The sequence below is a fragment of the Massilimicrobiota sp. An134 genome (assembly GCF_002160815.1).
Lineage (GTDB): Bacteria > Bacillota_I > Bacilli_A > Erysipelotrichales > Coprobacillaceae > Allocoprobacillus > Allocoprobacillus merdigallinarum.
Genome location: NZ_NFLH01000001.1, coordinates 1 through 54975, shown reverse-complemented (window position 1 = coordinate 54975; position 54975 = coordinate 1). Strand labels below are relative to the sequence as shown.

General features: G+C 32.8%; 81 protein-coding genes and 1 tRNA gene (1 of these 82 only partly in view). 5 read left to right on the top strand and 77 right to left on the bottom strand.

Annotation, left to right across the window (positions count from 1 at the left end; translation table 11 throughout):
* The 72 genes from B5E79_RS00380 to B5E79_RS13400 form a co-directional block, all read right to left on the bottom strand.
* Positions 1 to 3594: the 5' portion of a tape measure protein gene (locus B5E79_RS00380; protein ID WP_241147425.1), read on the bottom strand. 2823 nt of this gene lie to the left of the window's left edge; only the first 3594 of its 6417 coding nucleotides appear in the window; the start codon lies at positions 3592 to 3594; its stop codon lies off the left edge, out of view.
* A gap of 314 nt (positions 3595 to 3908) precedes the next feature.
* A complete protein-coding gene (locus tag B5E79_RS00375) occupies positions 3909 to 4286 on the bottom strand; it encodes an HK97 gp10 family phage protein (protein WP_087296565.1) in 378 nt (125 codons plus the stop codon).
* A 20-nt stretch (positions 4287 to 4306) separates the two neighbouring features.
* Positions 4307 to 5341, bottom strand: a complete 1035-nt coding sequence (locus B5E79_RS13755) for an N-acetylmuramoyl-L-alanine amidase (RefSeq protein WP_241147419.1) — start codon at positions 5339 to 5341, stop codon at positions 4307 to 4309.
* Between the two features lie 13 nt (positions 5342 to 5354).
* Positions 5355 to 5897 (bottom strand): hypothetical protein, encoded by a 543-nt coding sequence (locus B5E79_RS00360; protein ID WP_087296564.1) that lies wholly within the window; start codon positions 5895 to 5897, stop codon positions 5355 to 5357.
* 13 nt (positions 5898 to 5910) lie between these two features.
* Positions 5911 to 6354, bottom strand: coding sequence for a hypothetical protein (locus B5E79_RS00355; protein ID WP_206393065.1), 444 nt, complete (start codon positions 6352 to 6354; stop codon positions 5911 to 5913).
* Positions 6355 to 6452: 98 nt separating this feature from the next.
* Positions 6453 to 7247: a hypothetical protein gene (locus B5E79_RS00350; protein WP_206393062.1), complete on the bottom strand. Its 795-nt coding sequence runs from the start codon at positions 7245 to 7247 to the stop codon at positions 6453 to 6455.
* A 15-nt stretch (positions 7248 to 7262) separates the two neighbouring features.
* On the bottom strand, positions 7263 to 7574 hold the full coding sequence (locus B5E79_RS00345; protein WP_087296563.1) for a hypothetical protein: 312 nt from the start codon (positions 7572 to 7574) through the stop codon (positions 7263 to 7265).
* Positions 7561 to 7884, bottom strand: a complete 324-nt coding sequence (locus B5E79_RS00340; protein WP_087296562.1) for a DUF7253 family protein — start codon at positions 7882 to 7884, stop codon at positions 7561 to 7563. Before B5E79_RS00340 ends, B5E79_RS00345 begins: the two co-directional genes overlap by 14 nt.
* A gap of 14 nt (positions 7885 to 7898) precedes the next feature.
* The gene (locus B5E79_RS00335; protein ID WP_087296561.1) at positions 7899 to 8216 is read right to left on the bottom strand and encodes a hypothetical protein; all 318 of its coding nucleotides are present in this window, start codon (positions 8214 to 8216) and stop codon (positions 7899 to 7901) included.
* Between the two features lie 80 nt (positions 8217 to 8296).
* A complete protein-coding gene (locus tag B5E79_RS00330) occupies positions 8297 to 9988 on the bottom strand; it encodes a hypothetical protein (RefSeq protein WP_206393060.1) in 1692 nt (563 codons plus the stop codon).
* A gap of 160 nt (positions 9989 to 10148) precedes the next feature.
* Entirely contained in the window at positions 10149 to 11417 is a 1269-nt protein-coding gene (locus B5E79_RS00325; protein WP_087296559.1) for a phage portal family protein, read from the bottom strand.
* Between the two features lie 15 nt (positions 11418 to 11432).
* Positions 11433 to 11831 carry a DUF7211 domain-containing protein gene (locus B5E79_RS00320; protein ID WP_087296558.1) on the bottom strand — a complete coding sequence of 133 codons (399 nt, stop codon included), beginning with the start codon at positions 11829 to 11831 and terminating at the stop codon, positions 11433 to 11435.
* 11 nt (positions 11832 to 11842) lie between these two features.
* Entirely contained in the window at positions 11843 to 13591 is a 1749-nt protein-coding gene (locus B5E79_RS00315) for a terminase TerL endonuclease subunit (protein WP_087296557.1), read from the bottom strand.
* 14 nt (positions 13592 to 13605) lie between these two features.
* The gene (locus B5E79_RS00310; RefSeq protein ID WP_087296556.1) at positions 13606 to 14055 is read right to left on the bottom strand and encodes a DUF7211 domain-containing protein; all 450 of its coding nucleotides are present in this window, start codon (positions 14053 to 14055) and stop codon (positions 13606 to 13608) included.
* 14 nt (positions 14056 to 14069) lie between these two features.
* Complete coding sequence (locus tag B5E79_RS00305) at positions 14070 to 14459, bottom strand: phage head-tail connector protein (RefSeq protein ID WP_087296555.1); 390 nt, start codon at positions 14457 to 14459, stop codon at positions 14070 to 14072.
* A 19-nt stretch (positions 14460 to 14478) separates the two neighbouring features.
* Entirely contained in the window at positions 14479 to 14895 is a 417-nt protein-coding gene (locus B5E79_RS00300; protein ID WP_087296554.1) for an HNH endonuclease signature motif containing protein, read from the bottom strand.
* Complete coding sequence (locus B5E79_RS00295) at positions 14888 to 15244, bottom strand: hypothetical protein (protein WP_206393057.1); 357 nt, start codon at positions 15242 to 15244, stop codon at positions 14888 to 14890. The genes B5E79_RS00300 and B5E79_RS00295 overlap by 8 nt, the downstream gene beginning before the upstream one ends.
* Before the next feature lie 785 nt (positions 15245 to 16029).
* Positions 16030 to 16269, bottom strand: a complete 240-nt coding sequence (locus B5E79_RS00290) for a hypothetical protein (protein ID WP_087296552.1) — start codon at positions 16267 to 16269, stop codon at positions 16030 to 16032.
* A gap of 16 nt (positions 16270 to 16285) precedes the next feature.
* A complete protein-coding gene (locus tag B5E79_RS00285) occupies positions 16286 to 19051 on the bottom strand; it encodes a helix-turn-helix domain-containing protein (protein WP_087296551.1) in 2766 nt (921 codons plus the stop codon).
* Positions 19052 to 19054: 3 nt separating this feature from the next.
* A complete protein-coding gene (locus B5E79_RS00280) occupies positions 19055 to 19618 on the bottom strand; it encodes a PD-(D/E)XK nuclease family protein (protein WP_206393055.1) in 564 nt (187 codons plus the stop codon).
* Between the two features lie 20 nt (positions 19619 to 19638).
* Entirely contained in the window at positions 19639 to 19935 is a 297-nt protein-coding gene (locus B5E79_RS00275; RefSeq protein ID WP_087296550.1) for a hypothetical protein, read from the bottom strand.
* Between the two features lie 637 nt (positions 19936 to 20572).
* Positions 20573 to 20839, bottom strand: a complete 267-nt coding sequence (locus tag B5E79_RS00265) for a hypothetical protein (protein WP_087296548.1) — start codon at positions 20837 to 20839, stop codon at positions 20573 to 20575.
* A 114-nt stretch (positions 20840 to 20953) separates the two neighbouring features.
* Positions 20954 to 21607, bottom strand: a complete 654-nt coding sequence (locus B5E79_RS00260; RefSeq protein ID WP_087296547.1) for a glucosaminidase domain-containing protein — start codon at positions 21605 to 21607, stop codon at positions 20954 to 20956.
* A 117-nt stretch (positions 21608 to 21724) separates the two neighbouring features.
* A complete protein-coding gene (locus B5E79_RS00255; protein ID WP_087296546.1) occupies positions 21725 to 21910 on the bottom strand; it encodes a hypothetical protein in 186 nt (61 codons plus the stop codon).
* A gap of 7 nt (positions 21911 to 21917) precedes the next feature.
* Positions 21918 to 22208: a hypothetical protein gene (locus tag B5E79_RS00250; RefSeq protein WP_087296545.1), complete on the bottom strand. Its 291-nt coding sequence runs from the start codon at positions 22206 to 22208 to the stop codon at positions 21918 to 21920.
* A complete protein-coding gene (locus B5E79_RS00245; RefSeq protein ID WP_087296544.1) occupies positions 22192 to 23151 on the bottom strand; it encodes a hypothetical protein in 960 nt (319 codons plus the stop codon). Before B5E79_RS00245 ends, B5E79_RS00250 begins: the two co-directional genes overlap by 17 nt.
* Positions 23152 to 23168: 17 nt before the next feature.
* Complete coding sequence (locus B5E79_RS00240; protein WP_087296543.1) at positions 23169 to 23375, bottom strand: hypothetical protein; 207 nt, start codon at positions 23373 to 23375, stop codon at positions 23169 to 23171.
* Between the two features lie 54 nt (positions 23376 to 23429).
* Complete coding sequence (locus B5E79_RS00235; RefSeq protein ID WP_087296542.1) at positions 23430 to 23735, bottom strand: hypothetical protein; 306 nt, start codon at positions 23733 to 23735, stop codon at positions 23430 to 23432.
* Positions 23728 to 24030: a nucleoside triphosphate pyrophosphohydrolase family protein gene (locus tag B5E79_RS00230; protein WP_158095446.1), complete on the bottom strand. Its 303-nt coding sequence runs from the start codon at positions 24028 to 24030 to the stop codon at positions 23728 to 23730. Before B5E79_RS00230 ends, B5E79_RS00235 begins: the two co-directional genes overlap by 8 nt.
* A 17-nt stretch (positions 24031 to 24047) precedes the next feature.
* Positions 24048 to 24266, bottom strand: a complete 219-nt coding sequence (locus tag B5E79_RS00225) for a hypothetical protein (RefSeq protein ID WP_087296540.1) — start codon at positions 24264 to 24266, stop codon at positions 24048 to 24050.
* A 1-nt stretch (position 24267) separates the two neighbouring features.
* A complete protein-coding gene (locus B5E79_RS00220; protein ID WP_087296539.1) occupies positions 24268 to 24531 on the bottom strand; it encodes a hypothetical protein in 264 nt (87 codons plus the stop codon).
* Between the two features lie 180 nt (positions 24532 to 24711).
* Positions 24712 to 24879, bottom strand: coding sequence for a hypothetical protein (locus tag B5E79_RS13430; RefSeq protein ID WP_158095445.1), 168 nt, complete (start codon positions 24877 to 24879; stop codon positions 24712 to 24714).
* Positions 24879 to 25184, bottom strand: coding sequence for a hypothetical protein (locus B5E79_RS00215; protein ID WP_087296538.1), 306 nt, complete (start codon positions 25182 to 25184; stop codon positions 24879 to 24881). The genes B5E79_RS13430 and B5E79_RS00215 overlap by 1 nt, the downstream gene beginning before the upstream one ends.
* Positions 25181 to 25525, bottom strand: a complete 345-nt coding sequence (locus B5E79_RS00210; protein ID WP_087296537.1) for a hypothetical protein — start codon at positions 25523 to 25525, stop codon at positions 25181 to 25183. The genes B5E79_RS00215 and B5E79_RS00210 overlap by 4 nt, the downstream gene beginning before the upstream one ends.
* Positions 25525 to 25929 carry a hypothetical protein gene (locus tag B5E79_RS00205; protein WP_087296536.1) on the bottom strand — a complete coding sequence of 135 codons (405 nt, stop codon included), beginning with the start codon at positions 25927 to 25929 and terminating at the stop codon, positions 25525 to 25527. Before B5E79_RS00205 ends, B5E79_RS00210 begins: the two co-directional genes overlap by 1 nt.
* Before the next feature lie 3 nt (positions 25930 to 25932).
* Positions 25933 to 26259: a hypothetical protein gene (locus B5E79_RS00200; RefSeq protein WP_087296535.1), complete on the bottom strand. Its 327-nt coding sequence runs from the start codon at positions 26257 to 26259 to the stop codon at positions 25933 to 25935.
* 161 nt (positions 26260 to 26420) lie between these two features.
* Positions 26421 to 26807, bottom strand: coding sequence for a hypothetical protein (locus B5E79_RS00195; protein WP_087296534.1), 387 nt, complete (start codon positions 26805 to 26807; stop codon positions 26421 to 26423).
* A 2-nt stretch (positions 26808 to 26809) separates the two neighbouring features.
* Positions 26810 to 27616 (bottom strand): hypothetical protein, encoded by an 807-nt coding sequence (locus B5E79_RS00190; protein ID WP_087296533.1) that lies wholly within the window; start codon positions 27614 to 27616, stop codon positions 26810 to 26812.
* Between the two features lie 2 nt (positions 27617 to 27618).
* Entirely contained in the window at positions 27619 to 27981 is a 363-nt protein-coding gene (locus B5E79_RS00185) for a hypothetical protein (RefSeq protein ID WP_087296532.1), read from the bottom strand.
* Positions 27978 to 28268 (bottom strand): hypothetical protein, encoded by a 291-nt coding sequence (locus tag B5E79_RS00180; protein WP_087296531.1) that lies wholly within the window; start codon positions 28266 to 28268, stop codon positions 27978 to 27980. Before B5E79_RS00180 ends, B5E79_RS00185 begins: the two co-directional genes overlap by 4 nt.
* Positions 28268 to 28681, bottom strand: a complete 414-nt coding sequence (locus tag B5E79_RS00175; RefSeq protein ID WP_087296530.1) for a hypothetical protein — start codon at positions 28679 to 28681, stop codon at positions 28268 to 28270. The genes B5E79_RS00180 and B5E79_RS00175 overlap by 1 nt, the downstream gene beginning before the upstream one ends.
* A gap of 25 nt (positions 28682 to 28706) precedes the next feature.
* Positions 28707 to 29225: a hypothetical protein gene (locus tag B5E79_RS00170; protein WP_087296529.1), complete on the bottom strand. Its 519-nt coding sequence runs from the start codon at positions 29223 to 29225 to the stop codon at positions 28707 to 28709.
* Entirely contained in the window at positions 29222 to 29491 is a 270-nt protein-coding gene (locus B5E79_RS00165) for a hypothetical protein (protein WP_087296528.1), read from the bottom strand. Before B5E79_RS00165 ends, B5E79_RS00170 begins: the two co-directional genes overlap by 4 nt.
* Complete coding sequence (locus tag B5E79_RS13425; RefSeq protein ID WP_158095444.1) at positions 29491 to 29640, bottom strand: hypothetical protein; 150 nt, start codon at positions 29638 to 29640, stop codon at positions 29491 to 29493. Before B5E79_RS13425 ends, B5E79_RS00165 begins: the two co-directional genes overlap by 1 nt.
* Positions 29641 to 29747: 107 nt before the next feature.
* Positions 29748 to 29918: a hypothetical protein gene (locus tag B5E79_RS13420; RefSeq protein WP_158095443.1), complete on the bottom strand. Its 171-nt coding sequence runs from the start codon at positions 29916 to 29918 to the stop codon at positions 29748 to 29750.
* A gap of 76 nt (positions 29919 to 29994) precedes the next feature.
* Positions 29995 to 30068, bottom strand: a tRNA-Asn gene (locus B5E79_RS13415).
* A 43-nt stretch (positions 30069 to 30111) separates the two neighbouring features.
* On the bottom strand, positions 30112 to 30300 hold the full coding sequence (locus B5E79_RS00160) for a hypothetical protein (RefSeq protein WP_087296527.1): 189 nt from the start codon (positions 30298 to 30300) through the stop codon (positions 30112 to 30114).
* A gap of 74 nt (positions 30301 to 30374) precedes the next feature.
* Positions 30375 to 30815 (bottom strand): hypothetical protein, encoded by a 441-nt coding sequence (locus tag B5E79_RS00155; protein WP_087296526.1) that lies wholly within the window; start codon positions 30813 to 30815, stop codon positions 30375 to 30377.
* A 71-nt stretch (positions 30816 to 30886) separates the two neighbouring features.
* A complete protein-coding gene (locus B5E79_RS00150; protein ID WP_087296525.1) occupies positions 30887 to 32125 on the bottom strand; it encodes a DEAD/DEAH box helicase family protein in 1239 nt (412 codons plus the stop codon).
* On the bottom strand, positions 32115 to 32636 hold the full coding sequence (locus tag B5E79_RS00145; RefSeq protein WP_087296524.1) for a DUF5662 family protein: 522 nt from the start codon (positions 32634 to 32636) through the stop codon (positions 32115 to 32117). Before B5E79_RS00145 ends, B5E79_RS00150 begins: the two co-directional genes overlap by 11 nt.
* The gene (locus B5E79_RS00140) at positions 32633 to 32908 is read right to left on the bottom strand and encodes a hypothetical protein (RefSeq protein WP_087296523.1); all 276 of its coding nucleotides are present in this window, start codon (positions 32906 to 32908) and stop codon (positions 32633 to 32635) included. Before B5E79_RS00140 ends, B5E79_RS00145 begins: the two co-directional genes overlap by 4 nt.
* Positions 32905 to 33219: a hypothetical protein gene (locus B5E79_RS00135; protein WP_087296522.1), complete on the bottom strand. Its 315-nt coding sequence runs from the start codon at positions 33217 to 33219 to the stop codon at positions 32905 to 32907. Before B5E79_RS00135 ends, B5E79_RS00140 begins: the two co-directional genes overlap by 4 nt.
* A 67-nt stretch (positions 33220 to 33286) precedes the next feature.
* A complete protein-coding gene (locus B5E79_RS00130; RefSeq protein ID WP_087296521.1) occupies positions 33287 to 34069 on the bottom strand; it encodes a DUF6353 family protein in 783 nt (260 codons plus the stop codon).
* Positions 34070 to 34092: 23 nt separating this feature from the next.
* A complete protein-coding gene (locus tag B5E79_RS00125) occupies positions 34093 to 34545 on the bottom strand; it encodes a hypothetical protein (protein WP_087296520.1) in 453 nt (150 codons plus the stop codon).
* Between the two features lies 1 nt (position 34546).
* Positions 34547 to 34744 (bottom strand): hypothetical protein, encoded by a 198-nt coding sequence (locus tag B5E79_RS00120; protein ID WP_087296519.1) that lies wholly within the window; start codon positions 34742 to 34744, stop codon positions 34547 to 34549.
* Positions 34741 to 38856, bottom strand: a complete 4116-nt coding sequence (locus tag B5E79_RS00115; RefSeq protein WP_087296518.1) for a DUF5906 domain-containing protein — start codon at positions 38854 to 38856, stop codon at positions 34741 to 34743. The genes B5E79_RS00120 and B5E79_RS00115 overlap by 4 nt, the downstream gene beginning before the upstream one ends.
* Before the next feature lie 14 nt (positions 38857 to 38870).
* Complete coding sequence (locus B5E79_RS00110; RefSeq protein WP_206393052.1) at positions 38871 to 39410, bottom strand: hypothetical protein; 540 nt, start codon at positions 39408 to 39410, stop codon at positions 38871 to 38873.
* Between the two features lie 2 nt (positions 39411 to 39412).
* Positions 39413 to 40018, bottom strand: a complete 606-nt coding sequence (locus tag B5E79_RS00105) for a hypothetical protein (RefSeq protein ID WP_087296517.1) — start codon at positions 40016 to 40018, stop codon at positions 39413 to 39415.
* A 115-nt stretch (positions 40019 to 40133) separates the two neighbouring features.
* Positions 40134 to 41060 (bottom strand): DUF6353 family protein, encoded by a 927-nt coding sequence (locus B5E79_RS00100; RefSeq protein ID WP_087296516.1) that lies wholly within the window; start codon positions 41058 to 41060, stop codon positions 40134 to 40136.
* Complete coding sequence (locus B5E79_RS00095; RefSeq protein WP_206393049.1) at positions 41060 to 41374, bottom strand: DUF6378 domain-containing protein; 315 nt, start codon at positions 41372 to 41374, stop codon at positions 41060 to 41062. Before B5E79_RS00095 ends, B5E79_RS00100 begins: the two co-directional genes overlap by 1 nt.
* 3 nt (positions 41375 to 41377) lie before the next feature.
* The gene (locus B5E79_RS00090; RefSeq protein ID WP_087296515.1) at positions 41378 to 42010 is read right to left on the bottom strand and encodes a hypothetical protein; all 633 of its coding nucleotides are present in this window, start codon (positions 42008 to 42010) and stop codon (positions 41378 to 41380) included.
* A 53-nt stretch (positions 42011 to 42063) separates the two neighbouring features.
* Positions 42064 to 42345, bottom strand: a complete 282-nt coding sequence (locus B5E79_RS00085; protein ID WP_087296514.1) for a hypothetical protein — start codon at positions 42343 to 42345, stop codon at positions 42064 to 42066.
* A gap of 66 nt (positions 42346 to 42411) precedes the next feature.
* Complete coding sequence (locus tag B5E79_RS00080; protein ID WP_087296513.1) at positions 42412 to 43248, bottom strand: DUF6353 family protein; 837 nt, start codon at positions 43246 to 43248, stop codon at positions 42412 to 42414.
* Between the two features lie 52 nt (positions 43249 to 43300).
* Positions 43301 to 43456 carry a hypothetical protein gene (locus tag B5E79_RS13410; protein WP_158095442.1) on the bottom strand — a complete coding sequence of 52 codons (156 nt, stop codon included), beginning with the start codon at positions 43454 to 43456 and terminating at the stop codon, positions 43301 to 43303.
* Between the two features lie 77 nt (positions 43457 to 43533).
* Positions 43534 to 43701, bottom strand: a complete 168-nt coding sequence (locus B5E79_RS13405) for a hypothetical protein (RefSeq protein WP_158095441.1) — start codon at positions 43699 to 43701, stop codon at positions 43534 to 43536.
* 196 nt (positions 43702 to 43897) lie between these two features.
* Positions 43898 to 44257, bottom strand: a complete 360-nt coding sequence (locus tag B5E79_RS00075) for a hypothetical protein (RefSeq protein ID WP_087296512.1) — start codon at positions 44255 to 44257, stop codon at positions 43898 to 43900.
* Complete coding sequence (locus B5E79_RS00070; protein WP_087296511.1) at positions 44257 to 44442, bottom strand: hypothetical protein; 186 nt, start codon at positions 44440 to 44442, stop codon at positions 44257 to 44259. Before B5E79_RS00070 ends, B5E79_RS00075 begins: the two co-directional genes overlap by 1 nt.
* Positions 44443 to 44501: 59 nt before the next feature.
* Positions 44502 to 44807: a hypothetical protein gene (locus B5E79_RS00065; protein WP_087296510.1), complete on the bottom strand. Its 306-nt coding sequence runs from the start codon at positions 44805 to 44807 to the stop codon at positions 44502 to 44504.
* 42 nt (positions 44808 to 44849) lie between these two features.
* Positions 44850 to 45077 (bottom strand): hypothetical protein, encoded by a 228-nt coding sequence (locus B5E79_RS00060; RefSeq protein WP_087296509.1) that lies wholly within the window; start codon positions 45075 to 45077, stop codon positions 44850 to 44852.
* An 85-nt stretch (positions 45078 to 45162) separates the two neighbouring features.
* Complete coding sequence (locus tag B5E79_RS00055; RefSeq protein WP_087296508.1) at positions 45163 to 45363, bottom strand: hypothetical protein; 201 nt, start codon at positions 45361 to 45363, stop codon at positions 45163 to 45165.
* A gap of 63 nt (positions 45364 to 45426) precedes the next feature.
* A complete protein-coding gene (locus B5E79_RS00050) occupies positions 45427 to 45690 on the bottom strand; it encodes a hypothetical protein (protein ID WP_087296507.1) in 264 nt (87 codons plus the stop codon).
* 69 nt (positions 45691 to 45759) lie between these two features.
* The gene (locus tag B5E79_RS13400; RefSeq protein WP_158095440.1) at positions 45760 to 45921 is read right to left on the bottom strand and encodes a hypothetical protein; all 162 of its coding nucleotides are present in this window, start codon (positions 45919 to 45921) and stop codon (positions 45760 to 45762) included.
* Between the two features lie 121 nt (positions 45922 to 46042).
* On the opposite strand from B5E79_RS13400, the gene B5E79_RS13395 reads away from it, so the two are divergent.
* A complete protein-coding gene (locus B5E79_RS13395; protein ID WP_158095439.1) occupies positions 46043 to 46219 on the top strand; it encodes a hypothetical protein in 177 nt (58 codons plus the stop codon).
* Positions 46220 to 46244: 25 nt separating this feature from the next.
* Here B5E79_RS13395 and B5E79_RS00045 read toward each other — a convergent pair whose 3' ends face one another.
* Both B5E79_RS00045 and B5E79_RS00040 read right to left on the bottom strand, forming a co-directional pair.
* A complete protein-coding gene (locus tag B5E79_RS00045) occupies positions 46245 to 46472 on the bottom strand; it encodes a hypothetical protein (protein WP_087296506.1) in 228 nt (75 codons plus the stop codon).
* A 111-nt stretch (positions 46473 to 46583) separates the two neighbouring features.
* A complete protein-coding gene (locus tag B5E79_RS00040; RefSeq protein ID WP_087296505.1) occupies positions 46584 to 47021 on the bottom strand; it encodes a hypothetical protein in 438 nt (145 codons plus the stop codon).
* 318 nt (positions 47022 to 47339) lie between these two features.
* Between B5E79_RS00040 and B5E79_RS00030 the strand changes: the two genes are divergently transcribed.
* Positions 47340 to 48356 (top strand): tyrosine-type recombinase/integrase, encoded by a 1017-nt coding sequence (locus tag B5E79_RS00030; protein ID WP_087296503.1) that lies wholly within the window; start codon positions 47340 to 47342, stop codon positions 48354 to 48356.
* 186 nt (positions 48357 to 48542) lie between these two features.
* Positions 48543 to 49082, top strand: coding sequence for a metallophosphoesterase family protein (locus B5E79_RS00025; protein WP_087296502.1), 540 nt, complete (start codon positions 48543 to 48545; stop codon positions 49080 to 49082).
* A gap of 34 nt (positions 49083 to 49116) precedes the next feature.
* Here B5E79_RS00025 and B5E79_RS00020 read toward each other — a convergent pair whose 3' ends face one another.
* The 3 genes from B5E79_RS00020 to B5E79_RS00010 all read right to left on the bottom strand — a co-directional run bounded on the left by B5E79_RS00020 (position 49117) and on the right by B5E79_RS00010 (position 52628).
* Positions 49117 to 49458 carry a helix-turn-helix transcriptional regulator gene (locus B5E79_RS00020; protein ID WP_087245222.1) on the bottom strand — a complete coding sequence of 114 codons (342 nt, stop codon included), beginning with the start codon at positions 49456 to 49458 and terminating at the stop codon, positions 49117 to 49119.
* A gap of 104 nt (positions 49459 to 49562) precedes the next feature.
* A complete protein-coding gene (locus B5E79_RS00015) occupies positions 49563 to 51896 on the bottom strand; it encodes a peptidase U32 family protein (protein ID WP_087296501.1) in 2334 nt (777 codons plus the stop codon).
* Positions 51897 to 51932: 36 nt separating this feature from the next.
* Positions 51933 to 52628: a 5'-methylthioadenosine/adenosylhomocysteine nucleosidase gene (locus tag B5E79_RS00010; RefSeq protein ID WP_087296500.1), complete on the bottom strand. Its 696-nt coding sequence runs from the start codon at positions 52626 to 52628 to the stop codon at positions 51933 to 51935.
* Between the two features lie 527 nt (positions 52629 to 53155).
* Between B5E79_RS00010 and B5E79_RS13610 the strand changes: the two genes are divergently transcribed.
* A complete protein-coding gene (locus B5E79_RS13610; RefSeq protein WP_206393048.1) occupies positions 53156 to 54241 on the top strand; it encodes a reverse transcriptase/maturase family protein in 1086 nt (361 codons plus the stop codon).
* A complete protein-coding gene (locus B5E79_RS13605) occupies positions 54138 to 54896 on the top strand; it encodes a group II intron reverse transcriptase/maturase (RefSeq protein WP_087305043.1) in 759 nt (252 codons plus the stop codon). The genes B5E79_RS13610 and B5E79_RS13605 overlap by 104 nt, the downstream gene beginning before the upstream one ends.
* The last annotated feature ends 79 nt before the right edge of the window (positions 54897 to 54975 follow it).

Sequence of the window (54975 nt, the reverse complement as noted above, 5' to 3'; positions counted from 1 at the left end):
CTTACCAGCATATTGCGATACTTTAACGATAGCAGCAAATAACAATTCACAAGAAGCAATAACAGCAATACCTTTAACAATATCCCCACCTGATAGTCCCGCAATAAGTCTAATAGTTAAAGCGAGGATGCCGATAGCAGCAGACATTTTAAGAATCATTGATCCGGCCTTTGAAGCATTATCTCCAGCTGATTTTGATACTTCTACCAAAGATTTGAATAATACTGCTGAAGCTGCGATGACAGCTCCACCTTTAATTACATCATTCGTATCTATTGTAGCTATAAGTTTAATAGTCAAAGCTAATATACCAATAGCTATGGACATCTTAAGTAACATCTTTCCGGCTTTATCTGCATTTTCTCCAGCAAGTAATGACACTGCTATAAGTCTTTCAAATAGAATGCTACAAGCTGTAATGACAGCTAATCCTTTAGAAATATCACCAGCAGATAGAGTTCCAATAAGTTTCATGACTAATGCTAATATACCAATAGCAACGGCCATTTTAGTAAACATCTTACCAGCTTTATCCGCGTTGAAAGATACTAACGATAATACAGACATAGCTGCAAATAACAATCCACAAGCACCTAATACCGCTATACCTTTGACAATATCTCCAACTGACATAGTTCCAATTAATTTAATAACTAATGCTAAGATTCCTAAACTTACAGATAATTTTAGGAACATCTTTCCTGCTTTATCGATACTTCCAGCGGCATCTGCTTTCACAAATACCCCAAAAGCAATCATGACTCCAGCCATGGCCGCCATAAGAAGCGATAATTCTAATACTGCCCCCATTCCTGAAGCAAAATCAACACCTGCTAATTTCTTTAAAGCAAATGACATGATTAACATTGAAGCTGACATAGCTAACATGAGAGTTCCAAGCTTAGCAAATTCAAATTTACCAGCAGGACCGCTTACTTTCTCACTGACCTTCATTAAAGCCATTAATCCAGCACCAAGAACTGTAACAACAGCTACAGCATTCCATAGCTTACCAATATCAACAGTTGCTAATGCGACCAATGAAAGTGCCAGTATACCAATAGCCTTTGCTAAGTTGAGTAAATATTCTGATTTAAGATTCTTAGTTCTTTGATCAATATTCTTAGAAACACTACCTAGAACATCTCCAAGTCCGTCTAAAACTTTTGAAAATCCTTCAAATGGAGAAGCAAACTTATCTAAAATATTTGTAATCTTATTTAAGAAGAATACAGCGCTTCCTAAAGAACCTAAGACAAATACGTCTCCGAAGTTAATTCCACTAAAAATATCCATGATAATATCAACAATACCTTTAGCTCCTTGACTTAATAAGGACAATCCATTTTGAAGTCCCATGCTAAGTCCTTCCATAATGTACTGTCCGATCTCCATAAAGACCGTAGATGGTGAATGAATTCCTAAATAATTCTTAGCAGCATTTACCAATGTTTCAGCAACAGTCGTAATAGCAGTCCATACCGCATTGGCCCCTGTTTGAAGACCATTAACAAGACCATCAATGACGTTTTGTCCAATTGTAGAAAGATCAACATTAGCAAAATTCTCTTGAATGGCTACTCCAAGTTTCTCTATTCCTTTAAGCAAATCTTTCGGTTCGAAATCATTAATGCTTGTTAAAGTATCAAAGAACTCGATGACAGCATCTATAGATTCACCAAAGTTACTATAGATATAATCACCTATAGTTTTGAAGATATTAAGAAAATCTTCAAATCCTTTTTGTACATCTGGTAAACCTAATGCATAATCAATAAGTGCCGCAATAGCTTTACCTAAATTTACAATTAAAGGAACAACAAATTCAATAGCATTACCTAATAAACTATGTTCCTCTATCCAATCTCGAACAGCAACAATAGCATCGCCAATCGTTGCAGTAATTTCAAGAATCGTTGCATTACCTAAACCTAAAGCTTGCCATAATGTACTAGCTACTTTAGAAGCTATAGTAAAGGCAATTTTAAATGATCCACCAGCAACCCAACTTACCATATCAAGGATTGCAAATAAACCTTTCAATGTTCTTGTTAAGTTCTCAGCTTCTCTATCACCAATAACTAGATGTTCTGTAAAAGCATGGAATGTTTCTAGAAAACTATAAAGACCAGCTCCACCATCTGATGGAAATGCGTCGTTCCAAGCAGCACCTATTGCCTTAAATATAGTGATAATAGGTTGAGCCATGTTTGCTAACGAATCCCAGAATAACTCTCTACCCGATGGTTTATTTAATCGTTCAATTAAACTGTTTAAAGGAGTCCCAGCTTTCTCAGCTTCTTCAGCTAATTTTCGAATAGCTTCAACTTCTTCATTAGTATAACCAACAGCTTTTAATTGAGCATCTGATAAATCTTCAAGTGTTAATTTATGTCCATCGACAGTTTTATTAACTAACTTTTGTACTTCAGCGTAATCATATCCAGCTTTCTTAAGAGCCTCTATACGTCCAGTATCTACATTCTTATAATCCCCACGCCAAACGTCATTGACCACCTTTTGGAATTTCTTAAGTTTGGCAGTCATATCTTCTGTAGATTTGGAAGTTTCTTTATTTATTCCAGCTATATTTTTAAGAGTTTCCACAACTAATTCTTTAGAAATAAGACCCTTTTCTATAACAGCCGATAAAGAACCTTCTTTCTCGATCATTTGATCTAATGATTTTCCATGAGATTTTGCAACATTTGCAAGTTCTTTCTGGAATTTTTCAGTTGATACTCCAGCCGCATTAATCTTCTCTTCCAATTGAGACCAAGCAGAATCAAAAGCTCCTCCAATAATAGCATTACGGGCATCAGACATAGCATTAATCCAGCCTCCAACAGTTTCAGAAATACCTGTAAGTAATTCTCTAGCCTGTTCAAAGTCACCAATAATATATTCCCATGTTTGAGTCCATCCTGATTGAGCAGCTTCTTTCAAAGTATCAAATAACTGTGTAAATGTTTTAACCTTTGTAGCTGAATCAACGGCTGTTTGAGCCAACTCAGCAATTTCTTTTGCTTGTTTCTCTGAATATCCTTGAGCAATCAAATCGGCTTCAGTATAAGCGCCTGATAATTGCGTTAAGGTTTCGGTTAAGACTTCTGTTGTCAACCATCCACCTCTAGTCAATGATTCTCTAAATGAACCATACTTTTTGATCATTCCGTCAACATTATAACCAAAGTGTTCTGCCGTTCTCTTTAAGGCATTCTGGAATAACTCACCACCCATACCAGCGTTGACTACTGAGTTCCAGTCCATTAATTGTACTTTACCAGCAGCAATCGCTTGAGAAAGCTGATACATGGCTGTCGATGCTTGTTGTGCGTTTGAACCCGATACAGCCGCTAAGTTTGCAATACCTTTAATTGAACTTACTGCCATATCCAGATCAACACCGGCTGCGGTAAATGTACCAATATTTCTTGTCATTTCAGTAAAGTTGTAAATTGTTTGATCGGCATACTTGTTCAATTCATCCAATGCCTTATTGACATCTTCAAGCGTACTACCTTTATGTTGGGTGTTTGCTAAAATAGTCTGAACAGCATTAATCTGTGTTTCATACTCTTGAAAACCAGACATGATAGGGTCGAGTGTTAATGCACTGATCATGCGTTTACCAGTATTAACTGCTTGGTTAGCGATGTTTGCTAAAGCAGTCACGCCAATAACATCTAATGCTGAAAATCGAGCTTGTACAGTATCAACAGCACTGTTAAGACCATTCATATTAACTTTACTAGCAGACTTAGAAATGTTATCAAGAGCTTTATTAGCTCCTGGAAATTTTAATTTTTCTTTTAAACGATCTAGAGTTCCGATTGTAGTTTTGACATTATTCTCAAAATTTCGATTGTCAAACTGCATGGAGACGACTCTTTCATCAATTGTTTTACTCATCCTCTAGTCACCTCCCTCCAAGCATCTTCTACAATTTTGTCAAAGATAGGTTGGATTGCAGGATTGATATAATCACGTCCTTGAACATATCCTCCATTTCTTGTTCCATGACCATATTGCAGAATAATAGCAATTGGAATTCCATTTTGAACATTTGAATTAAGAAAGACGATTTCAACAAGTCCTTTCTTTTGAGTAACTTGGTAATACCAAGATTGAGAAGTCAATCCGGTATCAACAGGAGTTGCCGAACGTAAAGCAGCAACCCCTTGCCTACCGTATTTATCAAGAGATCTGATATTGATTCCTTTTTTAGCTCTTTCTAAGAAACGAGTTGTGATATCCCAATTCCCTCTTGATTTAAAAGTAATCATGTGAATTTCCTCAAAAAAAATTAAGCTTTCTTCAATTTACCTTGTGAAGCTAGCTCTAATAGATAAACATTATCTGAATAATCTCCATCATAGTTAGAAATACCATTGGCTTTAGCAATCTTCTTACGATTATTCATGGAAGAATCAACGCCAATAGATTTCAATCCATCAACGATAGAAGTTGATTTAAACTTTTTATAATATTGAGTAGATGAAGTTGTAGGTTTAGTAGTTGTAGAAGTGGAACTTCCAGGTTTCTTCAACTTACCTTTCTTAGCTAATTCGAGAAGCTTAACGTTGTCATCGTAATCTCCTGAGTAATTAGAGATTCCATTAGCAGCGGCAATCTTCTTACGATTAGTCATTGATGAATCAACGCCAATAGATTTCAATCCATCAACGATAGAAGTGCTGTTAAATGCTTTATAATAGCTTGATGAAGAAGTAGAAGTTGAAGGTTTAGATGCTGTGCTAGAAGATGAAGTTTGACCCATAGCTTTTGCTACATCATTTCTTACATCGTCCATGTCTTTACCGAACTTATTAAACCAATGGTAAACATCACTATGATTAGAAGCGATTCCTAATTTATGACCATCTTGGTGACAGATAATGACGTTTTCTCCTTTAGGATTTAGTCCATTTTCTTTACATAAAAAAGCTGTCAATTCGACAGCCTCTTTGTATACAGCATTAAAATAATCTTTATCTTTTAAGTCATCTTCACAAATCTCAAATCCAATGTATTTGTCATTTCCACTTCCTCCACAATGCCATCCACGATAATTCCAAGGTAATGTCTGATAAGTACATACTTTACCATTCTTATCTTTTCCAATAAACGCATGAACACAAACCTCTCTTCCATCTGGTAAAGCTCTATTCCAGTCATTGTTGTTGGGATTGTTTCCTAATTTTCCATCATCTGGTTGTACATAACGTTTTAAATTAGGATTATTGGCTCCTGTCGAATGCCACATAACCCCTTTTACTGTGATTTTCTTACCTGCTTTATAGCAGTTATTTTTAGTTAAAAGACACTTTCTTAAATCCATAATAAAATTCCTCCTAACCTTTAGAGTTTAATTTCTTTCTACGAGCAGCATTTAAAGCTACTTGTTGCGACATGATTTCTTTACTACTCATCTTCTTTTTAGGTGCATTCTTACGGCCGCAAACCTCTATTAAAGTGAGCAATCTATTCAAATGCCAGCGCTGACACTCAAATGGTATTTGACATGCGATCATTGCATAATAAATAGTTTCGGATGTTTGAATTTCTCCGGTCTTTCTCTGATGTGGTAATTTTTTAAATGTTGTAGCAGTCATTGGGTTTTCTATATAGTTAAAAATGGCTTGTAGATTCTCTTGAGTAAGGAACCCATAGACTTTTGAATTGATGTGCCTATTTAGTGTCATACATCGTATATAATCTATCTGCTGTTCAGTAGTTTTCGGTTTACCATCTAGGAATGGGGTGTGCCATTTAGCTTCCCATTTTGAAATTGAAATTAAAGAATGCTCTAATTGCAACGTTACTTCTTTTGTATAATCAAAAGTTTGAGTTGCATCATTAAATGTTTCCTGAGCCGGTATAACAACTTCAAGCATAAGTCATCCTTCTTTAGTTTTGTTCAATAGCTTTTTGATCATTATCCATGAAAGCTTTCAAATCTTCTTTTTGCACTTTATCAGAAATATCTTTTGGAAGAATTCCAAGAACAAAATCTGATGCTTCTTTATCATTAGTAGCTAATCTCATGTAAATTTGTGAGTATGCAGGGTGTTGTTCGAAAGCAGCTCTCACTTCATCATTTTTAACGAAACGTTTACCATCTTCAGTTTTCACACCGTATGCTTTGGAAACGAGCTGTTTAAAGATTTTCATGATTGATCTTGTATCTTTAGCAGCGACGATTTTCTTTAGAACACTTGACATGCTCCCAATCATACTTCCATCCAACCCAAGTTCCATATCCATAAGTTCTGCCTGAGTAAGATTGAAATAAAAATCCTCTTTTCTTTCTACACCATTAAAATCAACATAAGTTTCAGTAATTTTTAACATATTAAGTTCTCCTTTCAGTTTTTTGACAATAAAAAAAAGAAGACTCATTGCTTATAACAAGTCTTCTTTTCTCCAAAATAATTTTTATACAATCAAGCTTAGTCTTCAGAAGCCATGATAGTTGCAATTTCAGTTGGTAAAGGTAATCTTGCATCAACTTTACCAGTATAGTATTTGTTTTCCGCCCAAGATGGAGCAACTCCACTTCCTGATACAGCAGTAAACTCAGAACCAGACTTTTCAAAGTATTGAGCATAATTTTCTGCCCAATCTTCAGGTTGAGTTGTAGTTAATTCATAATCTTTACCATAAATAATATCTTCTAATGCCTTTAATTGCGTTGGTGTTGCTTTTGTAGAATCAACGACAATTGTAGCAGATGGTTTTCCACCAGGAACATCTACAGGTGTTGTAGATACTTCCCAAGACATTTCAGAAGCTTCTGGTGAATCATTGATAGTGTTATAAGCAGATTCAGATGGAGCTGCTAATGCACCATAAACGAAATGCAATTTATATCCATATGCTTCTTTTTGAATATCGTTACCAATCAATGTTCTATAAGTCATACCGAATGGTGTACGGGTTTGTTGCCCAGCAAATACACCTGGCGCTAATTCCATTAAACCATTACATGCGGCAAATGCATCAGGAAAAGTATAAGCACCAATTGTTGCAGCAAATTCTTCTGCTGAAATCAAGTTAACATACTTACCATTGTTAGCATACAAAGCAGTAGGCTCAGCACCAGAAGGGCTTTCGGTAACAGAAGTTAACCCATTCCATGCTTCACCCATTGGGTAATCACCGGCTTCTGATTGAGGATAGATAACACCTCTATCAATACCAGTTTCGTACAAACGTTCACCAGTTTGATCCCATTTTAATAGCATTTTAAAATCCTCCTTTTAAATATAAAGTGTAAAGGTGTCATGATTAAGACCATCGGAAGTGAAATGTCTATCAAAATTACACATAGGCAACTGTGAAACTTTGTAAACAATCTCACTATCAGGGTCATGATCAATGACTGTAATTAAAAAAGCACAGTATTGGTTGTATACTGTGTTGTTTCCATATTCATTAAGAATGTCATCTCTAGAATATATGATACATGGGTATTTTAGTTTGGCAGATTCAGGTGGTTGAAAATATACATTATCATTTCCGATAATTTCTTTAAGAATCTTATGCAAAGTTTCTCTATTAAATATCGGCATTATAGACTTCTCCAGTTGTTAATATAAGTCTAGGAAATGATACTTCAACACTTGTAACTTTCCACTTTACACCCATGTATTCTAAATAACGTATTGTGGAGAAATGCTCATTAGCGTATGGATCTGCTAGGATGCTTATAACATTCGAGATAATCACATTGTCATTCAACTCTTGAGTTGCGACATGCTTACCATACATAGGATTAACAAGTTCTCCATAATACGATTTCTCAACTATAGTTTCTTTCCATACACCATAGTCATCTAATTGAGTTTCAGCAAACCCAACAGTTCCATAATATTTCGCCATTTTGAATTATCTCCTTACTCACTTGCTGGAGTTAGAACTAATCTTGAGATGTCGTAGTTTTCAACATACTCTTGTTCATCTACTGTTGTTGTGACTTTAATAGTCTTGATAGTCTTATCTTTAATTCTACCAACAAACATGCGGTCTTCATCTAATTCGACAGGACCTTTAGTTCCTCCAACAAGTTCAACAGTAATAGAATCTGGTTCTTCAACATTAGTGTCGAATTTAATTGCCAAATAATTTCCAGATTGTTCTTCAGAAACAGAACTGAATCCTGTATAACCAGTTACATATTTTAATGTACCTACTATACGATTATTAGAAAGCACTTTAACACCTGTTTGTAAATCTTCGGCATTCTTACCTAAAAGATCAACACCCTCATCAACAGGAGAAACGAGGGTGTCTACTAAAAAGTTCCAGTTACATCTTCTTCCAAAGCGATAGCTGAATAAGGTCTAGTTAATGCTCCAGATACACGAGTTTCAATCAAGTATTTTTCTTGGTTGAAGTCAATGTCGAATTGGTTAAATCTAGTGATTTCTCCACCTTTAGTAGCACCAACATTGTAATCTGCCAAGTTTACAAATAAACCTAATAATTTCTTCTTTTTAGATCCAGCAGCTTCTCTTACTAAACCATCAAATTGTTCAGCAGTTTGGATAGAATTAACATTTAAAGCTGTAGCTAAGTCAGAAACAGAATCATAAATTCTACGACCATTTAAGTCACGAGCTAATAACATCATATTTAATACATGTGGAGCACAATAGAAATCTAAGCTTCCGCTTCCTTTGTATTGTTCACGAGCATATAACGCTGATTGAATAATAGCTTCTGCATAAACATAGTTATCACCGAAGTTAGCAGAAGTATTAGTTCCTTGTAATGATTTCTTCATACCAGCAATATCAACATCAGTATGAATAGTATATAACTCATCATCTTTCCAGATTGGTCTAATGTGAGTTTCGTCGATTTTATCTTCGTCTCCTTCTTCACGTCCATCGCCAACCATGATAGCCATTGCTAACTCTTCGTTAAGATTCATTCTCATGATTCCATATAAGTATTCAACTACATCGAAATCAACGATATCAACAATGTCATCTCTGTCTAATTTGTCTTTAACATAAACTGTTTGTGGGTCAGTAGTTCTCTTTAACAGTTTAATGTTAGCCATATCTTTCTTTTTAGCTGATTTCTTATATCCGTAAGCTCTAATCTGTTTATCACGAATATCAGCTTGACGAGTTCTGATACGGCTGAATGGTGTTTTACCAACTTTCTGCATTACAGCAGCAATCCAAGTTTGGTCTCTAGAAATAATATCTGGAGCTCCTGGTTTAATGTCTTTGAAGTCTGGGAACAATGTATCAATAGAATCAATACCATGAGCCAATTGTTCTCCATCAACGCTCATAGATTTAGAAGCAACATAATCTTCTAAAGCATTTCTGAAAGTACCTACTGATTTATTTTTAGCATTAGCAAGAATCGCCATTTGATCAGAATGAGCGATAAAATTGTCTTGCACTACTTCAGCACCTTCTTCAAATAAGTTGTGTTTCATTTCTTCTTTTCCTCCTTCTGAGTTGTCAGTGTTGTCTTCTGCATCAGGATCTTCACTTTCTAAAGCGGCTCCTACTAATGCATAAACAAGAGTCTTTTGATCATCAGTTAAAGAATCAAATAATTCTTGTGGATCTTGTACTGCGTTATCTTCATCTTTAGATCCTTCGGTTTCATCTTTCTTAGTATCGCTTTCTGTCTTTTTACTTTCAGATGATTCTTTAGGTTCTTCAGCATGACAAACAATTTCAGTATCAATTGCCGTAAGAATATAAGCTTCTTCTTCTGATTCTTGTCCATGAGCTATTACGTTATCTATATAAGCTTTTGGGTTTGCACCCGCAAGAACAAGACTAACTTCACGAATATTACCGTGAATAACATCATTTCCATTCTGCTTTAATGAATTCGCAAAGATGGAAAACGCTCTAATATCTCCATGTTCAACTAATTGCTTAGCTGTACGACCACCAACTGTATCGTTAAAAGATACATATGTATAAACACCTTCAGGTCGATTTTCTAACAAAGCATGGCCTAGAACATTGGAAACTTCACCATGTTTGTGATTCCAAACTACAGGAACAACTTGTCCATTGTTGGCTTTGAAAGCATCTCTACGGATAGTTCTTCCATCAGCACAAAGGACATCATTAACTGTAGCCCAACCGGAACAATCATAGTTGTTTTTATCCATTTTGAATTTCCTCCTTATCTTTATCTTCGATCCCTTTCAGATCTTGGCTCGTCTGATCCTTTTGAAGCTCTGATTCGGGTTGATTCAAATTCTTATTTCTCAACTCATCGGCTTTCGGATCTTTAGATGGTTTCCATCCAATTGTTTGTCTCATTTCATTCGAAGAAGCAATTTCATTACGAGTTAATTTATCTGAAATTTCAGCTAATTCACTAACCGGAACTAGCTTAAATGGATCTCTAAAGAACATAATAGACTGACCTTGAGTTCGGGCAGTCTTAGTTAGGAACTTTCTTCTCATTTCATCAACAAAAGCAGCAGCAATAGGTTCAACTATTCGATTATAATAATTGAGCATTGTCTTATCATCTGCTGATCCATCTAGAATAGATTGAGTAATCCCTAATTGGCTATACAAGAGATTTTGCAGATACTCAATTTGGCTCATCAAATTGTTTTCAACCGGACGATTTAATTGAATAACTCGTTCAGTTGAATCGATGTAAGCAATACCATACTTACTGTCATATAATTGATCTTCAACAGCCTTTCGTCTTTCTTCCGCTTGTTGTTTACGTAAGTTTGATTTAACTGTATAAGGAAGCTGAATAATCAAATCTAATTTTCCAGATGCGCTTTGTTCGTCGATTGCATCTAGCAAACTTAGTTTTCTAATTAATCGCTGCATAGTTGAGTTTGATTGATTCATCACCGTATAGAACGGATTCTCAATGATTGCAGCAATACTTTTAGGAATGATTCGATCTTCCTTAATACCGGTCTGTTCGTTATAAAGACGAACCTTAATATGTTTTGGATACCAGGTTAAAATTTGACCAACTCTAATTGACTCAATATCATAACCGCCTGTTATGTTAGGATCCAAATTTGTATCAATTGGAACTAATGCTATAGATCCCTCATCAAACATTGAAAGCGATGCATCTTGGAAGAAGGCACGTGATGTTTGATCAAGGTTTGCTTCTAATGTCAAGCAAGTATTAAGTCCTGTGGTTTTTGTTTCCGAGTATCTCCCATCTTTATCCAACTGAACATGTTCGAAAGATAACTGAGAAACATCCAAAGCGATACGATTGTAAATAGAAGTAACTATAGATCTTTCATTACCTCTACTGAATCGCATTCGGTCAGGTCTTGTTGAAGAACTTGAACCATAATAGTTATTTGTATAAGTAGGGTTCCTATTCATTTGGAAAGCATTCCAGGCATGTTTTAACCTAGATGGAATTGATAACTCCATTTTGAATTTCCCTCCTTATCTTTGACTCTTCTTTCTTGTAAGTTCATAAGTAAATTTCTTACCTTTTAAAATAGTCTTCTGTTCGATACGATTTATTTCGTAATCTTTAAAGACTTTATCCATTTGCTTTTCCCACTTTATCGCTTTTCTTTGAAGTCGTTCTGACTTGAAATTAAGCTGTAAAGCTTGATTTAATTTTTTGCTATTCTTTTTAAGTTGCTTCTTTGTTTTAGAACGTGATATCTTACCGGAAGCTATATAAGCTTTTGTATCAGCTTTTCTATGCATAGAAGCTGCTTTTGATTGAAGCTTTTGTCGCTTCTTTTCAGCTTTTCCATAAGCTTTTGAGGGATTTCTTCTAACTCCCCACTTCATTCCGAGGACACCATAATGGTATAACTCTTGTTCATCCATAATTCATCCTCCTACTCAAACGATTCAATGTTTTCTTTGTAAGCAACGTAAGCATCCAATAAAGCAGCAACAGCATCAATCTTTTGCTCACGTCTTTTCTTAAATAACTTTCTATTCCCATTTGTATCTTCCAAAGTTATACAGTTTCCCATAGCAAATGACATAAGATCTTCATCAAAAAGAAGCATACGCTCTTCTGAAAGTTTCTTAATCTCTCCTAAAGGAACTGACTCAGTTCTAGCACCCTGTATAACTTTAACAACTCCATAAGGACTGTTCTCTCTCTCCCATCTTTCTACAAATGCCTGTGCTCCATACGGGTCATACCCAAATGAGCGGACATCATACTGAAAGTTCATGATGTAATTGTCTAAATCGTCATAGACTTCCATCATGTTGAGAACGACTCCTTCTAAAACAATTAAGCTACCTTCAGCGATAAAAGTGTCATACTTAGCTCTCATTGCCGTAGGTAGCTCCATTAAAGTTTTAGTTGTTATATAGTTTCTGGTTTTTACACCAAAAGAACCATTTGATAATGGAAATAGGAATGTAAATGCACAGAAGTCATCACCTTGTGAAAGGTCTGCTCCCATTGAACATGGCATTTGCCAAAAGTCACGTTTTCTTTTCATTGGAAGGGTTTCTTCATAAGTAAAGAAGTAAGTATAACCTTCTAACGGAATACCGAAACGTTTTGCTAAAATATCGTTTCTAGCAGCCGGAGCCTTTTCAGCTCTTTCAACATCGTTCTGATAGACTTCATAAGTTACAGTCTTACCTAAGTTTGGATTAGCTTTAATCCACATATCAGGATACGCAACTTCATCTATAGAATCGAGTCTGTAATACCAAATAGAAACATGAGGGTTAATATATTCTCCTTTGAGAATGTCCATTAACTCCATTTTGATTGTGTCACCACTACCGTTACGAACGGTACCTTCAGAACTTGTAGCTACAATCAAGTAATCATCAAGTTTAGAAGCTCCCTGCTCGATTGCCCCTATTGGATCTTCTCTCAGATCCCCAGACAACCATTCATCCACAGTTGCCACTTTGCATCGCAACCCTTGGAGTTTGTTAATACTCAAAGGTCTGACTTCTAATAGAGATCCGGTTAAGAAATTTTGAATACCTTTCTTGGTTGATCCCAGCAATTGTCTAGTAGCCATGCTTCCAGTAGTATTGTGAATAGATCCATCGGTGAGGAATTGAAACAATGGACCTCTTGCTCTGGTTATGGCAGTAGCTATTGGGGACATAACTTCCTCCGCCAATTTCATTGTAGGTGCTGTAGTTATCTGATGAGTTGTAGAAGTATCTACATTAAGGTAATAACTTTGAATGCATGATGCATACATGGATTTTGCAGCACCACGAGCAACTATTAAGTATTGTTTGTTGATCAATCGTTTCTTGATTGACCTCTTAACATACCTTCCTCCATGTCCATCTGGATTCGGTTCGTAAATACTTCGTTCTACAAAGTAATACCAACCAAAGATTTGCTCACCCCAGAGTTTAAACGAATCGAGTAATCTTAAGTCCGATCCATCGGTCAAAGTCATTTCATTTTCACAATAAGCTATCCATCCTTCTACTGCTTGGTCATCATAGTAGATTCCAGGATTAGCTATAAGATCATCTATACGATTCATCTCCATAGAGATCTCTTTATTAACTGGTATGTCGCCTCTAATTACGGCATCGCGAAATAAGCCGTAATATTTTGGGACGGCTGTATTTGACAAAGCCATAATTTAGATCACCTTTACTTTTTCTTTTTCTGATTAGTCATAGCTTCAAACATATCGTTGACGAAATCATTTCCCCTTTTTCTAGTTTGATCAGCAACCATGTTTTTAGCTCCTTCTCTTATACCTGGAACTAATACATCATTGATAGCGCTATTGACAAAGCGTTTACCTAAAGATGCTTTCTTAGGTGTTAATTGAGCATACTGTTGTTCTAATCTCATTCGATTGATAGAAGCGTTTAACTCCTGATCAGTCATTTCTTTAACAGATTTCTTTTTAGGTTTTTGTTCAGTATGTTCAGTTGATTTGACTACAGTTTTCTTTTTAGTTTCTTGTTTCGATTTACTAAACAAACCAGTTTTCTTCTTTTTACTAGAAGTTGTTTTATGTCCTAACTGAGCTGGGGTTCTACGAACGCCCCACTTCATACCTTTGACACCATGATGGTATAGTGAATTCTCCATTTTGATTTTCACCCCTATTCTTGAGCAGCTGAATCTTTACGCTCATAGTTAGTGAGTCGCCATTCGTATTCAGCGGCAGTATCTTTTAGGTTTTGTACAGCGACAGAGCTTAGAGGTGGATCAAATACTAATTTCACTTTAATATAGATGAATGTTTTCAAAGACTCAATCCTCACTCTTGATTCTTTTGGAACATAATCATCCCAAGTTTCATTAGCACCAGTGATTACATAACCTTCGTCAGGTCCTATTCCTAATTGGTTAAGAATTGTGAATACACTGTTGATATGTATGATAATGTCAGTATCAAAGATAGTATACTCAGGGGTTATTCCTAACAGTTTCTTAATAGAAAGCAATATACTCTCATTAGTGTTAACATTATCATTTGTTGTATCACTCATATTTATCCTCCCTTCTCAATTACTGTCGCCAAGGACAAGTATCATTCTTTTTCCTTTCTTTCGGAGCTGTTAGAAGAATTGATTCGTCACTATAGTGAATAGCCAGATGAGTATTGTGTGTTACAGTGATAACATTCTCAGGATCAAAAATTTTAGGACTTCTATTAATCACATCATCAATAGTTAATGGGTTGATGTGATGTATAATAGCGCCTTTGTAAATTTCATGACCTTCACAACCTAAGTCGCACCCCATATCACGAACAATAATCTTTCTTCTAAAATCTCTCCATTCTTTTGATTGATATAAAGCTTGGTTCAAATATCTATGAGCACCAAAGGTGTCTTTACCAACACCTGAACCTCTAACTTTTAAATACTTAAAACGTTCTTCAAAAGTCTGGATTTTCATAAGTTCTGAATAGCATCTATACATACTCGTCATCCTCCATTTCTTCATTGGTGCCATTACCACTATACTGTTTCATAGCAGCAATAGCTCTTTCGAATAACTCTTCCGAACGTTGAGCTGATTCTATCTGTTCTCGTTTAGCCTTCATTAACTCTATCTCTCTTTCAAGCTTTGTTCTTTCTAATCGAGCTTTCTCAGTACCTAATTTCAGAAAGTGAACCTGGACTTGAGCAGAGGCGGTGCCTTCTCTTAACTGTTTTTCAGCTAAATCCATAGCTAAAGAGATCATTCGGTTTTCTTGACCTTCAGGAGTTAAAGCAGGTCTAAAACTTTTTGGTTCCTTTTGAGAACTTTGCTTATTGCTTTTAGCCACCATGCTACTCCTTTCTCTATACTTTTAAGGTAGTATTAATACCTTTTTACGACACTTTAAGCGGACTGCGAAACCTTAAATTATGTGTGGAAATAACTTTTATCAATAAATAGGATGATCACATACAAGCTGTAAATATTTTATCTTTGCATGAAAGGAGTAATGCAGAGATAACTTTCAAAATTAATGTTACATCTAAAAAATAAAACAAGTTAGAAAATAGAATATAAAAAACAATGATTTTAAGTAGCAAAAGAAACGGCAAACATTAATAAATGTCCATTAGATTGAATCTTATGAGAGGAATTGAGAACAAAATCTGTGGGGATATACCATGAACAATACCAAAAATGTCTAAATATCAATTTTAATGTCAGAAAAGGTCTCGTAGGCCGCTTAAAGTGTCGTAAAAATATAGAATTGTTTCTCCAAAAATATCCTCCGGAGAAAAATCGAAGAGGCGCGCGATGAGAGAGGGGGTGCACTTGTTTGAGACCCCTCCCCACGCCTTTCTATATATTCAAGGGTATGACTGATAAATAAATTTCCATGTTTATAATAGAGATAAATGTAGGTAAAATTTATCAATAAAGTTGTTTACATATGACAAAAGAAATAATTTTATTTATTCAATCAAACTCTTAAATAATAAAATAATTTTATTTATTCAATCAAACTCTTAAATAATAAATTAATTTTTATTAATGAATGATAATGATAAAACATAAACATTAATAAACTTTTATTAAAAACATTTAAAGACTTTTTAGTTGATAAACAAAACATTAATCATAAACAAGTTTCTTAAATGTATTTGTTAAGTCAAGACTAAGAAAGTCGTCAATTGCTGATTCAATTTCAATCACGTTTTCTTCATCAGACAATGCATCAGAAGTGTTAGCAATTCTAGCCAAAAGACCACAAGTATTGTAGTGTTTTTCAGTATCATAAGCTAACCAATTGTCAAAGTCTGTGTAAGGATCAAACGGATTGTCAATAGTTGTTAACATTACTGTTCTAGACATTCATTGCTCACTCCTTTCAATTCATATACTTTTGTACTGTTGAAGTAGAAACTCCTAAACGTTCTGCTATTTCAGCAGTTGTGTAGCCACTTGCTTTAAGGGCTTTAATCTTATTAGCCTTAGCTGGGGTGATTGTTGTATACGTTTTAGGTGTTGCATACTGTCTAATCACATCCATGTCAGCATTCTTAAGAATTCTAGTTAATTTATTGTCACTTATAGCACCAGCCTGAATAGCTTCCCATTCTCTTTCACTTACTTCTACTGGCTCTCTCCTAGCTCCAAGGGCCTCTCTATGTCTGCTAAGAGCCTGTTGTTTAGCTTTTTTGATAGCACTCTTATCCATATCTGGATTAGCCTGAATCTTAGCATTCACTTCAAGAGTGGTCTGAATTTGTGCCATCCTCTCCCTAGGTTTATTAGCCTCCGCCTTCATTAGCTTTTCATCTAAAGATTTCACTTCAGCAGCATAAGTCTTTGCAGCAGAAGAAGAACGTTGAACTTTTCCTACATTTAGACTGGCTTTACGAGCCTCATTAGCTAGTCTCTTCATTGAATTAGCATATTCAGCATAATATCTTTCCATTGGAGTATTCGCTTTTGATACTAGGTCATAGGCATCTTCTACATAATCCATATTTGTAATCTTTTGCTGTCTTTTCTTTGTAGTTGTAGTGACCTCCCCGGTTCTCTTATTAACTTTAGTAGTCTCATAGTATAAATCATCAGCAGTTTTCCATTTAAGTTTTCCTGTCTCAGGGTCTATAGTTGGAGAACCTTGACGTTTATCTACGGAAGTCGTACCTTTAGCTCTAGAGATAATAGTAGAAGCGCCACCTTCTTGATACTTCTTCTTTAATTCTTCTATAGCATTGTCTTTAGCACTAGATCTATAGTCCAACTTATGTTTTTCAGCATCTATGACTACCATTGAATGGCGAACAGCTCTTGCCAACTCATCTTCAGTAGCATTCTTTAATGTCATGTCAGTGATTAAATTAGATACTTTACCCATTTCAGTTTGGGTTAATTTCTTAGACATGGTTTTAATCTTCTCACCACGTTCATTGTAGTAATCGTTTCCGACTTTTTTTGTTCCATACTGAAGCTTTGGATCGAATCCTTCAAGACCTTTCAAAGGTGGAGTTGTTTTTATCTTAACTCCTTTACCTTGTGGTATAACCATAACAGTATCGCCATCGAAATCAGCTCCAGAAAGTCTTTCTGCAACATGGCTATTAATTCCTATAGCATCAGTTGTTGTGGTACCTAAGATTTTTCTAGCATCTTTATGTTTGTTATTTACAACAAGCTCTGGTATTTCAAATGTTCCACCATGAGGATAACGAACTAAACAAACTTTTTCGCCATTCTTATAGTTTGGTGCATATACTTCATTATCTTTTAATGTTGTAACAGGAATAATGACATGATACTTTTGTCTAGGTAAAGCCGCTCCTCTTAATTTAACGGCTGCCGAGTCACATTCATCAGCAAAATCTAGAAGAAGTTTTCTCTTTACAGTTGGATTATTCAAAGCCATAATATCTTCAAACTGCATTTGTTTATCTTCTTTAGCTAAATCTAATTGTTTCTTAGCTAATTTTAGTGGCTGCTTAGATAAAAACTGAGAAGATAAAGTATTGCTCCATTTGAGCCAATCTCCTTCTTCTCTAGTCTTGTTGATAAGTGATAACTGTTCCTTACCATTCTTATCCTTATAATAATGTTGTCCACCATGTTCTTTAATTGTTGAACCGAATGGATTCATTGGATCGTCGGTTTTAATGTCTTTTAATACTTCAAGTTTAGGAACATCTTTTCTTTTGTTAGTATTAAACATAACATCAACACCATCTGGTAAATCGTCAGAATATATGGCCATTCCTTTTATGTACTTTTTACCATCAACTAATATACGAACCTGAGCATAATGCGATTCGCCTAAAGATAAATCAGGAACTCCTCTACGAATTTCAATAATTCCATCTTTCTTAATTCCTCCATCTTCGGCATAACGAATAGCCAAACGTTTGGAATCCATACTTTTTGGATAAGCAAATGATGGTTTAAAAGTTTCACCTTTATCATAGGATACATAATCATCAATACTATGAATATCATAACTAAATATATCTTTATGCTCCGTTCCTTTTGGACAAATAACTTTGATAGTTGTTTTCTTACCAGGATTCGTTGCCTGTTCAACACGACCTCCATAAACAGGATATCCTTCGATTTCAAGCATTAGCAAAGCCTGATCCAATTTCTCTTTAGAGATACCTAACTGAATATCAACACCTTTACCGACGTCAATCATTCCTTTTTCTTCGATACTCTTTCGAATAAGATCGGCTGCGTTTTTAGCTTGATTCATTCTTATTTCAGAATCAACATTTAATAAAGCTCTAACTGATGAATCATTTTTATAGCCCATCTCTTTGGCTATTTCATTTAATGATAATCCATCAGCTCTTAAACTCTTTGCTCTATCGACTAATAAGCTTCGTCTCTCATCATTTGCTATACCAGTCATAGCTCTATAAGTAGTAGAAGTCATACCCATAGCTTTAGCTATTTCGTTATCTTTAAGGCCTTGCTTTTTATACTGTTCAACACGAGAAAGAAAATCGCCACTATGTTGATATGGATCTTCGCCACTACCCCAAGGATATCGTCCAGAACGTCTTTTAATACCATAGTGCTCTAAAAACTCATCATTTACTTCACCAAAGTATTCGAAAGCCACTTGTTCTATTGATGGCTTGTCTACATACCCCATAGCCTACTCCTCCTCTTGTCTTATTTTTTTAATAATGTTATCTGAAGAAATAATTTTATCCATGATTGGTAAAATATCTTCAGCTGTTGGATTCGCAACCAAGATTTCATCATTCTGATAAATTCTTAATTCGAATTCTATAGAACCTGGTTTGATATTGTATTCCAAACAAAAAAGAGCTGCATAAATTAATAGCTGCTCCATATGAGTTGGCCCAACACCAGTTTTCAAATCGTGAATACGCAATAAATTGTTTCTAAAACAAATTGCATCGGCTGTTCCAAAACAGTTTTCAGAATAAAATAAAAGTTGTTCTGGAGTCATTCGATATCCAATTGCGTCATTCACATACATGTTTAAAGTTTTATTTGATCTAGGAAGTTTAACTCCTAAAGTAATGAGTTCTGCTGCTAATTCATGTAGTCTTGTTCCTCTCATTTTTGCCATATGATTTCGATAAGTCGCAGCCAACTTATCTGGATCATAATTTAGCCAGTGATATTTACTTGCTCCTAAATAAGCATGTAAACCTTTGAGGTTATTATGATTGTTAAATATAAATTTCAAATCGCGTTACCTCCTTGTACTTATGGCTGAAAGAAACGAGTCAAGTCATCCAAAACTTCATCCTTGTTTTCAGGATAAACAAATCGTGAGAATGACATATCATTCATAAGACCAACATAGTAATCTTGATTTGGTCTATGAGTTGCATTAGCGCTTCTCTTCATTTCAAGAACTGCCCAACGATCTTTATACAAAACTAAAAGATCAGGAATTCCTTGAATCAAGCTCGAATCAAGCTTCGTAACAATACATCCTTCAAATCTGTTTTGAAGTTCTTTTTTAAATTGACGTTGAAAGTCTCGTTCCAGTTTACCCATAAGTCATTGTTTCTCCTTTCATAAAAAATGAAAGAGAACGTAAATTCTCTTTTCTCTTCATAACAGGGCATGTTTTTCACGCGTGCCCTAAATTATGTTTTATTTATTTGTCTTCTTGATAGCATTTATAAGTGTGTCAATATTATCACTAGCGCTGATATTAAGATTTGTCTTAGTTTGTTTACTAGCTCTAAAAATATTAAAAGCTACAGATCCTATTGAAGCAGCTATTGCAAACAAAGCAGAACAAATTAAAAATCTGATATCATTTTGCTGATACCAGACCCATAACAATATAACTGTGATAATGTTAAAAAATATATACATCATAAAAAATTTTTTTCACCCCTTTTTAAATCGTTTTTAGATGTTAAATATTTATTGTGGTACAAATATTATTTATCGCGTATTATAAATAATTAATATATAAAAGAGTTTTTATTAAAAAAAATTTTTTTTTGCAAAAATAGCCCAAAAACAGCTAAAAATAGCCCTTTTTTGACCATTTTTATTGAAAATTTTCAACTTTTTTAATCGTTAATAATTTTCGTGACACATAAATTATTTGATATTTTTTGTATCACATAAAATATTTTAGGTTGTTTTTTATATGATTTTTTATAAAAAATGTGAAAAATTATTTACCATCATCAGTATTTTTTACAGGTTTTCCTATATCATTTTCCATGATTTCATCGAAATTTTGTTTTCTCATTGATAATTGATATCTCAATTTTACTAATTCCAATCCCATTCTTATTAATTCCGCTCTGGAATGTCTGGTTATTTGAGCTATCCAATTCAATTCTAATTTTTCATCATGTGTTAGACGAATGTGAATTACATCACTTTTCTTATAATAATCTTCTTTCTTAGGTCTTCCTACTGGTTTCTTTCTCGGCATACTTCCACTCCTTTCATCCCCACGTCCGTACCAGCTTCATATCATCCATATCTACAATCATGCAATTCCTTACGGAATCACTCGTCATTCCATTCCATGCAATTCGTAACCGAATCAGTTATACTTATAATCAACAGGATACTCCATTAATCGAGAAACCATACTAGCCCAATCAGGATTAACAGGACAATATTTCTGACCAATTTCATAAGGTGTATCTAAACCCTCATCAAAATAATTTTCTTTCAAATTCTTCACAAATCTATCAACCCCAACGTCTTTACTGCTAAAAGATAAAGGTATTTCATTACGACTTAACCCACCAGGATTATTACGATACAAATAAGCATCTGATGTGAACCACCCAGTTTCAAGTCGTGCTATAGCCAATACAATAGAAAAAGGAACATGATATCTCTCACAAGCTTTATAAATCTTAAACTCAATGCAGTTTGTACTTTTTAAACCCATTGATTTAAGAAGTGCTCGTTCTCTTTCTTCACGTTCCTTCTTACGTCTTGCTTCTTCAGCTAATTTTTCTTTATACTCAATAACCATTTCTTCATGTTTTTCTTCTTCAGTAACATTGATATGATTGTGAATATCCCAATATAAATTATTAAAATCAGGTTTAATATTTCCCCCTTCAAACTTGATCTCTCGTGCATTAGAATCATCAATTGCATAAACCATCGACACATCCCAACTCAATATCCCTGCAACCATCATGGCTACAGTACAAATATAATTAATAAGTTTTCTTTTCATAATCTTTCTCCTTTTATTTCGTTAGTTTCCTAAACTTTCTCGTCTCTAATTCTTTCAAATTGAATTTGTCTGAATTATATAACTTACTATTCCTCCTTTGAAAATATTCCAAACTTTTTATTCTTTATACTCATAGTAAATACTGTGATCTCTCACATACTTACGACCCTTTTTAGTACGCCAAACTTGCTTTCTAAAAGAGTCATACTTAATTCCTAAATAAGCAGCACACTCACGAGAGGTTCCACAAAATATAGGAACCCCATCTTTATTGTACACTCCATACATTTTTCTTTTTGGCATTTATCATTCACCTAGTCTTTTCCATATATTTCATCGGCATATGATTACCACAAATATGCAAATAAGTTTTAAAAGCTCTGTTATATCTAGTTAAGAAATATAAATAAACATCTTGATAAACTTTAGGAGCCTGTCTAGCAAACACCGGACTCGCATTATTAATAGTTTTTACTAAACCTAACCTCTCCATTACTGCTCTAACCTCCTTACATGTTGGAATTCTATGAAGATGCCAATAACATAAATAAGAAGCTACTTCTTCAGATAGCTTCTCAATCGTTTTAAAATTTTGACGCATCTCTATTCACCTTTTCTTCGTCTTCTGATAATGCCGATTTTCCCATTGTTTCATTAAATCTTTTTATAGTTTGGCGAAGAGCTTCAGCAAAAGTAACTCCAAACTCTACTTTCTCTTCTTTAGGTAACCATTTCTTTAATTCATTATAATAATTCCCTTGATTACCTAATAGCTTCTTAACAATTGCCATAGTTAAACCTTTCTCTGGATCATAGACATCATCACCCTGAGCTTTCACAACTGTTTTCGTTCCATCATTCCATAGGATAATTGTAGCAGGATCATTAAATATAACATTCTTAATGCCTAAATCTAAACGAGGTTTTTGATCTTGATTAACTGTAGTCACACTAATAGCTGCATAATTCATAGGTAAAAAACCATGATCACCATATCTCTTCCCAAAATTAATAAATTCTTTAGCCATTTCTTCTTCACTTTTATAAACAATTAAATTTCTATCATTTTCCATACGTTCTTCCTCCATTACTTTTATTCCAAATAAACTATTTACTTCTTTCTTTATCATATTTCGATGTGCTTCTCCCAAAACACCGCTTACCATTAAACTTCCAGATCTTTTTCTTGATGTTCCAATGATCTTTTTCAATGAATCATCAAAATCAAGCGGACTTATACCAGATAATAACTTATATAAATCCGATTCGTTAATGAATAAACTAAATACATCTTTTTCAGGCATATCATTAACACAATCATAAGTAATTAATGTTACTTTTAATCCATCTGAAGTTTCAAATATAGCCATAGAATCATCATTTTTATATACTTCATATACGCCACGATATAAAAGATTCTTTACTGATGCTCTAATATTCCAACAATTCCTAGCAAAGTCTCTTTTTTCACAAACCAACAATAATCTATATCTTGCTTTTATATCTATTCCCATTTCTTTATTAATCAAATCTTTTAATTTCATCTCTATTTCTCCTTTCTTTATTCAGATTTGTTTTTTATTACAACCATGCTGGCAACATTTTCTCTTGCAATATGATATCTCTCAAAATATATATTATAAGCATCTTTTCCATCTACAAATACATAAACATTTTCAATTTGATTGTAGCTGATCTGATCACATGATAAATATACTTTATCGTCGTCCTTTAAATAAACACGGACATCATAATTAAATTTTTCCATAACTATTCTTCTCCCTTTTCTTTATGTAATCTTTTTACTCTCATAAAGAATATATCATTCCTTATAAATATCAATCATTACATATTCAATTTCACAGCCATTCACACATAAAATATAGCTATTCGGAATATCAGTTCCTTTAAACTTCCAATCTCTAGAATTTTCATTATGAATATAATCCGTACAAATAAATTTCATTTTATTTTCAGATCTTCTAAATTTAATTTGAATAGAGTATCTTTTATCTTTAGGTTTATATCCTTCATATTCTCTTTGATATCCTGTCTCACTATATCTTTGATTGGGTTTATAATTTCTCCCACTATAAGGTTTATATGGTTTTGTATTTGTACTATACATTTTCATTTCCTCCTAATCTTTCATACCATCTTGTACGCTTAATTTCTTTCATTGCATTAATAGTTTTATCATTTATAAAACCGGCTGCTTTCAATTCTTCAATACAAACTAAAACATCAGAAACTTCTTCAACTAAATCCTTAGTCACATCAAATGCTGTTTTAGGCGTAGGATTTTCGCTTCTTATATATCTAGCCATTTTTAAAGAAGCCTGTCCTAATTCACAAGCTTCTTCTCCTAGTTGTTCTAATAACGCTGGTTGTCCTATGTATTCATAAATTGGTTTACTTTCCATATCTTTTTTCCTCGCTTTCATTTTTTTCTACTCGTAATATCATCATGATACATTCCTAATTTTTGTTCATACATCTCCAAAAGCATAAATAAAAAACCCATGGCTAATAATACTAAATACCATGGGGCAACTACTCCAAATATAAGTAATCCTATAATTGACAAAACAAGCCATACAAGAAAATATATAAGACCTACCATCAGTAATAAAATTAACAAGGCAAAAACTAATTCCATCCTATTTTTCTCCTTCGCTCTCTTTCAAATATTTCTTCCATTCACTATCAACATTACTAATTAGTTCATCAAATGCACATACTTCATCTATTACAGATTTACGTAACATATCTAAATCCAGCAGTCTAACAATCTTAAAATCACATAATGGTTTTCCTCCATAGTGATAAAAAGCCACCCTCACAAATCTACTATAAGAAGACACGCCTGGAGTAAAAACCACTTCGAATCCGTTGTCGGCACACCATTCGATAAGCATTATCATAATTACTTCTCCTTTCTAATCTAGAACTAATTTAATAAGTAATATAACTAGCCAAACACCTATGGCTATTGGTAAAGAAAAAGTTAGACCAAAACATATACAAATTAAATAAATTAATAATGTAACGATTAAAAAACTTAAAAATAATGATACAATAAGTCCTAATATAAATAACATAGTTTACTTCTCCTTTTCTTTAAAATTAATTGGTTTCTCAGAATATAAGTTGAGAGGATTGCTTAAACATTCATGGCATTTATCATCACTCTCAGGTTCTTTTTCTCTAACGCATTGACTACAATAAATATCAAATCTAACTTCTTTATATTCCTCATCATAATAAGGCATTATTTATCACCTCCATTTATTATTTGATGTAATTTAGATTCCATAAAATTTTTATAATCAGCCAATGATTGATCAGTGCTAGATTCAATAATAGCTATCAAGTCTTGCATTTCATTTTCATCAAACATACATTCGGCTAGATGATTAATAAGATTTAACAAACATTCTTTACGAAATTCAATCAATTGATCTGTTGCTGATTCGATAAAAGGTTTTTCTATAAATTTTGGACCTAATATAGAAATCTCAGCCAATGTACGCATAATTTCTAATTTCTGTTCTTCTGTAAAAGTATTCTTTGTCATTTCGCACCCTCTCCTTTTCTTGATACTACACCAATACGATACTTAACACCATACTTACCATCTTTAACAGTCATTTCGTAGGTTTCTTTAATTACAAATATCTCTTCTTTATCTAGATAAAAGTGAGTATAGACTGTACTACTACAACCCTTATCTTTATGTTTAATTAACGTTAAACGACCTATAGAAGCATACTCACCAATATTCAGAGCATTAATTCCATATGGTTTTAACTCTTTAAGTATAAGATTGTCCCTCATATCTCTTTGCTTCTTATAACATTTCTCCATACAATCAGCTGTAGCTTTCACCACAAACTCCGTAAGCTTTTCTGCTTCCATCAATTATCACCCCATAATTCAGGATTGATTTCGACTCTAACATCCTTATCACCATAATCTTCAAACATTAAGAGTTTATTGAGTTTTCTTAGTTCTTCTTTTGTGAATGGATCGTATCTAGGATCTCCAATTAATTTTCTACCAAAAACAGCCGGAGTCATTTCTAACTCATCGGCTGCGTCTTTCTTATAGATCTCTAAATCGGTCATTCTCTTTAGATAAGGATTATCCTTAAATAATAAGTTTTGTTTATTAGGATCTTCGTATTTAAAGAAGCACTCCTGATAACTTTCACCAGATGCTGTTTCATGTTCCCATCTATTAAATATAGGATGAGAATCATCTACCAAAGTCCATTGTCTTTCATCATTAATACTTAATTCATTTGCCGTTACTAACCCCATTGTCTATTCCTCTCTTTCCTTAACAATAATGATACTTGTCTCTTTTGCTTTAATCGTAGTTGTATAACCAGACTCATCTAATTGTTTTTGAATAGATTTAGTGTTATTTCCATCAATAGAAGTGGCTGATCCTAAATAAAAAGCATCAGGGTCATCAACAAAATTTGATTCATCATGTAAAATACCAACTTTTCTTACATATCTAAATCCCAAAATGTTATCCGCATCTTCTGGATCACAACATGGTATGATAACTGGATAATCATCTGGTACATCTTTTAATAAAAATTTTAATTCTTTAACTGTTAAATTTAATCTACTCGTTTTCATTTCTTATTCCTCTCTTTCTTTAAAAATAAAAAGAAGAGCCTAATGTTACTCAGACTCCTCTTTATTGAAAAACAGCAAATCTACTATATAACCTAATGCAAATCCTCCTAAAAACCACATTACTTTTTTCATAAATTCCACTCCTTTCATTAAGGAACGTGTTATTTTTGCGTACTTACCTTTTTAAAAGGTTTCTTGACTGCGATATAAGTTTCTAAAATTGGTTTATTTTTTTGTATAGCTCTATTCACCACATCTTTACTTACTCCTAAATATTCTCTTATGTCTTTACGAGTACCAACCATGACAACTTTATTTCTTCTAATATGTATAAGCTCAAATGACTCAGCTTTAGTGACAATACATGGCAATCCAAGACTCTTTAGAAATTTTTGATATGAGCCATAAGTATTTTGAACACTTCGCATATGACCTCCAAGTGCTTTAAATTCTTCTACTCTTGGTATGCGTCTGTACTCATTGTAAAAAGCCTTAACAATTTCTCTATCATTTTTAGGTTTCTTGTTAAATAAATCTTTCAATTTCATATCTATTCTCCTTCCTTACCAGTAATCAATTCAGAATATGGTAGAGTTCTAATCCAATCACAGAAACCAGCATGTTTTTGAAATGTGTTTTCATATGAAAGATCTTCTTTTGATAGATAATCATGTTCTTTCCATTCATCTAATGGATGAAATTTACGAGACCCATATTGATTAGCCAACACTTCATAACTCATCATGACTGTTCTCTTTTGATTATAAGAACTAGGTAATAACTGAATCATCTGCAACCAGTATTTTTTGTCTTTGGTTTCGAGATATAACTTTCTAGCCTGATTCAAAGCCTCTATTTGAATATAGAGCATGTCTTCAAATGAGCAGAAGAAATATGGTTGATTATTATCATTTTGCATAAACATGTCTCTTGAAACACCATCGAGATGCTCACATGAGAAATCATCTATAGTAAACTCTTTAGCGTGAATCTTGTGCATCGTGCTACATGAATTAGCAACTGTTCCAACTTTATATGTATCGAACTCTTTCCACCAATATAGCGGAGCTGTAATATCAACATACACGACAATCATTCTCATGAATTTACGATGGTCTGTACCGGCATTTCTCAATCGTTTCATAAGATCTACATCGTTCGGACCGATAATATAATTAGTTTGGATAGAACCCTCGCTAGCATCACAATTATAATGATATGGACAAGTTAAACAATGATCAGGTCCATGTGTCTCACAATACCCACTATCGCTCTTATCCCAACTATTCATAGGATTCCTCATTCCTCTAATGGCTGCTTCCCAACCTACTACTTCAGTCTTTTCAAATTTAATCATCACTAATCACCAGCTCTTTCATAAATTTCTCTAAGTGTTAAATTTGGATCAACGTTTTTATAATATCCTTTATTCTTTAAAATTTTAAAAAAATCAAAGTCGCCAAATGTGTAATCAGAAACATGATCGGTACGTGTATTTAAAAAACTATCAAGCACATCATACTCAAAACTACTCATTTTAATAGGTTTCTTATATTCTTTATTTAAATATTCAAGTATATTTATTGCACTTTTAAATTCACATTTTATACAACTAATACCTATACAATCGCGTTCGTGTTTCAATCCATAAGCATATTTACAAATATGAGTTTTGTCGTGATTCACATTCGTACAATCCAATATTTTCTCTAAATTTTTCATCCTTTCTTCAAACTCCCTTCATAACGTTTTACTTCTTCAACTGCTTCATCTTGATATGGTTTAAATGCCTTATGTACTGGCTTTGTTGATGTAATATAGTTAACCATAAAATAAGGACAACTTACTTCTACCTTTGCTTCATAATAATCCTTAAGATTTATTCGTTCATCGCTAGGATGATGAAGATTCGTTGCTAATTCGCAAAGGGTTTCAAAGTCACTCTTTCTATTACATACACATTCATGATTGCAACGTTTACATTCAGTTTTAATATATAATTCACCCATCATTCTTCTCCTTTCTTTATCAGACTTCCTAAATATCTTCTCTTCTTCTCTTCAGCACCATCATTAAATAAATCTGGCGCTATAGCTCTTAAATCAACCTCGTAATGCGGAATATCCATTTCTGAAATAATGTCTTCCTCTATATGACAAGATTTAAATCTATCAATATATCTTCCATAGTTACCAATTGTAATGCTATAATCTGCTTCAGCTAAAAACTCTAAAGACTTTGCTAAATACCATAATCTTTCGTTTTTAATATATTCAGGTAGCTCATCCTCAATCCAAGTATTGATAACTAACAATTCCTCATTAAAATATGATTCGGCAATCGCTCTACCTATTTTCATAGATTTAAGAATTTGTTCTTTTGTTCGTCCATTCATAGGACAGCTTACAAATAATTTTTTCATTATTCTTCTCCTTTCTGTTATTAATTTATTTATCTTTATCGTTATTGATAATTCTAATTTTCTTACCAAGCTTCTTTTCAATCTCATCTAATGTCATATCATAGACTGGTTCATGAATAATAGCTTTCATGTAATAACACTCTTTATATTCTGAAAAGCCACCTTTAGGGTCGCAATTTAAATTTCTAACATTCATATGAGCTTTACCCAATTTAATATGACTTTTATTCGAATCGAAATATATTTTTCCATTATCATATCCATATGTATAACTTTCGCTTATAAGACATCTTCGATATTCTATTTCACCAAACAAAAGATTTTCAATAGGAAGTTTAGGAATAACCATAAGAATAAGTTTGCCATTTTCTTCTACAATCAACTCTACACATGCAAACCATTGTTCTGTTGCTTCTAATTCTAGATTTTTTCTAGTTTTATATGTTTGAATATCTAAAACTCCTGGTTCCATACCATCAGTATATTTAGGAACATCAACACTTACTGTAATATCTCCGTTATTTAGTTTATGTAGTTCAATCATTTTTCATCTTCTCCTTTCAAAATTTCAAATGAGATAGTTTTATTTTCTCTATTGTCAGGATATAAATTACGAACGCTATATACAATTCCATAAATATTATCCTCATCAGCATCTGTGAGTTTACCGATAACTTTTCTTTCTTCGTTATATATAGGAACATTTTCAATTTGTTCTGTTGTTAAATTCAAATCATTATTCATAGCCACATTAACAAATGCTTCACAACAATGAAGTTCATCTAACTTACATTTACAAGTCTTTTTCATTATTTTCCCTCCATACGATTCCAAATTTCTTCATTAAAATAAGGGCAGTCAATACATTCATAACTTAAATAATTAGAATGTCTATCTCCACCTGCTAGACCCTTGCACTTTCCATTTGTTTCTAACATTTTTTCTTTATCTAATTCCATATAGCATATCTCATGAAACGTATTAGTATAGCACTTCATTCTGATGAATATGAGCAATGTTATACTTATTAGAATAAAGCCAAGTATGAACATGAATATATTCTCAATCATCTTTCATCTACTCCTTCCAAAATTTGAACTAATTCTTCCTCCAATTTTTCAATATGATTTTCTACAATTAATCTTGAAGATTTAGGTTTTACATTCTCAACTTGCTCATACAAGTCAATTAACTCTTTCATCTTCTTTACTTTTAATTTGCTTACCTTATCTTTCACATCCATCTCTCCTTTCATTTTCTAAATATCGCTGTGTGTAAATATAGATAGGTCTACAAAACTAAAAATAAAAAGAGAAACAGAATCAGATTTGAACTGATGTCCCTACTAATAATTAGTAGTGCTCTCCCCCCACTGAGCTATCTATCTCTCCATAATATAATGTGTAAATTACGCGTACTTACAAACCGTTTCACACCATTCCATTCATATATAAAATATAAGTTAGGCAAAGACCTAAACCTATACATGTTATCAATAAAGTTGCAAAATATCCAATTTCATCATCCCCTATAAAATCAATAAATTTAGAGAATAGAAATGCGCACAGCATCAATAATGATGATATGAAAAATGCTACTGCAATTTGTTCTAATCCCATTTAACAAATCTCCTTTCTATTTCACATAAATAAAAAAGAGAATACCGTTTTTAGCATTCTCTTTGTAGTTATAATCATTTTTTGGTTGCCGTTTTACAGCTAATATCGATTGCTTCTATTTCATTCCCTAGCATAACTGAAAGGTAATATTCTTTATCTGACGTATACGCATTGAACCATTTACCACCATCATTTTTGCCTTCATTGACATCTGTATTAAAACCCATCTCTTTACATTTTTCTATATATGCTTCATATTCACCATCTTGATAATTTTCAACTCTGAAAGCATATTGTTTACCGCCGTCAGCATCGATAGTAGTGATTTCTCCATTTTTGAAATACTCTTTCTCATTAGGTAACATACTTGCATATTGAATATCTTCGGATTTATTTTCTGTAACTTCATTTTCTTTAGCTTGATTTTCTTTAGTTTGAGTATCAGAAGAACCGCTCGAACATCCTACCAATCCAAATACCATAAAAGCAGCTAATAATAATTTTAATTTCTTCATAATAACCTTCCATTCCCTTCGTTATATTGTATAAAAATTATATCATATAAAAAATGAGAATACTACTTATTCTAGTCATACCCAACAAACTTTCTTTCATTAAATTTTTTCTTGTTTTTAATAGCTCTAGATATAGCTAAATCAATACCACTTTTGGATTTCAAGTGATAATAATATAAATCTTTAAAAGCTGTATTCAAACGGTCTATTCGTCCTGCTGCTTGTGTCATAACCTTGTATGAATAATTCTGACTGTAAAATATAATTGTATCAGTTTTCACGCAATTCCAACCTTCACATCCAGCTGTATATTGAACTAAATATACCCACGATGTAGATTCAGGTACGGGTTGATGCTTATGACCATTATATTCAGCTACTTCAAATACTCCATCATCATGAAACTTATCAAATAAAGATCTCAATATCATCAACTCATAATCAAAGTTATAAAATATAATGCTTTTAGGATGTTCTAAAACCAAATCTAACAAAGCTTCTATTCGTGATTCATCGCTATTTACGATTCGTCTAAGCGTATAGCACAACTCAGCCGCTTGTTCGATAGGTTTATTCTCATAAGGATTCCAACGATCTCTCATGGTATCTCTATAAAGAGGAATATCATACTTTACAACAACATTTATATGATGCTGAATCGTATCTCTATCAAATTCCATATCTATTAATATTTTATCTCTCAATCGAATAAGTCTATGCTCATTAATATACTTATCAATCTTTGGATAATCTACAAATCTTGAATATATAACATGTTCATTAATGAATTCTGTTTTATTACGATAGAAACCATTTGCTATAAAGACTGGAATATAATCAGTCCATCGATCTCCTGGCGTAGCAGTCAATAAAATCCATTCATTAAATTTAGTAATTTTAAGGAATGATTTCACCCATGTTCCAGAACCTACAACTCTTTGTTCATCAAATATAAAGAAGCTATTCTTAACGCCAATATACTTTTGAATGTTGTTCCAACTGTCAACAATAACATTTAAATCGAGATAAATATTCACATCTTTATATCTAGATAAATAAAAATGAGATAGTTCTCCATCCCATTCATGTTTATCTCTTTTTGCAGCTGTTGTGATAATATATATATCTTTAGGCTTAGCAAGTCGTTTATAGTCACCGCCATTCAAATAATCCCAAGAACCACCATTACGAATATAATAGTAACCAAGTGCTGTTAAGGATTTACCACTACCTGTACCACCATTTAAAATACAACCATTTTTACAATTTTTAATGGCTTTGAGTTGATGAGGATATAATTTAAGACTCATTCGCGTCACTTTCCGCATCTAATTTATTCTTAATATCATCTAAAATAGATTCCACAGCATAAAGAGTGTCATCATGCAATTTGATTTGATCCTTATGGTTATCATACCAATTAAAAATTTCATATAAATTACCACTAACCCAACTAAATGACCACCAATCACAAATCATTTCAATTATATATTGCATAGGCATTTCTATGCATTCGGTGCCTTCGTCATCATTGATTAAAACCCAATATTGCCAATGATGCGGATTATGATGAATATGGCGTAACCAAGCACGTTTGTAATCTTGAACGACTTGATATGATCTATTTCCCCCGTAAAAATATGCATCATAAGCTTCGTATTCTTCAGGATCATTCTTTGATTTATCATGAGATAATTGAATTTCTAAAGCATTAAATTCAATATTCTCAAATAAATAAGAACAATTCTTTTGTAGCCACTCAAGACTTTTATTAACCCCATTTCTATGTTGCATTAAATAATTATCATATTCTAAACTCATTTTTCAGATACCTCACTTTCTACTTTTCTCTGAAAATGATCATTCGCCATATATAAATCAGCATGCTTTTCATCACAGAATTTTATATTTGTTGGACTTATTCTTTTAACACTACCGTCCGGAAATTCTACTATTCCATAAATCATCGACATCTGACCGCCTGGATGTCCTCCAATCATTGGACTTGGCGCTACTACATCCGACCATTGCTCCCAACAATGCAATATACAAAATTGATTATTAACGATACAATCTCTTGTTTCAAAACTCATTTTTCTTCACCTTTCTTCATAAAATGTTCTCTATAAGTTTTTGCTGTATGTTCTAGATCCATATTGATTTCATCTATAAAATGAATTTGTTCTGGTCTAGCTGTAACCACATTACCGTTCTCTAATTCAACAATACCGAATATGGCAGTATAACCTTGATCATTCTCCCATCGACCCCAACCATGAAAATATCCAATGACATCTTTATCTTTAAGCCCTAAATATTCTTTTTGTTGTACATTATATCTAAAATGAACCTCACATAATCTCAATTGAGGTTCTATTGTTATAGTAGCATCTAATCGACCCATAAATCTTCTCCTTTCATTTATAATAAAGCCCATCCAAATATAGGACAGGCTTATATTTTATTTTATATTACATATATTCGTACGTACTCCATGCAAGACTAGGATAAAGAACATAATCAATAACAATACATTCTTCATCATTTACAACCTTCTTAGAATGATTGAAATCAATCCAATAAAATTCATCTTCAATGGCCCAACCCAATTCTTCAGTTTCTTTTAATTGAGCTATGCCTAAAAATTCATAGAATTGATTTAAAGTCACATATCCGCCAAGTACAAAATTTCTATTCAAATGATACTCTGCTTGAATAACTTGTTCGATGGTTGATTGGAAATATCTTTTAGAAAAAGAATCATAAAATAACATTTGAGGTGAAATCGAATATGATCCTAAATCGCAATTGCTTGTTAAACATTCTGCTGTAATCGACACATCTTCAGCTTGTTCGATAGCAATTTCATTCATGATTCGTTCGTGGCATTCTTCACCATATATCTCTTTCAATTTATCTCTATATTGTTTATATCCTTGATCTAATAAAGCATAAGCACTTAATAATTGAGTTTGTCTTTGCTGATTCAGAACTCCATTAGATAACATGACTGCTAATGTGACAGTTCCTGTAAATATAGGGAATTTATAGTATTTCCAAACCAACTTTGCTTTATCATAAATATCAATTTCATCTTTTTCATCTTGGAGCTGATCTATAGCTAATGTTGCTTTTGATGTTGCTTTCACTAGGCTTACTGATGTAACTATAAATCCTACAATGCTAACTCCAGTCATTATGATATTGCTATTTCTTTTTAAGAATATATAGGCATTTGTTCTTGAATATCTCATAATATTCATCCTCTCTTATTTTTTTAATCATCGTATTTATAAGCGAATGGGTCCTCCTCAATTGTAAAATATCCAGTTTTTAGATATGCTTTAATGCCTTCTTTACCTTGAGCTTCCCAACAATAAGGTCTAATAACAACATCTGCATTCTCAATTCTTGCATAATCCAAACATTTAATAGATTCTTCATCCAATAATTCTTTCTTTTTACCATTTACTAAGAATACATTTGGTGGATAGAAATCATATTTAACAGCGACCTGTAATGTGTAGAATGGAATATCACCTTCTTCTTTAGGCTCTTTCATTCTTACATTCCAACCAATAGCCAATAATTCCTGAGCTATTTGAGGATCCTCAAATACGACTGTAAAACTTCTATCACCAGAACGATTATAAGGTCCTGGTTCTCCTGCAAAATTCTTCCAAATAATATGTGCATTTTCTACAATAATGTTATCTACTTGTCTATTCATCTTATTTATCTCCTTTGAAATTGTTTTTAAATTTAACCGGTTGTAGATTTTGAATAGCATAAAAAAGCGAAATCTCTCTCTTTTCATCCATTGTTAGAGGAGATTCACTATTTCTACTTTCAAATATCAATTCACCAGTTTTTAAATCTTTATAAACTTTTACTTCAGCTCTTTCTAAATATCTTTGAATTTCATTCATGATTTACTACCAAAGTCTAAATATACAGGCTTCCCTTCTTCATAATTAGGTAGTTGATATGGATCATCAGAAATAAACCATTCTAAATCACCATAGAAACTAATGGATTCAGCTGCTTCATCAACCAAGTGATCATAATAGCTTTTATCTATCATTGAGTCATTATTTAAATTCTTGACAACTTCTGATTCAAGCCATCTATAACCTTTTGTGCCAGCTGCCGCATAATATTTGCCATCTTGTTCGCGATATAATAAACCGCCATTATATCCAGGTTTAATAGGACAGAACTGCCCCACTCGTCCTACAAAGACATGGTTGTGGCCCTTAGCAATTTCAGTATCAAGTTCCTCATCTGAAATATCTTTATACTTCAGCAATAATCTGTCTGCTTTTTTAGAAGATTCAATACCAACCATAGTCCAATCAGGACGTTTGATCCTGTATTGCTTAACCTCTTCAAGTTCACTAACATCTGGAAGATCCTCGTTCATATCCAAATATAAAGTACCTTTAGATACTGATTTTGTTTCACACAAATCATCGAAAGTAATATCTTCTTTACTGAATAATTTCTTGAACACATATGGAACTTGAAATTGAGTTCCTGTTGCAGTCCATTTACCCCCATCTTCAACGCATTCACCTGGAGCATAGCCATAAAGTTTCTCACAAGTTTCAGCATCTGCAAATTTAGCAATATAAACTGCATCATTAACTAAACACATACGTTCATAAGTAGCCTCGTGTTCAAAGTCATAGCCATACATCTTTCCATATTCCATAACAAATTGAATGATTTCCAGTGTTGCATCAGGAATCTTGATCGAATCAGTCTTAATATGAGCAACAATAAATCCTCTCTTTTCAACTTCATGTCTTAAGTTTTCCATAAACAATGCTCCACGTTTTGCTACGATGTTATCAATGTTTCGCGAATCTCTAAATGCATTCATGAAGCTAGCACTTGTTAATCCGTATACGGAGTTAATAGCAATCTTCAATGCCTGAGCTAATGATTTAGCTTTCAATAATCCGTCTTGAATTTTCTTAACGTAAGGCATTAACTTACCATCCAGAATATGTTTCAGGCTATCCCAATCTTCATGCTTAATATAAACACGAGCATCCTTAATATCCTTGAATCGTTTTGTATATTTACCAAACAATTCTTCCATAATTGCGCTTGTTGGATGCATTGATGCAACATCTAATAATGCAACCATTCCATACATACCAGGCTCTGCATACACTCGACCACCTTCGCCAATCTTTTCTCCTCGATAGGTTGATTTACCTGCCTCAAATTCATATCCAGGGAATACAGGTTGACCTTTTTTATTGAATCTCGTGTATTCATCAAAACCATCTGGAATATAATCATCATTACAAACTTCTCCTAAGTCACGATAATTAAATTCTTTTTGAGGATTACGTTCTTTTCCAAATATAATTTTGGTAGTTAAACTATTTGTTGTATCATTAACTGAACCATCAGCTAAATCTGCCAAAATCTGTCTTGCTAAGAAATCTCCTTGTGTTGCATTCCATACAGCTTCAGTTGCGTAAACATCATTGTCGCAATATTCAGCAACTTGTACCCATTTCTCTTCAGGAACAGGCTGATCCCAAGGTAATCCTAATTCCTGATGATGAATGCCTAATTCGATTTCCCATTTCTTTAAGGATTGTTTCTTTGCGGCATAATCATAAATATCCGTATAAGATATGTTATACGCTTCTCCAAAGAACGCATCACGATCCTTTTCCACAATGATTCTTTGGGATAGATTAAATAATTGTTCATTTGTATATCCCATATATCTTGCATATAAAATATGATTATCGTATCTACGACAGTTGAATCCAACTAATCTGAATTTTAAAAGGTCTTCAATTTCTTCTGGTCTAGGATTAATCATTCGGACCATCTGTTTATCAGGTCCTTGATACTTCCAATTGACTAAAAATAAGTTTGGAAATACCTCAACATCGTAGAATACGATAGGTTGATCATCATTAACAATTTGTTCAGATGGTTCTTCTGATTTAAACTTCATCTTATTGACCAACTTAATACAATAATCTGCTTGATGTGTACTGTTGGCTGCAAATCCTAGGACTGCATTTCTCAAATCCGTTACATCGTACTTGAGTCCGCTTTCATAAGCATCTTCTAGAATCTTAAATATAAAATCGACACTTGGCTTTGTACCAGGATGATACTCTTTATTAAGATTCTTTTTAATCATTGTTTTCAATGCCTTTTCGCTTTTTATAGCGTCAAAATTAACCACTTTACCAACTCCTTTCACTGGTAAACCTGAGCTAATAACAGCAATAGGCAAGTCATTACATTTGGTTAATTGTCTTCGCAGTGAACTTTTACCTGTAAATACTTTGATTTCAATATGATCGCCAAATACACGACTTAACCTTGCTGGATCCCCATTATAGATATAATGGAGATGAATTCCTGCACCACTTTTACTTAATTCCGCATATGTTGGTGGAAATTTGGATGCAGCTTCTAAGTTCCTCTCTAGACATTTGTTACCATCTTCATCTGGAATATCAAAATCAATAACAATATGATTTTCCTGACCATCAGGCATTTTGACATAATGCAATTTATGAGTATCCAAATCCGATAAAGTTGTGGTAACATTATCCCATTTTTTTCTTGGTGTTCCTTTGGATGTAGCATATTGAGCAATCCAATGAGAACAAGATTGATCAAATATGGATGGTTGTTCCTTAAATATAAGCCATGTTGATGATTGATTAGGTTCCTCTATCTTTTTACTTGTGACCTGATGAAACTTATCAGCAAGAAATCCTTTAAAAACACCTCTCGTATTCACACCTTCATAATGTTCGTGATATTCTTCAAAGTAATTTCTCAATTCATTAACAAATGCTTTTCGTGTTTGAAGATATTTAACATTGGCATCCTCACAATATTCTTTATACATGGCCCATGCTTGCTTGGCTGTAATGATCTCAGCATCTTTAAATACATAATAAGAATCTTCCACAAAGTTATAGAAATCATTTGTTGCCCCTAACATGAGAACCGGAACGTAATCATCATATATATGAGGATCGGATACATATACCTGAAGACAGTGATACGCAATGGCTCCCAATTCAAAATCAACCTTTTCAATGAGGTCATTGTATTCGTTTAAAGGTATCTTATTTCCAGATGGAATAACATCTATCAAACGTCTGATAAGTCCGGACTTTGCATCAGTAATTTTGACAGGTTTATTCGTCCCCATAATCAAGAAAGCTTTAAACTTATTGGTATATGTTGCTTTAAATTTTTCATTAATGGTCATCTCTTCATGTGAAACCAAACTATTTAATCTTGTATTATCTTCAATTTTAGATAAATCGCCATCATGTTGAATAGCTACAAGTGGATTTGTACGAAATGGTTCTAACGCAAAAGAAGCACTGGCTGAACCCAATGCTTTAGCGTCAAATATTGCATAATATCCTTCAAATAATTTTTGAATAATATTAATGATTGTTGATTTACCCGTACCTGCCGAACCATAGAACACCATGAATTTCTGTAATGTCTTTGATTCGCCAGACACAATGGCTCCAATAGCCCATTCAATTTTATGTCTTTCTTCTTCAGAATATAAAGTTGAAATAATTTTATCATAAGCTGAAATATCACCTTCAACTAAAGGGTAATTCAATCTTTTACTCGCATAATCTTTCTTGTTTGTACCATCATTTGAAAATATAAGTTTTTCATCAAGCATGTGATAATTTTCTCGCATTTGCTTCTGACAATACTTATGCCAAACATCGATCATTCCACTGCTGGCATCCCATAAATACTTAGGAATCACTTCTTCATTTACATTTAACCCTTTATAATGTCTAAGTTCTTCCTCTATTGCATTATCTATCAATCGAATCGCATCTTGTTCATCAGTCGACCAGAATCCACGATCTTCCAACCATACAGCATAAAAATCTCCTCCTCGAATCATAAGATCCGAACTTTTACAAATTATAAATTTTGGATAAATTTCTGTAGGACCGCCACGTTTCTTCTTACGATGGGTTATTATGAAAAAATCAGCCATAAATATCTCCTTTCTTAAATTTCTAATATTTCATTGAGATACCACATAAATTGATACCAAATTTCAGCATCTCTCATATCCATCGGCGGATTCTGAACAGTAAATAAACCACCTTTTCCATTTGACTCATAATTTCTATTTAAGAAATCATCAATAATCTGATCAACATAACGTTTATTGAAATGAGTGTCATCCATACGACCAAGCCCAAGACTCACAACCATGGTCCAGAACCATTGCCCTGTTCTATTACCATAACTGTCATCATCCATGATATGTTCCTCAGCATCAAATGCTAAAGCAACCATCATTTCAAATATGCTACAAGGTCTTACATCTAAATATTTTTTAATTTGATCTCTAGAATATCCATTTTCATAACCGAAACGATATCTGAAATCTATACCATCTTGTGCTCTATTGCCATCCATGGGCAAAATATAAATAAATTCTATATCATGCAAATAGCATAGCAGCTTTCGATAGGATAGATATGTTTCATCAGATACCATTTCGACCATCCATTCGAAATATTCATCTGCTATTCTATTCACTTTTAAGCACCTCGATCTTCAACAATATCTCTATAGTTTCTATAATCTTTTACGATTTCATAGTCAGTTTTTAGACCTTCATTACGCACATGTACAACATCTTCATCACCATAATATCCAAACTTAGTTACCCAATCTCTACCTACAGTTAACTCAACTTCTTGAATTGGGTTATCTCTTTCATCACAAAGAACTCCATCTTGGAAATAAACTAACCCTTCTAATTCCCAATCATTCCATTCCTCGGTACCAACTTTATCTCCGTATTCATCAGGCGAAATGACATAAATATCATAAGTATCGTCATCTTCTTCATCTAATGATTCTGTGTCATTTTTCTGATAATCTACATATTGTTCTTTAGATAAAAGCTTTGCGTATTCATGAATATCATTAGTCTTATTTGGATATTGTTCGTGTTTATGTTCTTTATCATTTGATTCTTCTTGATATGAGTTTTTTTCTTCTCCGTAATATCTTTCTTTAACTGACTGAATTTCTTCTTCTGCTAGATCTGCATAATACTTATCTATAGCTTTCCAAGTAATAAATGCCCCTACAGCACCACCAACTAGGAAAGACGTGAATGCTAAAAATCCACGATTCATTTTACATACCTCCTAAAAAATAAAAATAGACCACCATCAACTATAAAAGATGATAGTAGTCTAGTTCATCCTGATAAGGATCTCCAGAACCAAATCCAGATAATCCATCAATCATTCAAATAAGTTCCCAAATATTCCCATCTGGATTAAAATCAAGTAAGATACTTCTTTCGTATCCATTAACAAAGTCGGCAATTGCTGGTTTATAAACATCATAAATACCGAAATCGATATAATTATCACCTACAGGATTATCTTTTGAATATACCCATCCAACGATTTGACCAGCTTTTGTTCTTGGAATACCTAAACAATCATAAACCTCATTTAAAAACACGTGACCTCTAGAACGTAAAAGGTCATTCATATATTTCTCCTGCTGTCTTAAGAAAGATAAGTTTAATGATGCATCTTTCTGCCAATTAGGATTCCCTACAGCAAAGAATCTTGCATATTCTGAATATTTTTCTGATGGAGCTTGAACGACATCTTGAGATTCTTTAATAACTTTTTCATTACCTTCTTCATCTGTTTCAACTTTCTCAATTTCCATCGCTTTAATGTTATTTTTCAATTCATAATCAACACGTTTACCGAATCTTTCAACAACACGTCCGCGATAGTCTTTAAATCCTCTTTCAATAGTTGCATATGCGGCAGCTAAAGCAATGTTTCGACTTCTTAAAATATGATGAGAAGTTAAAATAGCTCCTAATGATAAAGTTCCTAAAATAACTGATGGTGCATATAATTTAGCAACTTGTATTCCGCCTTGCACATATACTGTTAATAAATCTTTCTTTCCATCTTCTTCAGTATATGTGCTTGAACTCATAAATACTTCATTATTTAAGCATTCATGAATCTTTTCAATTTTTTCTTTTGGTTCTTCTAAAACCTCGTCTAATTTAAGTGTTGCCTTACAAGCCATAACTGCTGAAGCTACAACACCAACAGCTCCAGCTACAATTAAAATTTCAGGGCTTGCTTTTCTTACTTTTAAACCAAATTTATTAAAATTTCTTGATACTTTTTCAATCATTATTTGTTTTCCTCCTTAAATTTAATCTCTCCACCACATGCTGCATAACCAGCCAAATCAACAAAACTATCTTTTGTAGCTGTACCAGTTGAGATTCTAGCAATCTTTAATAAAGCCATCATCATAGATACATCTACAGGTGTAAATTCAACACCTTTATATGAAGTCCAAAGAGAAGCAATAGTTTTAAAGTTATCTTCAGGACTTCCATAATCCTGCTCTCTTTGACCACATACACATTTCTCAGCTTCATTTAATATAGAAGCTCTTGTAATTTCTTCTTTTAAATCATCGTTTAACATTACTAAACTCATTCTTTAATCATCTATTGGGAATGCTTTTGGGAACACCAATAGATATCCTCCTCTCACTCTTTCAATTCTTGCATTATTCAAATCAGTCCAACCATATTTATTAGCTGTATAAGGTGCTGAAATACCTAATAATTCGCATAAATCGGCTACAGTAACGATCTTATAAGCTTTTATTGCATCATACATTTGATCTAAAATATACTCTGCATCGCCACGGTTTTCTAAGATAACATCATCATAATCAAAAGCTTGTTGATATGTTGGTTTTCTATAATCTCTTCTATAAGAGTCTCTTCCATCATAATATTTTTGATATGATACAGTTGAACCAGGTGTTTTTCTTCGACTTCCTTTTTGTGGCTCACCTCTCAATAAAATATGAATACCATTTGTTACAATATCTTCGATAGCATCTCTTATTGCTGGTTTTAATACATCATTGAGAACATAATCCTTAATTGTTCGAGAATCTTCTACAACAAATGTGTCTAAAAGCTTACGTGCTGTACTTTTCTTTTTCGTACGTACTGCTCCTTTCAATGTTGCTTTTTGCATCTTCTTCTCTGGCAATTTTAGTGGTTCGCGATTTAATTCTTTCTCTCTTGTCTTGTGCGAATTTGATGGGTATTGTTCCATAATTTTGTTCCTCCTTTTCTTACTCATCAATGCGAAATAAAAAGAGTCCAAGCTTAGTTAGACTCTTCCATTAAATCATTAATTTCGTCATTAGATTCAACACCTTCAACATAATCAAGTTCAGATTCTTCATCTTCCAACTGATAGTCTTCAGATTTTGATCTTCGACCTAATGCGAATGCTCCAATTCCCATAGCTAAGATTCCAGCTCCAATAGCTATTCTCTTACCATATTTTTTAGCAGCTTCTTTCACTTTGTCTAAACCTCCTTCTTTAGTCATTTCAGTTTCTTCAACTACTACTTCCTCTTGATTTAATTTTTCTGTGTTTTTCATCTTAAATTCCTCCTTTAATTTCTTTCATAATAGTTCATGTATTTTACGCGTACCATCAAAGTAGCTTCAATACCCATATTGATCAAACCCGTAAGTAGGCTCTATATTGTATTGAATATAGAGGCATGGTTGGTTATCTTTAGCCATTTGAGCACTCCAGTCGATTTGAATAAGATTACTTCCGACTTCATTTCTTACTTTATTGATTTCCCAACCAATTGCATTACCTACTGTTGTTGGCTCAATACCTAATTCGACATATAATTCATTCAAAGATACATAATCGTGAGCTAAAAGTTTCTCATTAATTGCATTTTGGGCAGCTTTTAAAATATTTGCATCAGATCTAAAATATTGACCTGATACTGACTCTTGACATAGTGTATTACCTTTATCCGTGATAATCACTTGTGTAGCATTTGGCTGATATTTACTTACATGATCTTCGGCAATACTATCTTTAATTTCTTTCTTTTTCTTTGCTGGAATTAATTCTTCAACTTTATCCTTATATTCTTTATAAGATGTTTCCATAACTTTATAGGCAGTTGTAAAGGCTGCTGTTCGTTTCAAATTAACTGAATTTGACCCAATTAGACAACCTGTAGCACCTAAAAATGTAATAACCGCTGGAATATAAGGTTTCCAACAGATTGCAAACACTTCTCTTTTTGTCAAAGGAGTATTTTTCCATTCCTTATCAATATCTTCTTCATTGAAATATTTAGAAGTTCTTTCTCTCTTTTCTTCTTCCAATAAATCTAATGCTTTAACTGTACCATTAATAGTCAATACGACTGTTGTGGCCATTCCGACAATACCTACACCAGTTAAGATTTCTGGACTATGTTTTTTCATTACTTTAGTTCCTACTTGAATTAATTCTTTAACATCAAATTTCATTTCAACATTCTCCTCTCGTTCGATAAATATAAATTAAAAACAAAAGAGTCCATTATTTAGACTCCTTCATCTGAGCAAGTTGCTCCTTAACTTTTTCATCAATTAATGCTTCCTGTTCTTTTGATTCAATAGCTTTCTGAACTTGTGTGATTGCAAATCCAGCAATAGCTAAACCAACTCCAATAAATTTCATTAATTTCGAATTCATTAATTTCATCTCCTCTCATAATAGACATTGTTTGGCTTGCGTGAAAAGGAAAAAAGAAATAGAATCTTCAAATGATCCTACTTCTTTCTGTTTTTAATCCAACGTACTACTAAGAATATAATACCTGCTGCTACGATTAAGTCAGATGCTAGTATTGTCACTAATCCTCCTCCTACTCCTAGAAGTAAGATTCCTCCAAATATAAGTATTCCGATTACCATAACTAATATAGTTGTTATTATCATAATATACGTCCTCCTTTTCATAGAAGACCATGTATTTTATGCGAAAGAAAAGGTAAGAGTATTAGTTTACTCATCTTTAAAAAATCCATAAACCAATACTGAACCTGTAAATGCAATAAATCCCATTAAAATAAATAAAGTTTCATACATAATAAATTACCTCTCTTTCGTAATATAACTTGTAATTTATGCGTACTTACACTTCTCTTCTATCGAAGCATGTTTCCCATCTTTCACGTTTAAGTGGTTTCATTTTCAAAGCCCACATAATTTGACGTATTGTAACAACTGGATAACAACCGTCCTTACAATCTTTAGAACGTTTATCAAAGAACTCTTTAAACTTGGGATGTAAATATAACTCATCTACCAGCCAAGGATCTATCTCCGTCCACCAAGTTGTTTTATTAATGGGATTATAACGTTGTTGAATAACTCCCAAACCTTTGGAATTAATTAAATATAAAGTACATTGATGAAATACCGGGTTGTTTTGTTTATAAGTCTTACCATAAGCAGCTCTAAAATATTTAGGTTTTTCGTAATGGTATCTCATCAAATATCACCTTGAAAAAAATCTTTATATTTAAAACGCAATTCATCTATTTGAATCTTAAAGTATTTTTCAGCTTCATAGTCCCCAATATATAATGCCATTCCTCGCTTATGAAGAAGCTTTTTGTATTTATACTCAATACGTTTAGCTTTTAATTTCTTAGACCAGTACCTCAATCTCAACATATATCTCACCTCTTTCTATATAAAAAAAAAATAAAAGAGCCTTTGATAGGCTCCCTTACTTAAAATTTGATTACTTTACCTAGAATCGTTCTGTTTAATGCCGAAGCAAGCGAATCATTTTCTTCAAATTTTAAACCAATTAAGAACAATCCTGCACTAACAGTTAACGGTAAAATGATCTGTCCGGCTTTCAAACTCCAGTCAACAACTTTATCAACTGTTTTATCGCTGTCAACAATCGTTTGAATGTCTTTAATTCTTGATACCGTTACCTGATAATCTTCAGATTGTGGATCTAATTGATCTAAACTTTCTAATAATTTTTGATTCTCCTGAATTAGCAATTTCTTTTGACTTTTCTTCATAAATATAATTCTCCTTTCATAATATGGTGTGTAAATATAGCGTTAAGCCTTTCTGTTTCGTACTTGCAATATAACATATTCTTTATTGACGAACTCTTTAACCTCACTATCAAGTGCTAAAGCCATCTGAATGCCTTCACTTGTATCAATAACATTAAGTACACCGATTGAGCGCATTTTCCTGTTATTCTCATACAATATAGCACCAATTAAAATACCTACTGCTAGTGACATAAGACTAATAAGAACCCAAATAATTGTTAATGACATAAATATAAACCTCCTTTGATTTTTTCAAATTTTCACCACGGGATTTTTTTGGATTACTAATATGGCAAAAGAAAAAAGAAGAGCCTTATTTAGACTCAACCTTGCTAATTTGTTCTGCCATTTGTATTAAATACCTATTTCCAATTCTAATACCTTCTGCTCGTCCTCTCCATATACCAGTCTTATAGCTCACTAAAGCTATTGCTGCTATTGATGTGACTCCTAGTATTTTTTGTTTGTTTTCATAATACAAATTCTTTAAATTAGCTTTCAATTCTTCATTCATAAATAATCTCTCCTTTCATAATAGTGTTTGTAAAATATACGAAAAGAAAAAGAGTCAAAGCTCTTATAATTTTGCTTTTAACTCTCTTACCTCTGATAATAATTTATCTTGGCTTCGATCAATAGATCTTACGGTCTCAATCACAAATATAGTTGATTGCATAGCAACGTCCATGAATTTAATCAAATCATGCAAGAGTTTAACATCTTGACTATCCATATCTTTCAAGTCATTTAATGTTATAACTTCACTCATGTCGTTCATTAATTCCTTATACGCTTCTAATAAATCAGCTCCATGTCTTGATTCTAGTAAAATTTCATTCATCTTAATTTCCTCCTTATAAATTATTCTTTCATAATATAGTATGTTTTTTATGCGAAAAGAAAAAAAGACCTAGTTAGATTTAGGTTTAATCTCAAACCATTCTCTAATAAGTCTTCTTCCTGAATTCGTTTTGAATATTAAATCTCCTAACAATATTACTCCAATTCCACATAGTAATATGAATGCTCCAAATCCCATTACTAATATAATTCCAAACATTGTTTCTAACATAATTATTCTCCTCTCTTTCATAAAGGAATATGTTTTCTACGCGCAAATTTTATTTTGATATATAATTTACTTGAATTTTAAAATAACTTTTATATAATGAAAGAGTAAGGAGGAGTTATATATGAACAAAAAAGAAGCGAATTTATTCATTGAAGAAATGAAAGACATTGGTGATGATTGGACTATCGATCAAGTCATGGAAGTCTATGGTGACGAAAGTCTTGATGATGCTTTATCTGATAGAAAAAGTTCTATAAATATCTTTACAGATATCATTGATAAAGTTGTCAATCGTTAAGTCCAAAAAAAAAAGAAGAGTCTAATTATTCTGACTCTTCTTCAAACAAATTGTTGATTTCTTTTTGTTTACATTTAATTGAGTAAATCAAATCATCAACAGTTCTTTCTTTGATAGCGTATACTTTTCTTCGCTCTTCGTATTGCAAAGACTTATCCATAGCTTCAGTTTTTTTCTGATTATAGACTTTCTTTACATCTTCAAGCATAAGAAGTATATTATCTAAAAAGATTTTTGATTCTTCTTTTGTCATATGTAAACAACCTCCTTTCATAATATAACTTGTAAAGCGTGCGTACTCTAAAGAACTCATTTATTTTGGGTTTTTTTATTTCCACATTACCATAATAACACTCAAATATGATTAAAATTTATCAATATCCAAATAACGCAATTCATCATTAATAGCTTGATAGGGATTTGAAACAAAATATTTATCCTTCACTTTCTCTGATGTATATTTCTCAATAAATAAATCAATAACCATATCTCTTGTTATTGGTGCTAAAGAATCCAATATATTATTAATATATCTTATCTCTTTATTGAAAAATTCCAACTTTCGCAATAGTTGATCTTTTTTATCTATAAGTTTATTCCACTTTTCATTTTGACTATTAATATTTGTTTGATCATTCGAAATATAAATTATAGATGTATTAGATTTATTAATTGAGTATGTTATTTCATCTATTTCTTCTTGAATAATTCTAACTTCATATTTTAAATAATTGAGCTCTTTAATTCTACATTTAAAATATTCAATTTTTAGCCTCTCTCCATATGAATATCTTTTACCCATACGATTATGACCTAATTTCTTTTAACCATTCCAAAAACGGTCTTCTAAATATAACAAATACTCTTCTATATTTATGATTAATAGAATAACATTTTGGAATTACGCCATTTTCTACTTGTTTTCTTATAAAAGACTTTGGTAATCCAGAAATCCTCGATGCTTCTTTAACACTTAATGTCAATTTATTATTTATCATTAAAATATTCCAACCTCCTATATACTTTAACACCGGTGCATAAATCATTATAAGAAAAAATAATGATAAAAATTTAACAATGAGCTGATGTTATAGTATATAATGAGATTGGAGGTGAAAGTGTGAAAAATCCCAACGGATTTGGTACAGTAACAAAACTAAAAGGTAAAAGACGAAAACCGTGGGTGGTTAAAGTAACAATAGGATTTGATGATGAAGGTAGACAAAAACAAAAATGCATAGGAACTTTTTCCAATCGTTTAGATGCATTGAAACATCTAGCTAAATATAACAGTTCCAAGGAAATGCAAGAATCGTATGAAACAGTTAATGAAGTACATACTCTAGGCGAATGTATTAACTGTATTATTGAAAGAGATAAAAACAGAAAATCAAAATCATGGTATGACGCTAAAAAATGGTGTTATAGTTTATTGTCTGAAATTGTTGATGTAGATATCAAAGAATTGAATTTAACACGATTGCAAAAAGCATTTGATAATTTAAAGAAACAAGGAAAAACTCAAGTGACTTTAGGCAAATGTAAAATTGCAGTTGGAACCGCATTTAAATATGCTATTATACACCAATGGATTCCAAAAGATGATGATTTTTCAATGTATATTGATATAACTACAGATAACAATGAACGTAAAACTATACATTATCCTTTTTCTAGAGAAGAAATAAGATACTTAATAGATCAAAAAGACTTCTTTTCTAAAGTCGTACTTGCGTATATTCTAACAGGTTGTCGAGCCAGTGAGTTATTAAAAATAGATAAATTAACTGACGATTATTTAGTATGCGGATTAAAGACTAAAAGTGGTAAAAATAGAATAATACCTATACACCCTTATATTAAACCCTTTATTAAAGAAGTTATAAAATATCTTGATAGTACGAAATATAATAGTATTCAACCGAAATTTCAAAAATACATGAATTCTTTAAATATGAACCATACAATGCATGATACGAGAAATACGTTTGCTACATTAGCAAAAGAATCAGGAATTGATCATAGAACTATTAAAAAAATCCTCGGGCATTCTACAAATGACATAACTGAAGATTTATATATAAAGGAATCTACCGATTTTCTAATCCAACAAATAAAGAAAATTAAAATTGATTAATATCTTTGTTACTTATTTGTTACTTACCAAATGAAAATAAGTGATTATTACTTATTTAAAACGTTGTAAATACGCACTAAAGGCCTCAGATGTATTCTATTTGAGAAAATCGGTTGATTCTATCAATATAATTATGAATTTATAATTGAAATATGATAGAATAATATAAGAAAAGAGTTGATTGAAATGAAATTATTAGTTGTCAGCGATAGTCATCTTTACGAAAATTATTTACAGCGTGTGGTAACTCACTATCGTTTTCATGTTGATTATATGATTCATTGTGGTGATTCATCTTTACCTGTTGATGATCCATATATACAATTATTTGATATTGTTGTTAAGGGAAACCATGATGATGCACCCTTCCCTATCTATAAAACATTTCAACATATCTGTGTTACACATGGACAATATTATGGAGTTTATTATGGATATGATCAATTAATACAGCTTTGTCAAAAAGAAAATTGTTATCTTTGTTTACATGGTCATACACATGTTCCAACGATCCAAAAACATCAAAACATTCTTTTTGTTAATCCAGGAAGTTTGATGATGAATCGAGGAAGTTATGGATATGGAACATATGCTCTTATTGATATTCGTGATAACAATGATATCCAAGTTGAATTTCATCATTGTCAAACAGATGAGATTTGTAATCAGGATATATTAGATGAAGGACTTGAATTATTAGAAGAATTTAAAACACTGTTAAAATAAAAAAAGAAATTAGCTTCTGTAACTAATTTCTTTTTTATTGGTTGTTTTTATTTTTTTCTTCAACTCTTTTACGTTTATATTCAATAATAAACATAACTTCTTTTAAATCATCATCTGGCAATTCTGTTAATAGACGTGCAATATTTGCAATATTATAATAATCGTATTTTTTACCACTCATAATTTCTTCAACACTACGTCCATAAAGATGTGAAAGAATTTTTAATTCACTAACTGTCACATCTCTTTTACCATTTTCAATATCTGAAATAGCAGAATGGGGAACATTAAGATGAGAAGCAACTTCTTTTTGAGTAAGGTGTTTAAAATTACGATAAACCTTCAGTCTTTTAGCTAAATCCATATCTATTGCCATAAGGTCACCTCCATAATAATATTATATCATGAATGAAAAACAATCGCAATTTAGAATATGAAAAAACTTTTTTTGTGAAAGACATAAATATTGATGATTCAACATTATTCTTTGAAATATCCTGAAGTTACTTTTATTTTCTGTCGAATATGGCTCTTTTGTTGGTTATAGATCATCTGCATAAAATCATCCATCACCATTTGAACTTGTTGTTGATCTTCGTTAGTGAACGCAATAAGGAATCCACCAACTGGTAATTGTTTAAATTGATCATAAAAAAGTGTATGTGCATTTAATAAGTGCATACGACATTTATTATCAACCATTATATCAAATTTCTCATTTTTTCGATCTCTCAAGGCAAAATGACCTTGTTTACACATTTGACAATGCTTATTTTGATATCCAAAATAATATTGAGTAATTGGACAATATTCGCTAATCATATTTGTTGTTTTACCAAAGATTTGAACAAGACAATGTGTTAAATCAACCTGCAAATGTTTAATTTCAGTTGCTGACATTTCTAGAGAAACCAAATATGGTTGATGATAATGATGTGCAGCATACGAATTATAAATATTTAAGCCCTGACCCACAACCAGTTTTTTATCTTGGAAAGCCATATATGCACCATAATCATTTACCAATATTGTATCTATTTGCGAATAAATCTGTGATGATAATACATCTTCAATATCATCATCTTTCATAACAGGAGATGTCATCATAATCATTTTCTTTTGATGTTTTTGACAAATTTCATAAGCTTTTTCTATCCTTTCCTGATAAGGATAAATAATTGTATCAAAAGGATATTGAATGACTGTTTTTAATTGTTCTATGGAATGAACAAGAATATAAAATTGAGGTGCTTGAGAAGTGCTTTTTTGGCTATATGTAGACATTTTTTGCCGACTATGATGATGTATTTTTTGATGAGATAATTTTTCAATCAACATATCTGTTGCATGTCTACGCATCTCATTAATATCTCTAATAGGCATTGAAATACCTTCATCTATGTTTATCTGTATATGCTCTGCTATAAATGGTGTAGATCCCAGTTTTGATAACTGCTGGTTGATTCTCTGTTTTTCAAGAGGCGTATTATGAGCTAATTGAACTTCCTGTTGTGATTCAACTGTTACTTTTAAATTTTCTTTCTTAAGAATAAGTCTTGCTCTTTGATATATATGGGCTTCAAACTCCATAGATATTGAGACTTTTCGTGGTGATTTTTGATATGTCTGTTGCATTTTTTCAACAACATTTGTATCAAGTGTTTTTCTAACCAATCCTCGATCAACATAATAATCAAATTCTATTTCAATCACATCATTTGAATAAGCTTTATTCACTAATTTTTTTTGATGATAGATTTTATTGACTGGTCTTCCTTTATCAATATTTTCAAAAACAATGCTATCACCTTGCATGAGTGTATCTTTTAAACGAATCCCCACTCTTTTTTGCTTTTTATGATAATACAAAACTTCACCAATAATACTACCCCTATGTCCAGAATAGTCACCATCTACAAGATGAGTATCATGTTTTAAATAACCTAAAGTATAATTGCGATTAAACATCGCCTTCATATCATGAATAAGGGGCTGTAAATCAATTTTTTTATGTTCATAAAAGGCATCAATTGCTTGGCGATATGCACGTGTAACGCTGGCAACATATTCTGGCCTTTTCATACGTCCTTCTATTTTCAATGAAGAAACACCTGCTTCAATAAGATCACCAACATGTTCTATTGTCATCATATCCTTTGGTGATAGAATAAAAGGATATTTTTCAGGTAAAACTTGATCATCCTTTAATAATTGATATGGCAAACGACATGGTTGGGCGCACTGTCCCCTATTTCCACTTCTTTTTCCAATCATACTGCTCATTAAACATTGTCCAGAATAGCACACGCACATAGCTCCATGAACAAAAACTTCAATCTCTATAGATGTATTTTGGCAAATAGATTGAATATCTTCTAATGTATTTTCACGTGCTAATACAACACGTGATGCACCACATTTTTCAAAGTAATTGACACCATAGTGATTCATAATAGAAGATTGTGTACTCATATGAATTTCAAAATCAGGATATAAAGTTCTGACAATATCAAATAATCCAACGTCTTGGATAATCAGGGCATCTACTTGAAATTCATATAATTTATCCAAATATGAAATCAAAGCATCTATCTCTGCATCTTTAAATAACGTATTTACAGTAACATAGATTTTGACATCATATAAATGAGCGTATTGTATTGCCCATTGTAGTTGTTCATCATCAAAATTTTTTGCAAAAGCACGTGCACTAAATAAAGTTCCACCTAAATATATAGCATCCGCACCATTTTGTACTGCAGCAATTAAAGATTCTTTGTCGCCAGCAGGAGCCAATAATTCAATTTTTTTCATAGAGATCCTCCTTATATAAAAAAGCAATAACAAGTGTTATTGCGATAATATAGAAATAAGATGATAACACATTTTTGCAGAAGCTTGGCTAGCTTGTTTTAAATATTCATCAAATTGCACATGATTTTCACCTTTTTGATAGATATCACTTAGAGATCTTGTGATAATAAATGGAACTTGAAAAACATGACAAACCTGTGCAATAGATGCAGCTTCCATTTCAGCACATATTGCATCAGGAAAATTCTTTTTAATCTGACTAACCTGATCATCACGACAAATAAATTGATCTCCTGAAACAATAAGCCCCATATGATACGACAGATGAAGATCTTTTAAAATATTTTCAACCAGTTTTAAAGCTTTTTTGTCTGGTTCAAAGATACGTGGCATACCAGGCACTTCACCAAGTTCACGTTGAAAAGCAGTTACATCAACATCATGATGGAGAACCCCTGTTGAAATAACAACATCACCAACATTTTGTGATAAAGAAAGTCCACCAGCAGAACCTACATTAATAAGAAAATCAATATCATAATTTGTTAATAACAAAGTGGTTGAAATAGCTGCATTCACTTTTCCAATACCACCTTGTGCAACAACAACTTTTGTATTCGCTATTGTACCTTCATAAAAAGTATATCCATGAATTGCCTGCATAGAAGTTATATCCATATACTTTTTTATTTCAGCAACTTCTTCTTCCATAGCTCCAACAACTGCTATCATATGGTTTCCTCCTTTTGGTGCGCACGTTCTTGCGCTTAATATATATTTCTTTTGAAATCATCGCTCCTGCATTGCGATGTAAAGCAACCGACTTACCTTTAGGGGATAACCCGACGGGGACCAAAGCATGTCGGTAAAGCCAGGATTAGTTCTCTATGAACGAGTGGCCTGGCTAGCTAGGCCATATATGGTAAAGCTTCCAGAGCTGAATCCAAGTCTTGTGGTTTTAGGAAGACATTCAGGTAACCACTCCTGTCTCTAAACAGTATATTCAATATTCAAGGGATTGAATATAAGCAGGCCGTTTAGCACAGTTGACATCATCAACCTAAAAGACCAATTGGATACCTAAGTATGGAGTGACTATATTAAGCGTTACCGTGATATACCCTAGTGCTCTGGTTTTTCTTTATTCTAACCATCACGGGTAGAGAGTCTCTACAGTAGCCCAACGATTATCTGTAATGGATAATACATGGTGAAAGGAGACAGTTTCTAATTTCTATTTTTGAAAGGAGTTGACCCGAATGAGTCATCAAAAACTTTTAACGAAACTAGAAGGTTTTCGTTCCCGTAACAGCCAGAATCACTGTTACATCAACAAGGATGTCTATCGCCTTTTATACGATAGAGATTTCTACTACATTGCCTACAACAGTATCAAATCCAATGATGGTGCTGAAACTGCTGGCAGTGATGGAACATCTCTTCATGGTTTCTGTGAGGAGTGGATTGATGAATTGATTTCATCCTTTAGAGATGAAAGCTATCAGCCCCAGCCCAACAGAATTACTTACATCCCCAAGAAGAATGGGAAAATGCGTAAGCTTAGCTTTCCCAATGGAAAGGACAAGCTGGTACAGGAATGCGTTCACATCATACTCGAATGTATCTATGAACCTACATTCTCAAACCTTTCCCATGGCTTCCGTCCCAATCGCAGTGTACATAGTGCGTTGGCTCAAGTTGAAACCTGGCGCTCTACGGTCTGGTTCATTGAGGGTGACATCTCTGCATGTTTTGACGAAATCGACCATCGTATTCTAGAATCCATCCTTCGTGAGAGAATTCATGATGAACGCTTTATTCGCCTCATCAATAAACTGCTTAAGGCTGGATATTTTGACATGGAACACAAATTCCATTCAACGAAACAAGGCAATGCACAGGGTTCCTGTGCCAGTCCGATTCTTGCAAATATCTATCTGGATAAGCTGGACAGATTCATGGAAGAAGTTATCGAACGCGATACGATGGGAAAACATCGCAGACAGAATCCTGAATATGCCAGGCTAAAATATCAGCTTAACAAAGCGATATCAGTGCACGATGTCAAGGAAATCAAAAGACTAAGAAAAGAACTGAAGTCAACATCATCTGTTGATAACTTTGATTCTTCATTTCGTAGGGTACATTACGTACGCTATGCCGATGATTTCTTGATAGGAACCATTTCTTCAAGAGCGTATGCTCAACAGCTCAAACAGGAAATTAAACAATTCCTTGAAGATGAACTTCATCTCAGGCTCAGCGAAGAAAAGACCCTTATCACACATGCAAAAAATGAAAAGGCACACTTTCTTGGATATCTCATCAGCAGGAGATTTCCCTAACATTGACATCTTCATTGACAAACAAAAACTCATACGCAAACTGCATGACAACGGAATGTGTGATGCATCTGGAAATCCTGCTTCCATAAAACGATTATTATGCAAACCCATAGAAGACATCATTACCTATGGTAATCAGGTTCTCAGGGGTCTGGTCAACAATAATCAGGGCTGCAGGAACTACTATGACATGCATAGAATCCAGTACATCATTCAATATTCCATTGCCTATACGATTGCACGTAAATGTGATATTTCAATAAAGAAAGTCTTTAAGAAACATCATACACAACTGATTTATTCGTATATGAATGACAAGGGAGAAGCTAAAACAATCAGATTAGCTTTATATCCTTCATTCAAACGTGATAAAACATTCTTCCCACAGTGGCTTCGTAGAATCAAGCAGGACGTGGAATACAGATATAGAGATACGAATCCTCTCAAAAGAAACTGTTACATATGTGGCAATCCACAACATCATGTCATGTTTCATAGAAAAAGGATAAGTTCACTGCATATGCCTTATTCTCATATCATCAAAGAAATGATAAGAATAAACCGTAGGCAGATATGCTTATGCAGAGAATGTTTTATAAAGGTTAGTCAAAACCTTTTAGAATACAATCAAATGACAAAACGAAAACTCATTTAGAAATGGAGAGCCGTATGCATTGAAAGGTGCCCGTACGGTTCGGGAAGGGGCGAGGTCTTCTAGACTTCGCCTATTTCAT

Coding starts and splice junctions, on each gene's coding strand:
- B5E79_RS00315 (WP_087296557.1), bottom strand. CDS start 13,591: ATGGCTTTGTCAAATACAGCCGTCCCAAAATATTACGGCTTATTTCGC.
- B5E79_RS00025 (WP_087296502.1), top strand. CDS start 48,543: ATGAAATTATTAGTTGTCAGCGATAGTCATCTTTACGAAAATTATTTA.
- B5E79_RS00150 (WP_087296525.1), bottom strand. CDS start 32,125: ATGAGTCTTAAATTATATCCTCATCAACTCAAAGCCATTAAAAATTGT.
- B5E79_RS00175 (WP_087296530.1), bottom strand. CDS start 28,681: ATGAAAAAATTATTTGTAAGCTGTCCTATGAATGGACGAACAAAAGAA.
- B5E79_RS00070 (WP_087296511.1), bottom strand. CDS start 44,442: ATGTTGAGATTGAGGTACTGGTCTAAGAAATTAAAAGCTAAACGTATT.
- B5E79_RS00185 (WP_087296532.1), bottom strand. CDS start 27,981: ATGAAAAATTTAGAGAAAATATTGGATTGTACGAATGTGAATCACGAC.
- B5E79_RS00345 (WP_087296563.1), bottom strand. CDS start 7,574: ATGCCGATATTTAATAGAGAAACTTTGCATAAGATTCTTAAAGAAATT.
- B5E79_RS00075 (WP_087296512.1), bottom strand. CDS start 44,257: ATGAGATACCATTACGAAAAACCTAAATATTTTAGAGCTGCTTATGGT.
- B5E79_RS00170 (WP_087296529.1), bottom strand. CDS start 29,225: ATGATTGAACTACATAAACTAAATAACGGAGATATTACAGTAAGTGTT.
- B5E79_RS00065 (WP_087296510.1), bottom strand. CDS start 44,807: ATGAAGAAAAGTCAAAAGAAATTGCTAATTCAGGAGAATCAAAAATTA.
- B5E79_RS13400 (WP_158095440.1), bottom strand. CDS start 45,921: ATGTTAGAAACAATGTTTGGAATTATATTAGTAATGGGATTTGGAGCA.
- B5E79_RS13605 (WP_087305043.1), top strand. CDS start 54,138: ATGAACTTCATCTCAGGCTCAGCGAAGAAAAGACCCTTATCACACATG.
- B5E79_RS00145 (WP_087296524.1), bottom strand. CDS start 32,636: ATGAGTTTAGAATATGATAATTATTTAATGCAACATAGAAATGGGGTT.
- B5E79_RS00010 (WP_087296500.1), bottom strand. CDS start 52,628: ATGATAGCAGTTGTTGGAGCTATGGAAGAAGAAGTTGCTGAAATAAAA.
- B5E79_RS00190 (WP_087296533.1), bottom strand. CDS start 27,616: ATGATTAAATTTGAAAAGACTGAAGTAGTAGGTTGGGAAGCAGCCATT.
- B5E79_RS00215 (WP_087296538.1), bottom strand. CDS start 25,184: ATGACAAAGAATACTTTTACAGAAGAACAGAAATTAGAAATTATGCGT.
- B5E79_RS00355 (WP_206393065.1), bottom strand. CDS start 6,354: ATGTTAAAAATTACTGAAACTTATGTTGATTTTAATGGTGTAGAAAGA.
- B5E79_RS00300 (WP_087296554.1), bottom strand. CDS start 14,895: ATGTATAGATGCTATTCAGAACTTATGAAAATCCAGACTTTTGAAGAA.
- B5E79_RS00375 (WP_087296565.1), bottom strand. CDS start 4,286: ATGATTACTTTTAAATCAAGAGGGAATTGGGATATCACAACTCGTTTC.
- B5E79_RS00275 (WP_087296550.1), bottom strand. CDS start 19,935: ATGGGTAAACTGGAACGAGACTTTCAACGTCAATTTAAAAAAGAACTT.
- B5E79_RS00105 (WP_087296517.1), bottom strand. CDS start 40,018: ATGAATCGTGGATTTTTAGCATTCACGTCTTTCCTAGTTGGTGGTGCT.
- B5E79_RS00340 (WP_087296562.1), bottom strand. CDS start 7,884: ATGGCGAAATATTATGGAACTGTTGGGTTTGCTGAAACTCAATTAGAT.
- B5E79_RS00050 (WP_087296507.1), bottom strand. CDS start 45,690: ATGAATGAAATTTTACTAGAATCAAGACATGGAGCTGATTTATTAGAA.
- B5E79_RS00130 (WP_087296521.1), bottom strand. CDS start 34,069: ATGAGATATTCAAGAACAAATGCCTATATATTCTTAAAAAGAAATAGC.
- B5E79_RS00325 (WP_087296559.1), bottom strand. CDS start 11,417: ATGGAGTTATCAATTCCATCTAGGTTAAAACATGCCTGGAATGCTTTC.
- B5E79_RS00100 (WP_087296516.1), bottom strand. CDS start 41,060: ATGATTGAAAAAGTATCAAGAAATTTTAATAAATTTGGTTTAAAAGTA.
- B5E79_RS13410 (WP_158095442.1), bottom strand. CDS start 43,456: ATGAATTCGAAATTAATGAAATTTATTGGAGTTGGTTTAGCTATTGCT.
- B5E79_RS00180 (WP_087296531.1), bottom strand. CDS start 28,268: ATGGGTGAATTATATATTAAAACTGAATGTAAACGTTGCAATCATGAA.
- B5E79_RS00210 (WP_087296537.1), bottom strand. CDS start 25,525: ATGGAAGCAGAAAAGCTTACGGAGTTTGTGGTGAAAGCTACAGCTGAT.
- B5E79_RS00230 (WP_158095446.1), bottom strand. CDS start 24,030: ATGGAAAGTAAACCAATTTATGAATACATAGGACAACCAGCGTTATTA.
- B5E79_RS00220 (WP_087296539.1), bottom strand. CDS start 24,531: ATGATAATGCTTATCGAATGGTGTGCCGACAACGGATTCGAAGTGGTT.
- B5E79_RS00265 (WP_087296548.1), bottom strand. CDS start 20,839: ATGCCGAGAAAGAAACCAGTAGGAAGACCTAAGAAAGAAGATTATTAT.
- B5E79_RS00350 (WP_206393062.1), bottom strand. CDS start 7,247: ATGCTATTAAAATGGGATCAAACTGGTGAACGTTTGTACGAAACTGGT.
- B5E79_RS00195 (WP_087296534.1), bottom strand. CDS start 26,807: ATGAAATTGAAAGATTTATTTAACAAGAAACCTAAAAATGATAGAGAA.
- B5E79_RS00045 (WP_087296506.1), bottom strand. CDS start 46,472: ATGACAAAAGAAGAATCAAAAATCTTTTTAGATAATATACTTCTTATG.
- B5E79_RS00310 (WP_087296556.1), bottom strand. CDS start 14,055: ATGGAGAATTCACTATACCATCATGGTGTCAAAGGTATGAAGTGGGGC.
- B5E79_RS00015 (WP_087296501.1), bottom strand. CDS start 51,896: ATGAAAAAAATTGAATTATTGGCTCCTGCTGGCGACAAAGAATCTTTA.
- B5E79_RS00360 (WP_087296564.1), bottom strand. CDS start 5,897: ATGCTTGAAGTTGTTATACCGGCTCAGGAAACATTTAATGATGCAACT.
- B5E79_RS00140 (WP_087296523.1), bottom strand. CDS start 32,908: ATGAGTTTTGAAACAAGAGATTGTATCGTTAATAATCAATTTTGTATA.
- B5E79_RS00135 (WP_087296522.1), bottom strand. CDS start 33,219: ATGGGTCGATTAGATGCTACTATAACAATAGAACCTCAATTGAGATTA.
- B5E79_RS00285 (WP_087296551.1), bottom strand. CDS start 19,051: ATGGGGTATGTAGACAAGCCATCAATAGAACAAGTGGCTTTCGAATAC.
- B5E79_RS13405 (WP_158095441.1), bottom strand. CDS start 43,701: ATGATAATAACAACTATATTAGTTATGGTAATCGGAATACTTATATTT.
- B5E79_RS13395 (WP_158095439.1), top strand. CDS start 46,043: ATGAACAAAAAAGAAGCGAATTTATTCATTGAAGAAATGAAAGACATT.
- B5E79_RS00090 (WP_087296515.1), bottom strand. CDS start 42,010: ATGGAACAATACCCATCAAATTCGCACAAGACAAGAGAGAAAGAATTA.
- B5E79_RS00225 (WP_087296540.1), bottom strand. CDS start 24,266: ATGGAATTAGTTTTTGCCTTGTTAATTTTATTACTGATGGTAGGTCTT.
- B5E79_RS00205 (WP_087296536.1), bottom strand. CDS start 25,929: ATGGGGTTAGTAACGGCAAATGAATTAAGTATTAATGATGAAAGACAA.
- B5E79_RS00055 (WP_087296508.1), bottom strand. CDS start 45,363: ATGAATGAAGAATTGAAAGCTAATTTAAAGAATTTGTATTATGAAAAC.
- B5E79_RS00250 (WP_087296545.1), bottom strand. CDS start 22,208: ATGCGTCAAAATTTTAAAACGATTGAGAAGCTATCTGAAGAAGTAGCT.
- B5E79_RS13430 (WP_158095445.1), bottom strand. CDS start 24,879: ATGCCTTATTATGATGAGGAATATAAAGAAGTTAGATTTGATATTTAT.
- B5E79_RS00240 (WP_087296543.1), bottom strand. CDS start 23,375: ATGGAAAAATTTAATTATGATGTCCGTGTTTATTTAAAGGACGACGAT.
- B5E79_RS00125 (WP_087296520.1), bottom strand. CDS start 34,545: ATGAATAGACAAGTAGATAACATTATTGTAGAAAATGCACATATTATT.
- B5E79_RS00155 (WP_087296526.1), bottom strand. CDS start 30,815: ATGAAGAAATTAAAATTATTATTAGCTGCTTTTATGGTATTTGGATTG.
- B5E79_RS00255 (WP_087296546.1), bottom strand. CDS start 21,910: ATGCCAAAAAGAAAAATGTATGGAGTGTACAATAAAGATGGGGTTCCT.
- B5E79_RS13610 (WP_206393048.1), top strand. CDS start 53,156: ATGAGTCATCAAAAACTTTTAACGAAACTAGAAGGTTTTCGTTCCCGT.
- B5E79_RS00200 (WP_087296535.1), bottom strand. CDS start 26,259: ATGAAAACGAGTAGATTAAATTTAACAGTTAAAGAATTAAAATTTTTA.
- B5E79_RS00115 (WP_087296518.1), bottom strand. CDS start 38,856: ATGGCTGATTTTTTCATAATAACCCATCGTAAGAAGAAACGTGGCGGT.
- B5E79_RS13755 (WP_241147419.1), bottom strand. CDS start 5,341: ATGGATTTAAGAAAGTGTCTTTTAACTAAAAATAACTGCTATAAAGCA.
- B5E79_RS00320 (WP_087296558.1), bottom strand. CDS start 11,831: ATGGATGAACAAGAGTTATACCATTATGGTGTCCTCGGAATGAAGTGG.
- B5E79_RS00095 (WP_206393049.1), bottom strand. CDS start 41,374: ATGAGTTTAGTAATGTTAAACGATGATTTAAAAGAAGAAATTACAAGA.
- B5E79_RS00260 (WP_087296547.1), bottom strand. CDS start 21,607: ATGAAAAGAAAACTTATTAATTATATTTGTACTGTAGCCATGATGGTT.
- B5E79_RS00080 (WP_087296513.1), bottom strand. CDS start 43,248: ATGAAATTTGATGTTAAAGAATTAATTCAAGTAGGAACTAAAGTAATG.
- B5E79_RS00245 (WP_087296544.1), bottom strand. CDS start 23,151: ATGAAATTAAAAGATTTGATTAATAAAGAAATGGGAATAGATATAAAA.
- B5E79_RS00040 (WP_087296505.1), bottom strand. CDS start 47,021: ATGGGTAAAAGATATTCATATGGAGAGAGGCTAAAAATTGAATATTTT.
- B5E79_RS00160 (WP_087296527.1), bottom strand. CDS start 30,300: ATGGGATTAGAACAAATTGCAGTAGCATTTTTCATATCATCATTATTG.
- B5E79_RS00060 (WP_087296509.1), bottom strand. CDS start 45,077: ATGTCATTAACAATTATTTGGGTTCTTATTAGTCTTATGTCACTAGCA.
- B5E79_RS00235 (WP_087296542.1), bottom strand. CDS start 23,735: ATGTATAGTACAAATACAAAACCATATAAACCTTATAGTGGGAGAAAT.
- B5E79_RS00020 (WP_087245222.1), bottom strand. CDS start 49,458: ATGGCAATAGATATGGATTTAGCTAAAAGACTGAAGGTTTATCGTAAT.
- B5E79_RS00085 (WP_087296514.1), bottom strand. CDS start 42,345: ATGAAAAACACAGAAAAATTAAATCAAGAGGAAGTAGTAGTTGAAGAA.
- B5E79_RS13425 (WP_158095444.1), bottom strand. CDS start 29,640: ATGGAATTAGATAAAGAAAAAATGTTAGAAACAAATGGAAAGTGCAAG.
- B5E79_RS00305 (WP_087296555.1), bottom strand. CDS start 14,459: ATGAGTGATACAACAAATGATAATGTTAACACTAATGAGAGTATATTG.
- B5E79_RS00120 (WP_087296519.1), bottom strand. CDS start 34,744: ATGAATGAAATTCAAAGATATTTAGAAAGAGCTGAAGTAAAAGTTTAT.
- B5E79_RS00165 (WP_087296528.1), bottom strand. CDS start 29,491: ATGAAAAAGACTTGTAAATGTAAGTTAGATGAACTTCATTGTTGTGAA.
- B5E79_RS00290 (WP_087296552.1), bottom strand. CDS start 16,269: ATGTCTAGAACAGTAATGTTAACAACTATTGACAATCCGTTTGATCCT.